A 53176-nucleotide genomic window follows, 5' to 3' on the forward strand; every position below is an offset into this window, starting at 1 on the left:
CCGAGAAAAACTATTGACTTTTAAACCCCTAACCCCACACAAAGAAGTTAAAAAATGCTAAAAGCGTTTTTACAATCAATAATAAAAGAGCTTGCGTAAAAAGAATTTGAAATATTTTTTAAAAGGAATAACATGGATTACGAAACGATCGCAGAAAGCAATGAAAGCACGGTAGTAGCGCAATTTCATAGCGATAGTGAGAGGAAAAGCGCTTATGAGAGCGAAGCAGAGCTAGAAAGGGCGTTTATCGCGCTTTTAGAAAAACAAGGCTATGAATTTAAACAAATCCACAATGAAAAAGAATTAAAAGACAATTTAAAAGAGCAGTTAGAAAAGCTTAATGATCATTGTTTCACGCCTAAGGAATGGGACGCTCTTTATTCTCAATTCATCGCTAATAAAAACGAGGACTATAAGGCTAAAACGAGAAAAATCCAAGAAGATCCGATTTTTAACCTAACCCTAGAGAACGGGAAAACCAAAAACATTAAAATCATTGATAAGAAAAATATCCATAGAAACGCCTTGCAAGTGATCCACCAATACAGCAATGAAGGGGGGAAGTATCAAAACCGCTATGATGTGAGTATCCTTGTGAATGGCTTGCCTTTAGTGCATGTGGAATTGAAAAAAAGAGGCGTAGCGATCAGAGAGGCGTTCAACCAGATCAAGCGCTATAAAAGGGATAGTTTTAGCGCTGAAGACGGGCTTTTTGAGTTCGTGCAGATTTTTGTCATCAGTAACGGCACGAGCTCTAAATACTATTCAAACACCACCAGAATAGCCCAAAAAAACCATAAAGCCGATACTTTTGAATTCACGAATTATTGGGCGGATAGCAAGAATCATAATATTGAGGATTTAATGGATTTTGCTAAGTCGTTTTTTGCAAAACGCAGCCTTTTGAACGTTTTAACGCGCTATTGCGTTTTTACAAGCGAAGAGGTTTTATTGGTGATGCGGCCTTATCAAATCGTGGCGGCTGAAAGGATTTTAGAAAAAATCAAAGCTGCGCAAAATAGTAAAATTTATGGGAAAAGCCAGAGCGGAGGCTATATCTGGCACACGACAGGGAGCGGTAAAACCTTAACGAGCTTTAAAAGCGCGACTTTAGCTAAAGAATTAGAAGGCGTTTCAAAAGTTTTGTTTGTGGTGGACAGGAAGGATTTAGACTATCAAACCATGAAAGAATACGATAAATTCCAAAAAGATTGCGCTAATTCCAACACAAGCACCAAGATTTTAAAACAACAGCTTGAAGACCCTAGCGCTAAAATCATTATCACCACGATCCAAAAATTAGACAAATTCGTTAAAGCCCACTCTAAAGGGCATGCGATTTTTAATGAAGAGGTGGTGATGATTTTTGATGAATGCCACAGGAGTCAGTTAGGCTCAATGCACCAAACTATCACTAAAGCGTTTAAAAAATACCACCTTTTTGGCTTCACCGGCACGCCCATTTTTGCAGCCAATTGCGATAAAAACAACCCGTTAGGCACAACGGAGCAAAAATTTGGGAAATACCTCCACCAATACACCATTATTGATGCGATTAGGGATAAAAACGTTTTGCCCTTTAGAGTGGAATACCACAACACCATTAAAGCTAAAGAGGGTATTAAGGATAAAGAGGTTAGAGCGGTTGATGAAAAAAACGCTCTTTTAGATAGTAGGAGGATTAAAGAAATTACTAAATGCATTTTAGAGCGTTTCAATCAAGCCACTAAAAGTAAAAAATTCAATTCCATTCTGGCATGCTCTGGTATAGAAGCGCTGAAAAAATACTACCAAGCTTTTAAAGAAGAAAAACACAACCTTAAAATCGCTACCATTTTCAGTTATAGTGCTAATGAAGAAATTGAAGCACTAGAAGTTGAAAACAATGAAAGCGCTGCCGGGCTAGACAAAAGCTCAAGGGATTTTTTAGAGGGCGCGATTACGGATTATAACGGGATGTTTAAAACTTCTTTTGACACTTCGGATCAAAAATTCCAAAGCTATTATAAGGATCTTTCTCAAAAAATGAAGGATCGTGAAATCGATCTTTTAATGGTGGTGAATATGTTTTTGACCGGATTTGACGCTACAAGGCTCAACACCCTTTGGGTGGATAAAAACTTGAAATACCATGGGCTAATTCAGGCCTTTTCACGCGCAAATCGCATTTTAGACAGCGTTAAAACGCATGGGAATATCGTGTGTTTTAGGGATTTAGAGCAGGATTTGAATGACGCGCTCATGCTTTTTGGCAATAAGGACGCTCAAACCATTGCGCTATTAAGAAAATATGAAGATTATTTGAAAGGCTATATTGATAATAACAAAGAATACGAGGGCTATGAGGGTTTGATTGGAAGGCTTTTAGCCGAGTTTCCCTTAAAAGAGTCGATCATTTCAGAAAGCCAGAAAAAGGATTTCATCAAGCTTTTTGGCAAGATTTTGAAATTGGAAAATATTTTAAGCAGCTTTGAAAATTTCAACAAAGACGATCACATCAATCCAAGGGATTTTCAAGACTATCAAAGCAAATACCTTGATTTTTACGATGCAATGAGGCCAGAAAAAGGGAGGGATAAAGAAGAGATTAACGACGATTTGATTTTTGAAATTGAACTCATCAAGCAAGTGGAAGTCAATATTGACTATATTTTAAACTTGATTGAAAAATATGCTAAAGAGGATGATCTAGAAATTCAAGGCGTTGAAACCAAAATAGAGCCGATCCTTAACTCCAGCATAGAATTAAGGAATAAAAAAGATTTGATCATGGGTTTCATTGACAAATACAACAAAGATGAAGAAGTCCATGAATATTTTCAAAACTATATCCACCAAAAAAGAGAAGAGGAATTCCAAAATATCATAAAAGAAAACCGCTTGAATGAAGAAAAAGCCTATTCGTTCATGCAGCATGCCTTTAGTGGGGGCGAAATCAATTTCAGCGGGACGGAATTTCCTGAAATCATTAAAGAAAAAGTCTCTAGGTTTGACAAAAATTCGCGCTATCAAGAGGTGAAAGAAAAAGTCGCTGCAAGCCTTTCTCGCTTTTTCCACCGCTTTTGTGATCTCACTAGCGCTATATTTAAAAAGAATTAAAAAAGATGAGGTTAATGAAAAATAGTTTTGAACGCTTTTGTATTAAAACTCAAAAAAGTGCCGCTTAATGGATTTTTTTGTAAAATAAAAAAAATTTAAGGAGGTTCATCAAAATGTTAAAAGAATTACGCCAAAAACGCCCTTTAGTGCATAATATCACCAATTATGTGGCGGCACAATTTGTGGCTAATGGTTTGTTAGCCTTAGGGGCATCGCCTTTAATGAGTGATGCCATTGCTGAAATGCAAGATTTAGCGAAAATTTCTGACGCACTCGCTATCAATATTGGCACCCTCAATGAACGCACGATTTTATGTGCTAAAGAGGCTATCAAACATTACAAGGCTTTGGATAAACCCATTGTGTTAGATCCTGTGGGGTGTTGCGCGAGCGCTTTGCGTCATGACACCAGTTTAGAGCTTTTGAAAAGTGGTGGGATTAGCACGCTTAGGGGCAACGCTGCAGAATTAGGCTCTTTAGTGGGTATTTCTTGCCAAAGTAAAGGGCTAGACTCCCATGATGCCAGCACGCCTGTAGAAATTGTCAAACTAGCGGCTCAAAAATATTCTGTGGTAGCGGTAATGACGGGTAAAATAGATTACGTGAGCGATGGGAAAAAAGTTTTTAGCATTACTGGGGGGAGCGAGTATTTAGCGCTCATTACTGGGGCTGGGTGTTTGCACGCAGCAGCGTGCGCGAGCTTTTTGAGTTTGAAAAAAGACCCCTATTAAGGAAGAGTTGTGAAAATTTATCCGCAAGTTTTAAGCATTGCTGGCAGCGATAGCGGTGGTGGCGCTGGGATACAGGCTGATTTGAAAGCGTTCCAAACTTTGGGCGTGTTTGGGACAAGCGTGATCACTTGCATCACCGCGCAAAACACACAGGGCGTGCATGGGGTTTATCCGTTGAGTGTAGAGAGCGTGAAAGCGCAAATTTTAGCCATTAGAGATGATTTTTCTATCAAAGCGTTCAAAATGGGAGCGTTATGCAACGCTAAAATCATTGAATGCGTAGCGGACACTTTAGAAACTTGTGATTTTGGGTTGTGCGTTTTAGATCCGGTGATGGTGGCAAAAAATGGGGCTTTGCTTTTAGAAGAAGATGCGATTTTAAGCTTAAAAAAACGCCTTTTACCTAAAACCAATTTACTAACCCCTAACCTCCCTGAAGTCTATGCGCTCACAGGCGTTCAAGTGCGAGATTATAAAAGCGCTTCAAAAGCGATGGGTGTTTTAAGGGATTTAGGCGTTAAAAACGCTGTGATTAAAGGGGGGCATACAGAGCATTTTCAAGGGGAATTTAGCAACGATTGGGTGTTTTTAGAAGACGCTGAATTTATCCTAAACGCCAAGCGATTCAACACCAAAAACACGCATGGCACGGGTTGTGTTCTGTCTAGTTTGATTGCGGGTTTACTCGCTCAAGGGTTGGATTTGAAAAACGCTATTTCAAAGGCTAAAGAGCTTTTAACTACCATCATTCAAAACCCCTTAAACATTGGGCATGGGCATGGGCCTTTGAATTTATGGAGTATCAAAAAGCTTGTTTGATGCGAATTGTTTGAAACTCATGTTCGTGGTTGGCTCGCAAGACTTCTACCATATAAAAGGCGATAGGATAAACGCGCTTTTAGAGACTTTAGAATTAGCCTTACAATCTCAAATCACAGCGTTTCAATTCCGCCAAAAAGGCGATTTAGCCTTACAAGATCCTGTTGAAATCAAACGATTAGCCCTAGAGTGTCAAAAATTATGCAAAAAATACGGCGCGCCTTTTATTATTAATGATGAGGTGCGACTCGCGCTAGAATTAAAGGCTGATGGCGTGCATGTGGGGCAAGAGGACATGGCTATAGAAGAGGTAGTAACTTTATGCCAAAAGCGCCTTTTTATCGGTTTGAGCGTCAATACTTTAGAGCAAGCCCTAAAAGCACACCATTTAGACAGCGTATCCTATTTAGGGGTAGGCCCTATTTTCCCCACACCATCTAAAAAAGACGCTAAAGAAGTTGTAGGCATCAATCTTTTAAAAAAAATACAAGATAGCGGTGTAAAAAAACCCCTTATAGCGATTGGGGGCATCACGACAGATAACGCTTCAAAATTGTGGGAATATGGGGGTATCGCAGTCATTAGCGCGATCACGCAAGCCAAAGATAAAGCCTTAGCGGTTGAAACACTTTTAAAAAATGCGTGAGGAATTCTAAAGTTCCGCATGGATTAAAGTAAAAAGAGGGTATCGCTCTTTTATTGGATAAAAAAGCGCTTAAATCCATTATAAAGGCGTTTTTAAAACGCTAAAAACTTACCCTAGCGTGTCCAATAAGCGATCTTCAAACGCAAAAAGCATGGGGGTTTTTTCGCACACAATTTCCACAAAAGAAAAGCCTAAAAGGGTGTTTTGAGCCTCTTTTAAAACCTCTTTAGTCCTTTGGAGGGTGGTTTTTAAAAAAAGCTGTTTTTCTTTTTCTTTTAAATAAATAACGCCGCCAATTTCGCCCAAGTTAGGATACAGAGCGTAAAAATCAACGCTTTGTTTTTTGGCTTTCATCTGTAAAAAGGCTTTTTTGCGTTCGTTTTCAACCACAAAGCTTAAAACCTGCGATTGCAAGCTTAAAAGCATGTTGGCTGTATTCAAAAACTCTTGCGAGCTTTTAGCATGGATTAATTTTTCGCTCAAAAGTTCTTTGTATTCTTTTAGGGGGGTGTTGTCTTTGGCACTCAATATTTCTTTTAATTTCTTCATTTCAATGGTTGGCAAATCGTCTAATGCGTCTAAGATTTTTGGGGCAGGCACTAAATTTTTAAGCACAATATCGCCCAGCTGATTCCTTTGCATAGTCGCAAAATAAGGCTGATTGATTTTTAATTCCTGTTCGCTTTTGGTGGGGATAATTTTATTACCCACTTGCAAAAGAAAAAGATCTTTATCTTGTTTTTCTAAAACCTTTAAAAGAATGGGTAAAGTAGCGTTAAAATGGTGTGCGGCGTTTTTGGAATGAAGGGCGTTAAGCTGGTTTAGGGCGTTTAGGGCTTCTAGCATTAAAGGGCGTTGTCTTTGATAAAATCAAGGATTTTAAAACTCGCTTCTAGTTTGTTCATGGAAGGGATTTTTTGGGTTTTTTTATGGCTAAAGAGCCACAATTCATTGTCTAATGAGCCAAAAGGGCGTGAATCTTTAATGAGGTTTAAAGCGACCACAGAGCAATCCTTGCCGTTATCTTGAGAAGGTTTTAAAAGATTTTGAGCGTTTTTGATAGCGTTTTGTTGATCGTCTTCAGCTTTAAAACCGATTTTAACGAATTGATTAGGATTGATAGAGGCTAGTAAATCCTTATTTTGAACGCATTCAACGTTTAGGGTTTCACCGATCTCGCTTTTTTTAAGCTTATGGTTAAAAGAAATTTTAGGCACATAATCGCTAATGGCGGCTAAATTGAAGAGTAGGGGTTTTAAGGCATGCTTTTGCAGGTTTTTAGCGGCGTTATTTAAGGCGTTTTCATAAGAAGCGGTGTCGCTAACGGGAACGCTTGTGATTTCTTTAGGCAAAGGAGTGGGGAAGCTTGATGCAATCAAAGTAACTTTCGCTCCCTTAAAATATAACGCTAAAGCCAACGCACTCGCTTGAATCCCGCTAGAAAGATTGCTAATGACTCTAACGCTGTCAATCTTTTCCACGCTCGCGCCACCCATGACTATGACTTCTCTGTTTTCAAAATAAGCGTCTTTTAAGAGCGTTTGAGCGGCTTTAAAAAGGATTTCTAAAGGCTCAGCCATCGCCCCATCGCCTTTAGTGTCGCATGCTAAAAGGGCGTTTTGGGTGTCTAAAATAATGTGATTGGAATCTTTCAAGCGTTTTAAATTACTTTGAGTGATAGGGGAATTGAGCATGTTAATGTTCATGCTAGGGGCTAGGATTTTAGGGGAAGCGCAAGCTAAAAAAGTCGCGCTAATGGTATTATCCGCTAAAGCATGAGCGATTTTAGACAAGCTGTTAGCGCTTAAAGGGGCAAAGATGAGTAAATCAGCACTAGCAGAGCATGCGATGTGGTTGTGGTGCAATTTGTTTTGGTGGTTGTAATACCATTTTTCATTACGATCATGCAAGACTTTATGGTGGCTCAAAGCTTCAAAGCTTAAGGGTTTGATGAATTTTTTTGCGCCCTTACTCATCACCACTTGGATACTAGCCCCGCTTTTAAACAATAAGCGCACTAATTCTAGGGATTTATACGCCGCAATAGATCCGCTCACGAGCAATAAAACGCGCTTGTTTTCTAACAATCTTAAGGGGTAAAACAAATCTTCTAAAAAATTCATAGTAATTTTAACAAATCATCAGGCTCTAGCCATTGGTTATTAGTATGGCTGCTGTATTCAAAATCAGGGGCGACTTTTTGGCCTTTTTCGTGGAGTCTGGTGAGCGTGTAATCTTTAGGCGTTTGGAAGCTTATGGTGGGCTGAATGATAAAAAAGTCTTCAAATTCTAGGGCCAAATGGCTCTCATCTTTAGGGATCATCACTTCATGGAGTTTCTCGCCCGGGCGAATGCCTATGATTTTAGTAGGAGTATTAGGAGCTAGGGCTTTGGCGAGATCAGTCATTTTCATGCTAGGGATTTTAGGCACAAAAATTTCACCCCCATGCATTCTTTTCAAGCTTTTAAGCACAAAAGAAACCCCCTCATCTAAGGTGATCCAAAATCGTGTCATGCGAATATCGGTAATGGGGATTTCATGCGCCTTGTTTTGGACTAATTTCTTAAAAAACGGCACCACGCTCCCACGACTACCCACCACATTACCATAACGCACCACGCTAAATTGCGTTTGAGAAGAGCCTTTAAAGTTGTTCGCGCTCACAAAGAGCTTGTCGCTGCACAATTTCGTCGCGCCGTAGAGATTAATGGGGTTAGCGGCTTTATCGGTGCTTAGGGCGATGACTTGGCTGATTTCATTTTTTAAGCATGCGTTAATCACATTGCTCGCCCCCATGATATTGGTTTTAATGCATTCTAGGGGGTTGTATTCAGCGATAGGCACATGCTTGAGCGCGGCCGCATGGATACAAATATCCACGCCCTCTAAAGCGTAATTCAAGCGCTCTAAATCCCTGACATCGCCGATAAAAAAACGCATTCTGGGATCGTTAAATTCCATGGCCATTTCGCTTTGCTTCAATTCATCTCGGCTATAAACGATGATTTTTTTAGCGTTGGTGGTGTCTAAAACTTTACGAACAAAGCGTTTGCCAAAACTCCCAGTGCCTCCGGTGATTAAAATCGTTTGGTTATCCAACATGTTTTGATGATTTGGCATGTTTTACCAGCGATAGCCTAAAGAAGCGCTAAAGATTCTCAATTGCCCAATACTTGGGGATTGATACAAACTGGAGCGGTTGCTCTTAAAAGTAAAACTCCCCGCCACGCCCAAATCAAAGCCTCTAAAGTTGTATTTCGTCCCAAAAGCCACGGTATAGCCATTAGAATCCGGAATGCCTATCGCGTCTTGAGGGCTTGGGGCTTGGTCATAATCAATAGCACCCATCAAACGCAAGCTTTTACCCATGTAAGTTACCCCTAATCTAAAGGTGTTGGTGTCTCTCCAGCCAGCCCCCATGTTCATCACGCTTTTAAAATTCGCTAAGCCTACCATTTTTTTAAGCGTTTCAGAGTCTAGTGAAGCCACCGTTCCGCTCAAGCCCTTGTAAGTAGCGTTCGCAAAATCAGGGGTTACTAAAAATTTATTCCCTTGACTCCAAAAGGTGCGCTCAAACACCCCCTCTATTCTTAAATGGTCTTTAAAAAATTGGTGGGCGTAGGCTAGGCTTAGGGTTTGGGGGAGTGAAACATTGATATTCAAGCTGCCTTTAGTCAAAACGCTCCCTAAAGAAGGGCCAAGCTCTGTGATAGCCACTAAACCGCCTTTCATGTTGAATGTAACTGAAGAATTATACACCACAGAAAACATGCCATGATCAAACACACGCAAACTCGAACCCACTCTATACCCCCCTGATACGCCTTGCCCGTTGGATTTTTGCACGACTTGAGTGGTGCCATAAAGATTCGCGCTCGCTTTGATTAAGCCGCTATAACCCATGATTTTTTTCAAGCCGTTATAAAACTCTTGACAGCTCTGATCGCTCATATCCCCACCGGCTTTTTGGCAATTAAGCGCTGGTTGGTAGCCAATATTGCCTAATAAAGTCATCATGTTACTTGGCACTTGATCGGCAAAAACATTGTTGGGTAAATTTAAAATTTGCTCCGTGCTCAAAACCGAAGCACCCTCTAAAGGCACATAAACGGTGTTATTAAAGCTCCCGGTCGCATAAAGCCCTCTTAAACCCACACCCACTGAAAAGCGCTTATTAACAGTATAGCTCATGCTAGGGGCAAGCTCTACCATCATGATAAACACGTCATGCAAAAATTCCCCCCCCTTACCATTCCATTTCATGCCCAACCCACTAGGAGCGGTGAAACTCCCCCCAAAAGTGAAGCCGTTATGCGTGCGCGTTTTATAAAAGAATTTAGGTAAAACAAAATTAGTCGTGCCCGTCCAGCCATTCACGATTTGAGAATCAGGATTTGAAGCGAGGGTTACGACTTTTTGATTGGTTAGATTCATAAGCCCTTGAACACGATTGATTGCTTGTGATAAGCCATTGGTAGCAGCCGTATTGCCAAGCGCTTTAAGGATATTGCCAAGCCCTATAGTGTTGATGATGCCTAAAATATTTTGTTGGCTTTTATCAATTTCTAAACTCGTAACCGAATACAAGCCTTGGTTAGTCGTAGGGACTTTAAAGCTAAAGGCCGGGATATTGATCACGGTGGTGGTCATTTCAAATTCGCTTCTGTTTTCACCCCAATCGTTAGTAAAGCCCATATTCGCCGGGTTGTAAAAGGAAGCGTCAGCGCCCCTAGCCCCAGCGACATACGCCGAGCCTAAAGCCGTGCCATTTAGGCTTTGCTCTTGGATCTTAAAGCCATTGGCATAAGAAAGCAAGGGCAAGCTCAGAGCGATTAAATGGCGTTTTTTGAGCTTTTTAAAATAATAAAGTGGGGAAAAGTTTTTCATTGAAGCTCGCTATCAGCGTTTTCATTGTCTTCTAAATCTTGTAAAGAAGGCTCATAGGGTTCAATCCTAATAGCAATTTTTTGCGTCAAATTCTGGAAAGAAATCAGGCCATTTTTTCTTTCATAAAGGATAATTTCCCCGCTTTTTTGAAACCTTTGGATCACGTATTCAGGGGTTAGGTGGCGTTTCCCTAAGCCCTTAAAAATATCCCTCCCTAAAACAATGTCATCAAACAAATCCCCATAGCTCACCTTGCCAAACAAATCCCTTGCAGCAATCCATTTAGCCGAACATTTTTGGCTAAAACAAATGTTCCGTTTAGTCATATAAATATCGCCCACTCTTTGGCTGAGCTTATAAAGGGTTACTTCAGTATTGTGGTCTTTATCGGTTTTGATCGTGCCGTAATCATAAAAGCGAAAAACCGGCGTGTTAATGTAAATGAGTCTGAATTGGCGCAAGGCATTTAAAGTCTCTTCTCTTTTTTTATTGGCTTCTTCTTGTCTGATTTGCTCCCTAGTTTTGGGGGTTTGCTTAGAAAAAGGGTGCTTGGAGCAAGAGACAAAAAAAAGCGTCATGAAAAATAATAAAAAAGCGCTTCTAAAATACCGCATGATTATAGAGTGAGAGGGTTTATCCTCTCGCTCCGCTCAAAATACGATACCAAATCCTGCCGTCTAATTTAAGCTCCATGCTCACCTGGCACAAGCCGTCTTTATAGATAGTCTCAGTGATTTCAGCGTTACGAATGAGAGCATTCACCCTCGTTTTAATCACGGAATTTTGTAAAACCATGTCTTTGACGGTGTCTTGAGCGTTCACCCTAATACCATACATTTTTTCACCCAATTGGCGGTAGCCATCAACGATAGCCGCTCGCTTGGCCAAAGCTAGGGCTTGAGAGGGCGAAATGGTGGATTCTGGAGCCACACCCATGCCCACCGCATTCAACTCAATGACATTATTGGGCGTGAGAATAGGGGTGTTAGGGATAGCGTTAGTGGGATTAGAGCTAATGATGGGCTGATCGTTATTCTCAAGGCGAGGGCTTGGGAGAGGCTGAATGCTCTTTCTAGGGGTGAAATTGGTTGGGGGATAAATGGGGGCTTGCAACCCGTTAGCTGAAGGGGGGATTAGCTGAGCGTTAGTGTTACGCTTTTTAAAGAGACTGCAACCGCTTATCAAAAGAGTGGCGACAAGCAACGAATTAATACCAAAAAAGGCAGTGTGCAAACGCATGGGCATTTTCCTTAAAATGAATTTATTAAGGGGTATTATATCATTTTTGAATGGATTTGTCATGCGGATATTTTTACTAAGCTTAAGGTTAGTGAGTTTTTAATTTAATTTAAAGTCTAGGGGATTATGATTTATTTTTTGGCTTTCTCAATTTTTAATAGGGATAACTCAATTTTTTAAAAAAAGGGATTTTAATGGCTTGATTGTATCGTTTTAAGTTTTTATTTTATGATAAAACCCATTTTTTAAGTTTGATTTTTAAACCCATTTCTTAATAGGATAAGGGGCATTTTGAAAAATCCTCCCCTACAACCCACAACTAAAACCCCCTAAAGAGCGTTTTTGTAGAGGTTATCGCTTGCTTTTTGCAAGCTTTTTAATTGTAAAAAATGCTTTGAATATTTTTTAAATAAGATGAAAAATAAAATATTTTTTTGAGTGCTTTTTAAGGATAAGGTTAAATTTTTAATTTCTTTTAACTACCTTTTTCACAAACAACACAAACAACGATTATTTTAAATCCCTATGGTAGTAAAAATAATGCGAGTGGTGTCCTTGGCGGGATTCGAACCCACGACCTTACGATTAGGAATCATACGCTCTATCCAGCTGAGCTACAAGGACATTTTATAAGAAAGCAAGAAACTTTATTGATAAGCCCCTTGCTGAGTGGATCAAATTTACTTGCCTTCTTCAACTTTTTGTTTAAGGATTTTGCCGGGCTTGAATTTAGGCACTCGTTTGTCTTCGGTTTTATAAGTTTTATCGCTTCCTGGAACTTTACCTTCTTTGCCTTTTTGCTCTGCGGTTTCAAATTTGCCAAAACCAACCAACTCCACACTCTCACCCTTGCTTAAAGCTGTTTCTACCGCTAGAGTAAAGGCGTTGATCGCTTCTTCAGCTTCTCTTTTGCTGTTGTATTTACCCACTTCTTTAACCAAATCAATAAATTCCGCTTTGTTCATGTGGATAACCCCTTTTCTAATGGATGCCAAAACCAAGCGATCTAAACGCTTAGCCTAGCTGATTGAGCGGTAATTATAATCAAATCCTAAAGATAAATCAAGCAAAAACGCTTTTTTAAGGGGGTTTAATGCATAAAAAATTTAATTTTGTTGGGTGCTCTTTTTATCTTTAGCGTTAAGGATTAAAGGCGTTCCTAAAAAATTAAATTCTTTCCTTAAGGTGTTGATCAAATAGCGTTTGTAACTGAAATGCAAGGCTTTAGGGCGATTCATGATAAGAGAGATTTGAGGGGGTTTGGTGGCAAATTGCGTGGCGTAATACACTTTCACTAATTTCCCGCCATCGCTTGGCAAGGGGTGTTTTTGGGTGGCTTGAAAAATCACGCTATTGAGTGAGCTTGTGGGAATGCGTTTGGAAAAACACTCATAGACCTCTATGATTTTATGTTTGATTTCATCCATATGGCGCGCTTTTAAGCAACTGGTTGTGATCACAGGGGCGTATTCTAAAAAGCGGAATTTCCTTTTTAAGGTTGCCATGATCTCTTCATAGGGGGCGTAGCGGATGTCCCATTTGTTTAAAATAAGAATGATGCCTAAAGAGTGTTTATCCGCTAAAGAGCTGATCTTTTCGTCCAATTCCACAAAAGGAGCGCTCACGTCTAAAACTAAAAGCGCGATGTGGGATTTTTCTAAGGCTTTTTGCGTGCGTTCTAGAGCGTATTTTTCAATGCCTAAAATCTTACCCCTATGCCTGATGCCAGCGGTATCCACAAAGCAAATTTTTTGATCGCCTATGAGAATGGTTTCATCTATGGGGTCAATGGTCGTGCCAGCCACGCTAGAAACAAGGCTCCTTTCTTTTTTCGTGAGCGCGTTTAGAAGCGAGCTTTTGCCCACATTCACCCTCCCAATGATGCCCACTTGAATAATCTCTTCTTCTTTAGTTTCTTCTTCTGGTGCGTTATTTTCTAAGCTTTCTAAAATATCCGCATCCAAATCTTGCTCTATGATTTTGTCTAAATTCAATGCGTTCAATACCGCATCAATCAATGTGCTAATGCCCCTATTGTGCGAAATGGAGATGTTAAAACTCTTGGGAATGCCAAAAGAAGAAAACGCATAAGCTCGCTCTTTTTCTTTGTCGTTATCAATTTTATTGATCACTAAAAAGCAGTTAGGGTTGATCTTAAAAATCTCTCTAAAAAGCTTGATGTCTTCATCGCTAGGGATAGACTTGCCATCCACAACATATAAAATCAAATCGCTCATTTGAGCGGCTTTTAAATTAAGGGCTTTAATTTCTTTAGACAAAAGAGCGTCTTTAGCCATGCCCCCTGTATCTAACAATTCCACTTCATGGCCATTTAGTGCGATTTTTCGTTTGTTAATGTCTCGTGTAGTGCCTGCAAAATCTGAAGTGATAGCGATCCTTTCTCTAGCCAGGCGGTTAAATAGTGAGCTTTTCCCCACATTAGGCTGGCCTAAAATCGCAATGGTTTTTAAAGTTTTAGGGCTTGTATTCATCTTTTTTGTCGCTTCAATTTAATCAAAATTAGATTACAATATTATAGTTATTTAAAGCTTAAATAAGGGTCTAGTATTGTTTTTAGTCAAAAAAATAGGCGTGGTAATAATGATTTTAATATGCTTTTTAGCTTGCTCGCAAGAGAGGTTTATTAAGTTGCAAAAAAAAGCCCAAGAGCAAGAAAATGACGGCTCTAAACGCCCCAGCTATGTGGATTCGGATTATGAAGTCTTTAGCGAAACGATTTTTTTAAAAAATATGGTGTACCACCCTACAAGTGAGACAAACGCTTTCGCCCAACTAACCAACGACAAAGACAATGACCCTAAAGAAACTCCTTTGATTTTATTGAATGAGCCAAGTGATAATAATGAAAAAAACCCGCCCCTATACCAAAACGATCCCAACAACAACGCTAATAATGAAAAAATCCCGTTCCTTTACAAACCTAAAAGAAAAACAAAAAATCCAAAACTCATTGAATATTCCCAACAAAATTTCTACCCCCTAAAGGATGGGGATATTGTGATGAGTAAAGAAGGGGATCAATGGTTGGTAGAAATCCAATCCAAAGCCTTGAAGCGTTTTTTAAAAGATCAAAACGATAAAGATCGCCAGATCCAAACTTTCATTTTTAATGACACTAAAACGCAAATCGCGCAATTTAAGGGCAAGATTTCTTCGTATGTTTATACTACCAATAACAGCGATTTGAGTTTGAGACCTTTTTATGAATCGTTTCCATTGGAAAAAAAGATCGGTGATTTTTATACGATAGGGGCGATAGGGGATAAGGCTTTAGACGCCATTGAGATTTCAAAGTGTCAAATGGTGTTAAAAAAGCATTCAACCGATAAATTAGACAGCCAGCATAAAGCCATCAGTATTGATTTGGATTTTAAAAAAGAACGCTTTAAGAGCGATACGGAACTCTTTTTAGAATGTCTTAAGGAAAGTTAGGGCGTTTATTACGACAATTTAGATTTTTTTGGGTAGCATGTTAGCGTTTCAAAGGCATGGATGTTATTAAGAAATAAGCTAAGGAATGTTTATGTGGATCACCCAAGAAATCACGCCGTATTTGCGTAAAGAATACACCATAGAAGCGAAATTATTAGATGTTAGAAGCGAGCATAATATCTTAGAGATTTTTAAATCTAAGGATTTTGGCGAGATTGCGATGCTCAACCGCCAGTTGCTGTTTAAGAATTTTTTGCACATTGAAAGCGAATTGCTCGCTCATATGGGGGGTTGCACCAAGAAAGAGCTTAAAGAGGTTTTAATCGTGGATGGGTTTGATTTGGAATTAGCCCACCAGCTTTTTAAATACGACACGCGTATAGATTTTGTGCAAGCAGATGAAAAGATATTAGATAGTTTTATTAGTTTTTTCCCCCATTTCCATGAAGTGAAAAACAACAAGAATTTCACGCACGCTAAACAACTTTTAGATTTAGACATTAAAAAATACGATTTGATCCTTTGCTTGCAAGAGCCGGATATTCATAAAGTGGATGGTTTAAAAAGAATGCTTAAAGAAGATGGGGTGTTTATTTCGGTAGCCAAACACCCGCTATTAGAGCATGTGAGCATGCAAAACGCCCTTAAAAACATGGGCGACTTTTTTTCTGTTGCCATGCCTTTTGTAGCGCCTTTAAGGATTTTGAGCAATAAAGGTTATATTTACGCTTCTTTTAAAACCCACCCTTTAAAAGATCTAATGACGCCAAAAATAGAAGTGCTAACAAGCGTGAGGTATTATAACGAAGACATTCATAGGGCTGCATTCGCTTTGCCTAAAAATTTACAAGAAGTCTTTAAAGACAATATCAAATCTTAAAATGATCTTAAAAAACGCTATCGCTCTCACAGGGGGGATAGGCACCGGTAAAAGCACCACCCTTAAAATATTGGAATCGCAAGGCTATGAAATTTTAGATGCGGATAAAATCGCCCACCAATTATTGCAAGAGCATCGGTTTAAAATCGCCCAACATTTTGGATCAGAGATTTTAGAAAAGGGTATTTTAAACAGAAAAAAACTTGGCGCGATCGTGTTTCAAAACGCTAATGAGTTAAAATGGCTAGAGGATTTTTTACACCCTTTAATCCGTGAATGCATGCTTAAAAAAGCCTGTGAATTAGAAAAGGATCATCAAGCGTATTTTTTAGACATCCCTTTGTTTTTTGAAGTGGGGGGTAAAAAATGCTATCCTGTGAGTAAGGTGGTTTTAATCTATGCGCCCAGGGCCTTACAAATTGAGCGCCTTTTAGAGCGAGACAAACTCAAAGAAGCTGAAATCTTGCAGCGCTTAGCTTGTCAAATGGATATAGAGCAAAAACGAGCCATGAGCGATTACATTATAGACAACAGATCTAGTTTGAAAGATTTAAATAAGCAGGTTGAACGCTTTTTAAAAACGCTCTTATAAGCTCGTTTTATACCTAAGCATGTTAAACTACCATTAAATTTTTTGTAAGGCTAAACACATGATCACTTTAAAACAAGCCCTTTCTTTATCCCAAGATGAATTAGAAACCCTTAAAAACGAAATTGACGCTAAGGTTAGAGCTTCAGATTTGAACGCTTATATTAAAGCCCCTAGCCTTAATGGCGCTAGCGCTAAGGGGGTGCCAATCCTTATTAAAGACAATATCAGCGTTAAGGGGTGGGAAATCACTTGTTCTAGTAAGATTTTAGAAGGCTATGTCGCTCCTTATCATGCGAGCGTGATTGAAAACTTGCACCAAAACAGCATGGCAGGGTTTGGGCTTTCTAACATGGACGAGTTTGCGATGGGAAGCACCACAGAGTCTAGTTGCTATGGGATCACTAAAAACCCACGAGATAAAAACAGAGTGCCTGGAGGGAGCAGTGGAGGGAGCGCGGCAGCAGTAGCGGGCGGCTTAGCGGTGGCGGCTTTAGGGAGCGATACGGGCGGATCTATCAGGCAGCCGGCGAGCTATTGCGGGTGCGTGGGGTTAAAACCCACTTATGGGAGGGTGAGCCGTTATGGTTTGATCGCGTATTGCTCTAGTTTTGATCAAATCGGGCCTATCACGCAAAATGTAGAAGACGCTTCTATTTTATTTGACGCTATTAGCGGGTATGACAGCAAGGACTCCACGAGCGCGAATCTCAAACCCACGCAAACCTTTAAAAACCTTAACAGAGACAAACGCTTTAAAATCGCTATCTTAAGGGATCACATTAAAGACGCGAGCAATGAAGTGCAACTCGCTTATGAAAACACCCTTAAAGCCTTGAAAGAAATGGGGCATGAGATTGTGGAAAAAAAGATGTTGGATTCGCATTATCAAATCTCTATCTATTATATTATCAGCATGGCTGAAGCGAGTTCGAATCTGGCCAGATTTGATGGGGTGCGTTATGGGAGGAGGGCTCAAAATATTAAAGATTTGAAAGAATTGTATCTCAAAAGCCGCAGTGAAGGTTTTGGCGATGAGGTGAAACGGCGCATCATGTTAGGGAATTTTGTCTTAAGCAGCGGGTATTATGACGCTTATTATTTGAAAGCCCAGCAAATGCGTTTGATGATTAAAGAGCAATACAACAAGATTTTTGAAGAAGTGGATTTGATTTTCACCCCTGTAGCCCCTACGAGCGCCCATTTGTTCAATTACCATGCAAGCCCTTTAGAAATGTATTTGAGCGATATTTACACGATTGGAGCGAATTTGAGCGGTTTGCCAGCTCTTTCCTTGCCGGTCGCTAAAGATCCTTTAGGCTTGCCCATAGGGATGCAATTCATTGCTAAGGCTTTTGATGAGCAAAGCCTTTTAGATGTTTCTTACGCTTTAGAGCAAGAATTGGATTTAAAATTAGATTAAGGATAGAAAATGAGAATTTTACAAAGGGCTTTGACTTTTGAAGATGTGTTGATGGTGCCTAGAAAATCCAGCGTTTTACCTAAAGATGTGAGCTTAAAGTCCCGCCTAACCAAAAACATTAGTTTGAATATCCCCTTTATCAGCGCGGCTATGGATACGGTTACAGAGCATAAAACCGCTATCGCTATGGCGCGCCTTGGGGGTATTGGCATCGTGCATAAAAACATGGATATTCAAACGCAAGTCAAAGAAATCACTAAGGTGAAAAAGAGTGAGAGTGGGGTGATTAATGATCCTATTTTTATCCATGCACACAGGACGCTAGCGGACGCTAAAGTCATAACGGATAATTACAAGATTTCAGGCGTGCCTGTGGTAGATGATAAGGGGTTGTTGATTGGGATTTTAACCAACAGAGACGTGCGCTTTGAAACCGATTTGAGTAAAAAAGTGGGCGATGTGATGACTAAAATGCCTTTAGTTACCGCTCATGTGGGCATTAGTTTAGATGAAGCGAGCGATTTGATGCACAAGCATAAGATTGAAAAATTGCCCATTGTGGATAAAGATAATGTTTTAAAAGGCTTGATCACGATCAAGGACATTCAAAAACGCATTGAATACCCTGAGGCCAATAAAGATGATTTTGGGAGGTTGAGAGTGGGGGCGGCTATTGGAGTGGGGCAACTAGATAGGGCTGAAATGTTAGTTAAAGCGGGGGTGGATGCACTGGTGCTAGACAGCGCGCATGGGCATTCAGCCAATATCTTACACACTTTAGAAGAGATTAAAAAAAGCTTGGTAGTGGATGTGATTGTGGGGAATGTGGTAACTAAAGAGGCCACAAGCGATTTGATTAGCGCGGGAGCGGACGCTGTTAAAGTGGGTATTGGGCCAGGAAGCATTTGCACCACTAGGATTGTGGCTGGAGTGGGAATGCCCCAAGTGAGCGCGATTGATAATTGCGTAGAAGTGGCGTCTAAATTTGATATTCCTGTGATTGCAGATGGAGGGATCCGCTATTCAGGCGATGTGGCTAAGGCTTTAGCTTTGGGGGCATCAAGCGTGATGATAGGCTCTTTACTCGCTGGCACAGAAGAATCTCCAGGGGATTTTATGATCTATCAAGGGAGGCAATATAAAAGCTATAGGGGCATGGGCAGCATTGGGGCTATGACAAAAGGGAGTTCTGATAGGTATTTTCAAGAGGGCGTGGCGAGTGAAAAGTTAGTCCCGGAAGGCATTGAGGGGCGTGTGCCTTATCGTGGTAAGGTTTCGGATATGATTTTCCAATTAGTAGGGGGCGTGCGCTCTTCTATGGGGTATCAGGGGGCGAAAAATATTTTGGAATTGTATCAAAACGCTGAATTTGTAGAAATCACTAGCGCGGGGTTAAAAGAAAGCCATGTGCATGGCGTGGATATTACCAAAGAAGCCCCTAATTATTATGGGTGAATTTTAAAAGAAAACAAGACAAATCGTTAAAAAACTCGTTAAAAAGCTTGGTTTAATGAGTTTTTAAAACTTAATTGCTACAATTAAGGAAATTTTCAATAAGGCTTAGAGAAACTTTTTCATGGAACACAGAGTATTTACTATTGCTAATTTTTTTAGCTCCAATCATGATTTTATCACTGGGTTTTTTGTCGTTTTGACAGCGGTTTTGATGTTTTTCATTTCGCTTGGCGCGTCGCGCAAAATGCAGATGGTGCCTATGGGTTTGCAGAATGTGTATGAGAGCATCATTAGCACGATTTTGAGCGTGGCTAAGGATATTATAGGCGAAGAATTAGCCCGCAAATACTTCCCCCTAGCTGGCACGATCGCTTTGTATGTCTTTTTTTCCAACATGATAGGCATCATTCCTGGCTTTGAATCCCCTACGGCTAGCTGGAGCTTTACGCTGGTTTTAGCACTGATTGTGTTTTTTTATTACCATTTTGAAGGCATTAGAGTGCAGGGCTTTTTTAAGTATTTTGCTCATTTTGCAGGCCCTGTGAAGTGGCTCGCCCCTTTCATGTTCCCTATTGAGATCATCTCGCATTTTTCTAGGATCGTGTCTTTATCGTTTCGTTTGTTTGGGAATATCAAGGGCGATGACATGTTCTTACTCATCATGCTTTTATTAGTGCCTTGGGCGGTTCCTGTAGCGCCCTTTATGGTGTTGTTTTTTATGGGGATTTTACAAGCTTTTGTTTTTATGATCCTCACTTATGTGTATTTGGCAGGGGCTGTTTTAACCGATGAAGGGCATTAAACAAAGCGTTCTTGTTTGGCTTAATATTGTTTTTTTAAAACTTTGCTTCATGGTAAAGCTTTTAAAAGGATAGGGGGTGATTTTGAAACCATGCTCCCCTTATCCTTTAATAACGCTTTTTAAAATTACCGCTTGCGTGTGTAAGCTCTTTCGTATTTTATTATCAATACCCATTAATAGCTTTTATAATTTTTTAAGCAATCATTAGATAAAATCCACCATACTTCTGTTTTGGATGTGTTTGGGTTTTAGAAGTGTTACTTTTTTATAACTTTTTCATATTCTTATGGGTATGTTGTCATTTTTTTACCGGAGAATTTTATCTTGAAAAACATTTATGTAGGGAATTTGGTTTATAGCGCTACTAGTGAGCAAGTCAAGGAGCTTTTCAGTCAATTTGGCAAAGTTTTTAATGTCAAACTGATTTATGACAGAGAAACGAAGAAACCTAAAGGTTTTGGCTTTGTGGAAATGCAAGAAGAGGGCGTTAGGGAAGCGATTGCTAAATTGGATAATACGGATTTTATGGGCAGAACGATTAGGGTAACCGAAGCCAATCCTAAAAAATCTTAATCTTAAAGCATTAGAAAATTAGAAAATAATTTTCTAATGCGCTTCATTCTTTTAATGCGTCTTATTTAGATTGCTTATAGAAGCTAAAAGGGGTTAAAACCCTTTTAAAATCCACTTAAAATTTTAATCCATTTTTAAAAGCGGTTAAAAACGAGCTTTATTCTAATCAAATAGGGACAGCTAAAGCTTTAAAACGCTCTTTAGTATTTTTTATTATTGGTTATACAAACTGCCAATATTTCAAATATTTGAAATGGAGTTCTCTCATTAGAGCGATTTTAGGGCTATAGGGTTCTTCTTTTCGCGCTATCGTAGAGATTTGCTCATCATCAGCGATCACAAAAGGTTGTAACACCAGATTTTTCACGCCATGGATAAAAGTAGCGTCCATTATCGTATCCACAGGAACAACCCATTTTCGGCTGTGTTTCAAAAAAACTTTGGCAATCTTGGGCGTGATCACATAGCCTTGCGTCCCCACCCCATGGCTATAAGCTTTAATGATCCCCACGCGCTCTTGTATCTCGTGGTTTTTATGGTTCAAAGGCTCACTTTTCACACTGGCATCATATAATAAGTGCATCAAACGGATATAGCCTAATTCGTTGATGTGTTTATCACAAAACTCCAGGCTCTCTTTAAAACGCTCTTTTAAAACAATATCGTCTTCTAAAATACAGATCGCTTCATTGAGCTCTATGCATTTTTGCCACAACGAATAATGGCTCGCATAGCACCCAAGCTCCCCCAAGCTCATAAACTTCGCATGGTATTTTAAAGCGTAATAAAACTTAGAAACTTCACTGATGAGATTGGTTGTAATCCCCATGTCTTTGATGTTTTGCGTGATGAAATAAGGGTGTAAATGCTTTTTCACTAAGGGGTGCAACCCGCCTTCAAAAGTTTTAGAATAAATCGCATCAAAAATTTGTGCTTGGTGGTGGGTGGCATTGATGCTATTGAGTAAAGTCGTGGTGCCTCTAAAAACTAAACCAAATTTATCGCACACTTTTTGATTTAAAGAAATGATAAAAACACGCAAAGCTTAGACTCCCATAATTTTTAATAGAGTATATCGTTTTAAGCTCTGTTTTACAATAAAACTTTTTTTAAATTTAATGATACATATCCAACTAAAAACCAACGCCATGCGAATCAAATCGCATCACGGCTACAAAAACCTACAAGCTTTGAAAATCCAATGAATGTTTGAAGTGAGAACTCATAACCCTAAAATCTAGGGTTATAAGCTTGATTTAATGGTGTTCTAAATAAGAAATCACGCTTAAGGCTGCCGTAGCACCATCGCTTGCAGCACAAACCACTTGTTTAGGGGCAAAAATGCGAATATCTCCTGCCGCAAACAAGCCTTGAATGTTCGTTTTCATGGAAAAATCCACGACAATAGAGCCGTATTCATCGCATTTGCATAGCATAGAGCCATCTTCTTGTTTCAACACGGCGTTATTCACATCATAACCCACAAAAACAAAAAACCCCGGCACGACTAGCTCTCTTTTTTCGTTAGTGGCTGTGTTTTTAATGCTTAAAGAAGACACGCCAGAAGCATCGCCCTTGATTTCTTCTACCACATAAGGGGTTAAAAACTCAATCTTATCATTGTTCTTAGCATGCTCTAAAGTGATAGGTGCACACCTAAAACCATCTCTTCTGTGGATAAGATAGACTTTTTTGCAGATATTGGCTAGATAAATCGCCTCTTCTACGGCGGTATCGCCCCCACCAAGCACCGCTACTTCCTTATTTTTGTAAAAGAAGCCATCGCATGTCGCACAAGTGCTAACGCCTTTACCCCAATATTCTGACTCGCCCTTGATGCCTGTGCGTTTAGGGCTACCACCGGTAGCGATGATCACGCTCTTAGCTTCAAAAGTCTTGCCGTCTTCTGCCAAAATAACAAAATGAGAGTCTTTTTTAGAAACCCTTTGAATAGCGGTCATTTCATGCTTTAAGCCAAAGCGAAAGCATTGCTCCTGCCATGGTTGCATGAAATCCAACCCGCTCACCACTTCCTTAACGCCCGGATAGTTTTCAATCTCACTACTGCCAGTGATTTGCCCTCCAGGCATTCCTTTCTCAAATAAAACGGCGTTTTTAACACCGCCTCTAGTGGCGTAAAGCCCCGCACTCAAACCTGCAGGACCACCTCCAATAATCGCGCAATCTATCATGCTATTAGCCTAGAAGTTTGTTCAATTGCTCTTTTAAAGCAACTTTAGTTTGCACGCCCACCAACTGATGGACAACTTCGCCATCTTTTGTGAATAAAAGCGTAGGGATGCTCCTGATACCAAATTTCGTGCTCAATTCTTCTTGCTCATCGGTATTGACTTTACAAATCTTAGCCTTACCTTCATATTCGCTAGCTAATTCATCAATCACAGGGGATAGCATTTTACAAGGACCACACCATGGCGCCCAAAAATCCACTAACGCAACCCCTTTTTTAATGGTGCTTTCAAAATTTTCTTCAGTTAATTCAATATAGTGACTCATTGGTTACTCCTAAATATTCTATTGATTTTGATTAACGAGAACTATATTATCTTAAGAATGTTAATGAAATCGCATTGATTTTTGATAAAAATCTAAAAAGTGATATTTTCTAAAAGCTCAAATTTACCATTTTTCACAATAAGAGCGTCAATGCAAAAATCGCTATTGGGATCTTTTTGAGACAAATAACAGCGGATCGTTTTAATCATCTTTTTTAATTTGCTCGGCGTGATCGCATAAATGGGATCAAAATTTTCCCCACTTTTGACTTCAATGAAATGCAAAACCCCTTTTTTCAAAGCGATAATATCAATTTCGCCAAATTGTGAAAAAAAGTTCCTCTCCACCATTTCAAAACCCAACGATTTTAAAAATCCGCAAGCTTCTTCTTCAGCCTTTAAGCCCTTTTCTCTATGTTTGTTGTTCAAAAAACGCATTCAATTTTCCAAACGAATCATCTTAGGGGTATCCAACACGCTTTGTAAATTTTCAAGCTCTTTAAGGGCGTTCAGCATAGATTTTTCGTTGGTGGTGTGCGTGGAAAATAAGATTTTAGCCTTGTTGGATTGCGGGATTTCTTTTTGCAAAACATTGTTGAGCGAAATATCATTTTGGGCTAAAATCGTGCTGATTTGAGAAAAAACCCCTTTTTCATCGCTCACTAACAAGCGCGCATAATAAGCGCATTGGATTTCTTCTTTGGGTTTTAGGGGGAGTTTTTGAGGGGTTTCAAAGCCCAGCATTAGAGAGCTTTTTTTCCTTGCGATTTCTATAATATCGCTAATGACCGCGCTTGCGGTAGGCTCTCCCCCAGCCCCAGCCCCATAATACAAAGTTTCGCCCACCTTATCCCCTATGACGCTGATAGCGTTCATCACCCCATCCACTTTAGAAAGCATGCATTCGTTTTTAATCATGCTTGGATGCACCCTTAATTCAATGCAATCTTGGTGTTTTTTAGCGATGCCTAAAAGTTTGATGCTATAACCAAACTCTTTGGCAAACTCCATGTCATCTGGCTCTATCTTTTCAATGCCTTCAATCAAGATTTCTTCTAATTTCGCATCAATGCCATACGCTAAAGACGCTAAAATCAACAATTTGTGCGCCGCATCAATGCCCTTAATGTCAAATTCAGGGTTCAATTCCGCATAGCCTAAATGTTGCGCGTCTTTCAAAGCGTCCTTAAAACTCGCTTGATTTTTAAACATCTGGCTTAAAATGTAATTGCTCGTGCCGTTTAAAATCCCTTTAAAAGAAAGGATATGATTAGCGCTCAAGCCGTCTTTTAAAGCCTTGATAATAGGGATACCCCCACACACGCTCGCTTCAAAGCCTATGGGGGTGTTTTTAGCGGTTTGTTCTAATTCATAGCGGTGATACGCTAGCATGGCTTTATTGGCCGTAACGAAGGCTTTTTGCTTGGCTAAAGTTTTTTTAGCTAAAAGATAAGGCGCTTCAACCCCACCCATAAGCTCCACAACAATATCAATTTCTTTATCTTCTATCAAGCTTTCTAAATCATCACTGATTTCAAAAGCATAGCCCTTGTGCTTTTTCACATCTCGCACCACCGCTTTTTTAATTTTAATTTCCACGCCGGCTCTGTCTTTGATGATTTCTTGATTTTCTTGTAAGATTTTAGCGACCGCGCTCCCCACACACCCTAAACCCACAAGCCCTATATTCAATCTTTTTTTCATGTTTTTTCCTTTAAATTCGTTTTTTTAAAACGGCGTTTTTTTCCTGATCGCTCGCTTTTTCTATCGCTTCAAAACTCCCAAAATAATCCAATAATTTTTTCACGCTGGCTTCTCCTATGCCCTTTTCTTTTAAAAGAGCGATTTGTTTCATGTTTTTAAGTTTAGTGGATCTGTGGAAGTTTATCGCATACCGGTGGCTTTCATCGCGCAATTTTTGCACCCACTGCAAGCGTTTGTCGCTAGGGAGCAATTTAAAAGTATTGCTGGGCGTATGGATAATGTCTTTAGTGCCCCCTTTAGAACGATAAGCCTTAGAATCCCTTTTTTCTTTAGAAATGGCGATCACTTCTACAAAACTCCCGCTGCTTTTTAAAATTTCTAAAGCGATGTTTAATTGCGCCCTCCCTCCATCAATCACCCACAAATTAGGCGGTGGCTCTTTAGCAAAGTCTAAAGCCCTTCTAGTGAGCAATTCGCTCATTTGATCGTATTCGTTAGAGCCTTTTAAATGGTAGCGCCGATAAGAGTTTTTTTGGAATGCATGATTTTCATACACGACCATTCCCCCCACGCATTGGCTGTTTGAATGGTGGCTTGTGTCAAAGATTTCCACCCTATAAGGCACGCACTCTAAATTGAAAAGCGATCGCGCTTCTTCTAAAATCAGATCTTCATTAGAGGTTTTTTCCTGGCTAAAAATCTCTTGAGCGTTTTTCATAGCGATTTCTATTAAAGCGAGCTTATCGCCTTTTTTAGGAATGCTAAGAGCGATTTTTTTAGAATATTGATGAGAGATAAATTCTTGCAATTCTTTAAGCGTCTCATTAGAGCAAGCGCTCAATAGAATTTGTTCAGGCATCAAAGGCAAATGCGATTGGTAATGATTGATAATGGCTTGTTTCATCGCCTCATCAGTGTCAAACCCATTAAGGGAGTGGATTTTTTCAAACGCTGAAGAAATGATTTTACCTCCACGCATAAACATTTTCACTAACACCGCCTTATTGCTTGTGCCATAAAAAGCAAAAATATCCAAATCGTAGAGTTTGGCCAAATCCATGCAAGTGAAGGGGGCGATTTTTTGGATTTTAGCTATCCTATCCCTGTAAATTAGGGCTTCTTCAAAACGCAAGTTACTAGAAAGGCGCTCCATTTTCAATTCAAGCTCTTTGATGAGCCTGTCTTTATTTTCAATCATTTCTAAACATTCTTTAGCGATTTTTAAATACTCTTCTTTGGTGATTTTATCCTCGCATGGGGCTTTGCAACGCTCTATTTGATAAAACATGCATGCCTTTTTATCCTTGATGCAATTTTTCTTTTGAACCAACGGGAGCAATTCATACAAGCTGTCCAAAATATCCTTAGCCCCGCTCGTAAAAGGGCCAAAATGTTTAACGCCAGGCTGTTTTAAAATTTTTCGTGTGATTAAAGGGATAGGGAAATCAGTGGAAAAATCCATGTAAATATAAGGGTAAGTTTTATCGTCTCTTAAAAGAATATTGTATTTAGGCTTGAGCTGCTTGATCAAAGAATTTTCTAAAATCAAAGCGTCTTGCTCGTTTTCCACTAAAATGGTTTCTAAAAAAGCGATTTGTTTGACCATCATTTGGATGCGTAAGCTTATGCGAGGATTGGGCGTGATTTCATTATTACGGACAGAAAAATAGCTTTTGATGCGCTTTTTTAAGTTTTTCGCCTTACCGATATAGAGTAATTGGCGGTTTTTATCAAAATATTGATACACACCACTGCTATCAGGAAGGTTTTTCAAACTGGACAATAAATCAGTCATTCACTTCTCAAAAAGACTTCGTTGGTAGTGGATCAAAGCGCGCGCTTTTTCAAAACATTCATGCAAACGAGCGTCTTTAATGGGGTTATGGAACAACCCTAAAGCGCTAGGGCGAAAAAAACGGGCTTGTTTTTTAATAGGGGCATAAAAATTGGCTTTTTCTAAGGAATCTTTAGGCACATAACCTAAAATTTCTAAGGTGCTAAATTCATCAAACCCATAAGCATGCCCTTGCGTGTTTAAAAAATGGCTGATTTCTTTAGCGAATCGTTGGTTAAATTCTTTAGAAGCCCAAAGATCTTTAAACGCAAAAAGCAATTTAGAGTCTTTTATGAAGATAAAAAGCAAATTTTCTTGTAAACTTAAAGGCATAAAAACCTTAAGCTTTTTGAGTTTCAAAAGAGTTTCAAGCTTTTTATAAGACTTTTTTTGAATGAGTAAGGAGAAAATATTTTGTTCCATAAACTGATCTTAACATGCTTTTTAACGCTTGTAGCAATAACGATTCAAGCTTGCGGCTATAAAGCCCCCCCATTCAATGAAAAACCCGCTAAAAAAACTTCAAACAGCTCTAATTCTTCTATGCAAACGCCCGCCAACAACACCACGCCAGAATTTTTAAATCAGCCTTAAAATTATTGCTCTTGTTTAAGGGCTTTGATTTCTAGGGTTTTTGTGGCTAACTTTTGAGCCTCGCTCTCATCATGCGTTACCATAATGAAAGTAGCGCAAGAATTTTGGTGTATTTCTTTGATGAGATCTTGCAAATTCTTACGATTAAAACTATCTAAAGCGCTAAAAGGCTCGTCTAATAAAATGAGTTCTGGCCTGTGGATAATCCCCCTAATAATGCCCACTCTTTGGGCTTGCCCCCCACTCAATTCATTGGGGAATTTATCCATAAGGCTCTCCTCTAACCCCATTTTTAACGCTAAGGCTTTGGCTTCTTTTTGGATGGCCTTTTTGTCCATGCCTTGCAGATTAAGGCAAAAGGTCATGTTTTGCATGGCGTTTAAATGGGGGAATAAGGAATTGCCTTGAGCGATATAGCCTATTTTTTGGCGTAAAAAAGCGTTGTTTGAAAGGGTCTCATTAAAGATTTTAACGCTCCCCAGACTGGGTTTTAAAAGCCCTAAAATCAAGCCTAAAAGCGTGCTTTTACCGCTCCCGCTCTCCCCTAAAACGCATAAAAAATCCCCTTTTTCAATGCTTAAATTGAAATCCTTAAAAACAGCGCGATTGTGGTAGTTAAAAGACACATTCTCTATTGCAACGATTTCTTTCATGCTTATAACCCCAAGCTTTCTAAAAAATCTTTAGCTACGATTTTAGGGCTTTTTTTCAACACATCCACCTGATAGTTTAAATCTTGCATCACCTCATCGCTAATTTTTGCATTCAATTTTTCTAAGATTTTTAAGGCTTCCGGATACTTTTTTACCACTTCTTTTTTCATAACAATACCGGCTTGATAGTTGGGGAAAAACCCTTTATCGTCCTTAAGCACCTTTAAATCCAGCTCTTTGATTTGAGCGTCTGTAGTGAAGACATCTAAAGCGTTGATCTTATGGGATTCAAAACTCTTATAGCACAAATTAATATCCATTTCATGCAAACTTCTAAAACGAAAGCGGTAAGCTTTCATTAAGCCCTTAAAAGCGTCCTCTCTTTCAAAAAAGTCAAACTCCGCTCCAAAATCAAAATTTGGGCTATGAAAGGCTAAATCGCTGAAAGTTTCAATTGCGTATTTTTGAGCGTCTTCTTTAGAAATCGCTAAGGAATAGGTGTTATTAAAGCCCAAAAGCCCCACCCATAAAAGATTAAATTCCTTCTCATAACGCTTTTTAATCGTTTCAAAATCCACTTTTTGAGTCAAAGGGTTTTTGAGCGTGTTCACCCAAGCGGTGCCGGTATATTCCACATACAAATCAAAATCGCCCCTAATTAATGCCGGATGGATATTCATCGTCCCCCCACCAATGCCAAACGCTCGCTTGATAGGGATATGGTGTTTTTCTAATAAAAGGCTTAAAATTTCGCCCAAAATATACTGCTCGCTGCTAGGTTTTGTCGCTACGACTAAGGGCTTTTCTTTTATAGCGTTTCTAGGAATGAGCCATAAAGCGCTCGCTAGCAATAAAAAAAGAAACACCGCTAAATTAGTATAAACTCTTCTTTTTTGTTTTTTGGTGGCGTTTTGAGAAAATAGGCGTTGCAAAGCGTTTTCATGCTGAAAGACGCTCACAAATTTATCCGCTAAAACACTAAAAAGAGCAATAATCAAACTACCCGCCACTAAAAGCGTGGTGTTTTGTGTGTTTAGCCCTCTAAAAATCGCCTGCCCTAAGCCTCCAGCCCCAATGAGCGCCCCAATCCCAGCCATCGCTACTAACATCACCACCGCAATCCTTAAGCCCACCAAAATTTGGGGGATAGCGAGCAAGAATCGCACCCTAAAAAACAATTCTTTTGGGTTACACCCTAGCCCAATAGCGGCCTTAATCACCTCTTCTCTCACCTCTTTTAAAGCGTTATAAGTGCTATGGACAATAGGCAATAAGCCGTATAAGACCAACACTAAAAGCGCGTTTTTTAACCCCACCCCAATCACAGGAATGAATAAAGCGAATAACGCAAGCGATGGGATGGTGTAGAGGAAATTCACCACAGGGAGCAAGAATGCCCTAGCCTTTGAGTTATAAAACACAAAAACCCCAATCAAAACCCCAAACACCAGCACGAGAAAACCAGAAAGCGCAACGATGATAAAATGCTGTGCGATCAAGTCTATAAAATAAATGAAGCGATCATGAAATTCTTGTATCAAATATTTTACCACGCTTATTTTTAACACTACGGCAACTAAATGCTGCGTAGCCACATCTATAGAATGGAGCAACCATTCATACAATTCTTTGATCAATTGTTTAAAAACGCCCATGATTAGCATTATAACCAAACTTATTTGAATAAAGGGGTTTTAAAACGCTAAAGGCATTCTTTAATGCTAGTTATAAGTTAAAACTGAAAGGTGCGTTTGCCTAAATTGGTGCTCACTTCTATCCATAGTGGCTGGTTTTCGCATAAAATTTCATAGGCTACGCTTTGATTCCTCACTAAAGAAACGCTTTTAGGCGTGGGGTAGAGCGAGCAAGAACGCCCTTGATTGATGTCAATTTTTAAAATAACCACGCTCTCCACTACAGCGCTCACCTTTAAATAATACGACTCCCTAGCCCCTTGCCATTCTAAATAGGGCGTTTCTTGGGGGACAATCTCTAAAGCCACTAAAGGGCTTTGAGCCAGTTTTAAGCGCGTTTTTTGCTCCTGCTCTTTTAATTCTTGTTCTCTGTTGATCCCCTTATCAATCAAATCAAAAAGGTTTGAAGAAGTGTCCTTGTCTCTAGCAACAAGGCTCGCTAACAACAAAAAGATTAACAAAAAAATTGGTTTCATGTGATTCATTCTTGCTGTTTGTGGGGATTGAATTCTTCATCTAAAATAGAATGGATCTTACTCAAATCGTTCGCATCGGTTGAAAAAAAGATTTCCACACGATTGTTTTTCATTCTGTTTTCTAGGGAATCATTAGGCGCGATAGGGTTTGTGGATCCGTAAGAAGAAAAAGACAATTGGTTAGGATTTACGCCGTATTGCATAAGGACTTTCATCACCCTATAAGCACGATTGGCGGCTAATTCATAATGGCTTTTAAAACGAGTCTTGTCTAAAGGCGTATCATCTGTAAAACCCCTCACATTGATATGCACCCTTTTAGGGAGTTTTTGAATGATTTTAGCGATCCGTTCAACATAAAGCATCATGTCTTGATTGATAGTATCTGAAGTGGCGTTTTCAAACAACAAATTAGAGGGGAGCTTTAAGATAGAGCCTTGATCAATTTGCTCTAAAACACTGCCTTCGCCTTTGCGAGCGATAGTGGCTTTTGTTTCGGTATTTTGTGAAGCCGGTTTGGAGCTTTCGCTCGCCATTTGCTCTTCTTCTTTCCCTGAATCAGGGGGGATCACTAAAACCGGCTGCATCGCCTCTGGCTTGGGAGCGTAATTAAAAATCTTAATAAATTCGGTTTTTAAGGCTTCCACTTTGGATTTATTGACCGCTGAAATGGCATAAAGAGCGATAAAAAGCGCAAGCAACAACGACAAAAAGTCCGCATAAGGAACCGCCCATTTTTCGCCGGCGGGGCATTCGGTGGGTTTGTTTTTCTTAGCCATCTTTAGCCCTCAAATTGGGATTTTTTAGGCTCACCGGGAGCGATGTAGTTTAAGAGTTTGTTTTCTAAATCCCTTGGGTTTTCCCCATTAGCGATGCCTAAAATCCCCTCTAAAAGAACGGTTTTTTCTTTGATAATGTCTTTAGACTTAGCCTTGAGCTTATGCCCAAAAGGGCCAAAAATCGCATAAGAACACATAATCCCTGTAACAGTAGCCGTAAAAGCCCCAGCGATCCCTGCTGCCATTTCAGCCGGGTTGTCCAGTTTTTGCAAGGCTAACATAAGCCCCATAACCGCCCCCACTAACCCCATAGTAGGAGCGGTCTCGCCGGCTGTTTCCCAATAATGAGCGGCGCCGTGGTAATACTCTTCCATTTCTTCAATGCTGATTTCTAAGCTTTCCTTAACGGATTTGAGATCCTTGCCATCTATGATCATAGACAAACCATTACGGGTGAAATCGTCTTCAATTTGCGCCACTCGCCCCTCCAAACTCAACACCCCATCTTTTCTGGCTAAAGTGGCTAATTCCACTAAATTTTTGATGGTTTCGTTCAAATTGATTTTAGGGTTTAAAAAAACAATTTTTATCTCTTTGTAAGCGGCTTTCACGTAACGAGCATGCGTGCCTGTCATAGCGGCAAAAAGCGAAGTGGGCACGATGATGATGACTGAACTCAAATGGATAATGTGCAACGGGTTGCCATCTTCTAAAATATCGCCTAGAGAAATAGAAGCGACCGCCAATACCAAGCCTAGTATGGTTGATAAATCCAAAACTTACCCCTTAATCTAAATTTCATAATCTTGTAAATGCGTGATTTTATGCGTGCCACAAACCCTACATTCAGGGTTTTTGGGTGCTTGAATTTTTTTAAAATCCATCGTTTTAATATCGGCTATAAGTAAAGTATTTATAAGTAAAGTTTCAAACCCTAAAAAATATTTAAGGCATTCGCTCGCTTGGATACACCCTAAAACTCCGGGTAAGACCCCAAAAAGCCCTGAAATAGGATTTAATCCCTTTTTAGGAGGCTTATCAAAAACACACGCTAAGCATGCGCTATGGGGTAAAACGCTCATGCTTTGCCCCCTGTATTTTAAAACCCCGGCATGCGAATAGGGTTTTTGGGCTAACACGCAAGCGTCATTGATCAAAAATTTAGCGTTGAAATTGTCTGTAGCGTCTATGATAAAATCGTAAGGTTCTATGAGAGAAAGAGCGTTATGAGCCTTAAAGCGTTCTTCAAAAGCCTCTATTTCAATACCGGCATTGAGTTGTTTTAAGCGTGCTTTCGCGCTAGAGGCTTTAGGTTGGTTTAAAAAATCCTGTGAATGGATAATTTGGCGTTGCAAATTACTCATATCTAGCACATCAAAATCTACAATACCTATTTTTCCTACCCCAGCAGCGCACAAATACATCAAAGCCGCCGATCCAAGACCCCCAGCCCCAATGACTAAAACGCTAGATTTTAAAAGCTTCAATTGGCCTTCTTCGCCCACATCTTCTAGCATGATGTGGCGCAAATAACGCTCTTTTTCTAGCCGGCTTAACAATTAAGCCATCCTTGAAACCCAAATTTTAGAATGCTCTCTTTCAGCAAAAAAACTTGTCTTATCCCCATGCCCTGGATAAATCTCTATGTCTTTAGGGAAATCTAAATTTTGAAACCTTAACAGGGACTCTCTCATGTCTTTTTCATTAGAATAAGGGAAATCGTAACGGCCAATGCTGCGATAAAAAATAAAATCCCCGCTAAAAATCACCCCTTCTATTTCTATGATAGAACAACCGGGCGTGTGTCCGGGAAAATGCCAGTATTTAATGGTAGTGTTTGCTATCTCTAAAGTGGTGCAACCCTTATTGCAAGGCACGCTAAAATTGGGGCTAAAAACCGGCATGCCCAAATGAAAAATATCATTTTCTAGCATGAACACATCGTCTTTTGGGGCGTAAATGGGGGTGTTTTTAAGGGTTTTTGACAATTGAACGCTATCCCATACATGATCATAATGCCCATGCGTGATTAAAATCGCCTTAGGGTTTTTGGCGTTTTCTAACACCCATTCGCTGCTAGAAAATCCGGGATCGATGATAAAATCTATCCCACTAGAAAGCTTCACAATATAAGCGTTTTCTTCCACCGCCCCGCATTCTCGCCTTAAAATTTCCACACTACTAACTCCCTACTAAACTAGCTTAAAAAGTCTTTATTATTGAATATCATAGCGCAAAAATAAGGCGATTTTGACTAGAATAGCGCTTCTCTTATTGTTGGTTGAGATGAGTTTGAATGAAAGGAAAATCGTGCGTTCGTTTGGGAATTACATGCAAGAGTGGCTTTATGGAGAAAAGGGGTATTACAGAAAGGCGCTAATCGGTCCAAAAGGGGATTTTTACACTTCGGTGTCTTTGAGTAAGTTTTTTGGAGGTGCTATGGCGTTTTATATCATTAAGCTTTTAGAAGAAGAAAAATTATTTTTGCCTTTAAAAATTGTAGAAATTGGCTCTCATCATGGGCATTTTTTGAGCGATATAGCCAGTTTTTTAAACGCTTTGAGCGTGGGCGTAATGGAACAATGCGAGTTTGTCAGCTGCGAGCCTTTAAAGGAATTGCAAAAACTCCAACGAACTATTTTCAAACAAGCCACGCAATTGGAACTGATGATCTGCGATCTGAAAGATCTAGATTTCAAGGGGCATGAAAGCGCGTTTGTTGTCTCTAATGAATTGTTTGACGCGTTCGCTTGCGAGATCATTAAAGATAACAAAATGCTTTTTATCACCCATGATCATCAGGGCGTTTGGGGTGGTATTGATGAACCCACTAAAGAACTTCTTAAAAATTTGAATTTAAAACAAGGGTGTGCGCCGTTATTTTTAGAGGCTTTTATTAAGGATTTGTTAGAGAAATTAAATGAGGCTCCTTCTTGGGTGTTTTTGAGCTTTGATTATGGCGATAAAATAGAGAGAAAAGACATGCATTTAAGGGCTTTTAAAAACCACCAAGTATTAGATTTTAAGGATATTTTAAACCATCTGGCTTCTTTGTATCAGCAAAGCGATTTGACTTATGATGTCAATTTTTCTTTGGTGCGCTTTTTGTTTGAGAAACACCACGCGCAATTTTCATTCTTTAAATCGCAGGCTAACGCTTTATTGGATATGGGGCTTATGGGATTGTTAGAAACATTTTCAAAGAGCGTGGGTTATGAAAGGTATTTAAAAGAAGCGGCTAAAATCAAGCCCCTAATTAGCCCTGGGGGTTTGGGGGAGCGTTTCAAAGCGTTAGAGTTGGTGAAAAAAATGTAAATTAAAAGCATTTTTACAACCTAAATAATAAAGAGTTTGCGTCTTTTTAAAGGGGGGATTGGTATCGTGGATTTTTAGGATATTAAGTATTATACTATTAAACACTACGCTTTCAAGATCAGTTTGTGTGAAAAGTTGAGAGAGGCTAACTTGCTTTCTCAAATCAAGGTAAGAGCGTCAGGACATTTTAATGAAAAAGTTGATTAAAATGCTAAGTTATAGTAAAGAAGGAAGGAATATAATACGCCTTTCGCTCTTACCTTCGCCGAGCATTATACAAAAAAAAAAAAAACGATGTTATTTGAGCTTTATTTTTAACATTCTTTTTTTCTTTTTTACAAAATGAAACACTTTTTGAATTTATTTAGTATTGGTGCTTAAAAGAAAGAATTGCTATAATTTGAAACAATTTAACTCTATTGATGGGATAAAAGGGGTTTTTTGAAAATTTTTCTTTCTTGCAAGTCTTTGTTGATCCAAAGGAGTTTGGAATTTTATTTGAGCGGTTGTCTCTCTCCTATGGAAGTTTGCGACTTTGTTTTAAGCGATGATGAAACGCTAGAGATTAATAAGCCCCTATGCTTTATAGAAGAGCGCTTAAGAAAGCCTTTCACTAAACAGAGCGTGAAAGAAGATATAAAAAATTTTTATCACGCTTTAAAGACGAGCGAAAAACCTTGCGAAGAAATCCCATTTTCTAAAGAGCAAAAGATCCAGCAATTGCTAGAAGAATACACCCAAAAATTATGCCAAATCATCAGCCAGTAAAAAAATTTAAGATTATTGGGGGGGCTTGTAAGGGATTGGGCTTGAATTTGCCTAACATTTCTAGCACGCGCCCCACGAAAGCGATTGTAAGAGAGTCGTTTTTTAACACCTTGCAAGCAGAAATTATAGGAGCGCATTTTATAGAAGTGTTTTCAGGCAGCGCTTCTATGGGTTTAGAGGCTTTGAGTAGGGGGGCTAAAAGCGCGGTGTTTTTTGAGCAAAATAAAAACGCTTATGCTACGCTTTTAGAAAACATTTCTCTTTTTAAAAACCGCCTGAAAAAGGAAATTGAAATCCAAACCTTTTTAGATGACGCTTTCAAGCTTTTGCCCGCACTATATTTAAAAAATGGCGTTTTGAATATCCTTTACTTTGATCCTCCTTTTGAAACAAGCGGGTTTTTAGGGATTTATGAAAAGTGTTTTCACGCTTTAGAAAGGTTATTGAAACGCTCTAACCCAAAAAATCTTTTAGCGGTTTTTGAGCATGAAAGCCTGCATGAAATGCCTAAAAGTCTTGCAACTTTAGCTATAATCAAACAGAAAAAATTCGGGAAAACCACTTTAACTTATTTTCAATAGGAATAGGCATGGCAGAAGAACAAGAAAATACCGCGCAACAACCCCCAAAAAAAAGCAAAGCCCTTTTATTTGTCATTATTGGAAGCGTGTTAGTGATGCTTTTATTAGTAGGGGTGATTATCATGCTGCTTATGGGGAATAAGGAAGAATCTAAAGAAAACGCTTCTAAAAACACCCAAGAAGTTCAAGCTAATCCTATGGCGAACAAGAATCAAGAGGCCAAAGAAGGCTCTAATATCCAGCAATATTTGGTGCTTGGGCCTTTGTATGCGATTGATGCACCTTTTGCGGTGAATTTGGTCTCTCAAAATGGCCGACGCTACCTTAAGGCTTCTATTTCGTTAGAATTGAGTAATGAAAAGCTTTTGAATGAAGTCAAGGTTAAGGACACAGCGATTAAAGACACGATTATAGAGATTCTGTCGTCTAAAAGCGTGGAAGAAGTGGTTACTAATAAAGGCAAAAACAAGCTTAAAGATGAAATTAAGAGCCATTTGAATTCGTTTTTGATCGATGGCTTTATTAAAAATGTCTTTTTCACTGATTTCATTATTCAATAATTTTAAATGATTGGCATAGATATTGTCTCTATTGCTAGGGTAGAAAAGTGCGTGAAACGCTTTAAAATGAGGTTTTTAGAGCGTTTTTTATCGCCAAGTGAGATTGTTTTATGCAAGGATAAATCCAGCAGCATCGCCGGGTTTTTCGCGCTTAAAGAGGCTTGCTCTAAAGCCCTTCAAGTGGGCATTGGCAAGGAATTGAGCTTTTTGGATATACGAATCTCTAAAAGCCCTAAAAACGCCCCCTTAATCACCCTTTCCAAAGAAAAAATGGATTATTTTAATATCCAAAGCTTGAGCGCGAGCATCAGTCATGACGCTGGTTTTGCGATAGCGGTTGTAATGGTTTCTTCGTCAAATAGATAAATAACGCATTCTAAAACCCCATAACATTCTGTTTTAAAAAACGCTTAGCAGCTATTAAAAAAACACTAAAAACCTTTTTCAAATCGTTTTGATAACCAATTGTAAATCAATAAAATCAAACTTCAAAATTTAAGTTAATTATAATAATTATTTTTATAATATACACCGGTTTGATTTAAATGAGAAAGGTTATCATAATGAATGGTTATTTGAGAGTAAAAACCCCGTATTTTTTAGCGTTATACACTTTGACTTTTTGGACTTTTAGTTCTTTTATGAGTGCGAAAGATAAGCACCATTTTTTAAAAAAAGTTACAACCACTGAGCAAAAATTCAGTTCCAGTGCCCCGCTTTCATGGCAAAGCGAAGAAGTGCGTAATTCCACAAGCTCTCGCACGGTGATTTCCAACAAAGAACTCAAAAAAACGGGTAATTTGAATATTGAAAACGCTTTGCAAAACGTGCCAGGGATTCAAATCAGAGACGCTACAGGCACAGGCGTGCTGCCTAAAATTTCGGTACGCGGTTTTGGTGGGGGCGGTAACGGGCATAGCAATACGGGCATGATTTTAGTCAATGGTATCCCCATTTATGGCGCGCCGTATTCCAATATTGAACTGGCGATTTTCCCTGTAACTTTCCAGTCAGTGGATAGGATTGATGTGATTAAGGGGGGAACGAGCGTCCAATACGGCCCCAACACTTTTGGAGGCGTAGTGAATGTCATCACTAAAGAAATCCCAAAAGAGTGGGAAAATCAAGCGGCTGAAAGGATCACTTTTTGGGGGCGCTCCTCTAATGGGAATTTTGTCGATCCCAAAGAAAAAGGCAAGCCCTTAGCCCAAACTTTAGGAAACCAAATGCTGTTTAACACTTATGGGCGAACGGCCGGGATGTTGGGTAAGCATGTAGGAATTAGCATGCAGGGCAATTGGATTAACGGGCAAGGTTTCAGGCAAAATAGCCCCACAAAGGTGCAAAACTACTTGTTGGATGCGATTTATAAGATCAATGCGACCAATACTTTTAAAGCTTATTACCAGTATTATCAATACAATTCTTACCATCCAGGCACTTTGAGTGCGCAAGATTACGCCTATAACCGCTTCATCAACGAGCGCCCTGACAATCAAGATGGAGGGCGGGCCAAGCGCTTTGGGATCGTGTATCAAAACTACTTTGGCGATCCGGATAGGAAAGTGGGGGGCGATTTTAAATTCACTTATTTCACGCATGACATGAGTAGGGATTTTGGGTTTTCCAACCAATACCAAAGCGTGTATATGAGCAGTCAAAACAAGATTTTACCCTTTAAAGGCAAGGGGGAAATTAGCGCGACTAACCCTAATTGCGGTTTGTATTCTTATAGCGACACGAATAGCCCTTGCTGGCAGTTTTTTGATAATATCCGCCGCTTCGTGGTGAATACTTTTGAACCAAAACTCAATCTCGTTGTCAATACCGGTAAAATCAAGCAAACTTTTAACATGGGAATGCGGTTTTTAACCGAAGATTTATACCGCCGATCCACTACCAGGAAAAACCCTAGCATGCCTAATAATTGCAGTGGGTTTGATGCAGGAACTTCACTCAATAATTTCAACAATTATACTGCTGTGTATGCCAGCGATGAAATCAATTTCAATGACGGCATGCTAACGATCACGCCGGGCTTGAGATACACTTTTTAAATTACGAAAAAAAAGACGCTCCCCCTTTTAAAGAAGGTCAAGTCCCAAAAACCATTAAAGATCGTTACAACCAATGGAATCCGGCAGTAAATGTCGGCTATAAACCCATTAAGGAATTGCTGTTTTATTTCAATTACCAAAGAAGCTACATTCCGCCCCAATTCAGCAATATCGGTAGTTTTGTAGGCACAAGCACGGATTATTTTCAAATCTTTAATGTCATGGAGGGCGGTTCAAGATATTTTTTTAACAATCAAGTGAGTTTTAACGCGAATTATTTTGTGATTTTTGCGAATAATTATTTTACCGGGCGCTATGGGGATAATAAAGAGCCGGTCAATGCGAGGTCGCAAGGCGTGGAGTTAGAGTTGTATTACACGCCAATTAGAGGGCTTAATCTCCATGCGGCTTACACTTTTATAGATGCTAATATCACAAGCCACACGATGGTTACTAACCCTGCTAATCCTAAAGGGCCTAAAAAAGATATTTTTGGAAAAAAGCTCCCTTTTGTAAGCCCGCACCAATTCATTTTAGACGCGAGCTACACTTACGCCAAAACCACGATTGGGTTGAGTTCTTTCTTTTTTAGCTGCGCTTATACAGATGTGTTAAACACCGTGCCTTTCATTCAATACGCACCCACGATTAAAAATGGGGCTATCACCACCAAAACAGCGGGCATGACGCCGTGGTATTGGGTGTGGAATTTGCAAATTTCTAGCGTTTTATGGGAACGCAAAAATCAAAGCGTTCATGCGAGCTTGCAAATCAATAACATTTTTAACATGAAATATTGGTTTAGTGGGATAGGCACTAGCCCTAACGGGAAAGAAGCCGCCCCTCCTAGAAGCATCACAGCGTATGTGAGCTATCATTTTTAAGGCTTAATCTTTAGGGTTGTAGTTGCTTAAGCAATTGGGTATAAAAAACAACTTTTTGTTTTAAATGCTCTCTTAGAGCGCGGTAATTAGGGCAAAAGGTTTTTACGCAACGCCAGAAATTTTGAGAATGGTTTTTGTGGATTGTGTGGGCGAGCTCATGGATAATGACATAATCAATCGCTTCTTTTTGGGCGCAAATCAGTAATAAAGCAAAACTCAAGCGGTTATGATAAGAGCAGCTCCCTAAAACTTTAGCGTTATTTCTAATGCTGAAATGGGTGTATGAAGTTTGCATTTTTTGAGCGATTAAGGGGAGTTTTCGCTCCAAATAAGTTTTTAAGATTTTTTTAAGATCTGTTAGGGTGTAATCGTTGGCGTTTTTCACCTCATCAAACACAAGGATTTTATCCTTATAAGTGTTTAGGCGCGAGTGTAAAAGGGAGTATTTTTCTTGCATCGCTAAAAGGGTTTTTTTTAGCCAAGCTTCTTGCTCTTTTAAAAAAGCACTCGCCCTAGCTTGAGGGCAAGAATCAGGCATTTTTAGAATCACTTCTAAAGAGGGCGTGATATTCAAGCTTAGGGTTTTGATTTTTTTACTTTTTTGAATGGTAATAGGAATATCATCTAACATGGTGCGTATTTTACTAAAATTTGCGCTAGAATGTAAGTCTGTTTAATATTGATTTTATTTCTATTAAGAATTAAGGCTAACATGCGTGTTTTTATTATTCATTTAAGCCCCAAAACCTGTCACAATTTTTCTTTAAAAGAAACTCATATAACCCCCCTTTTAGAGAGCCTTAAACTTCAAGGGATCTCTTATGAAATTTTTGATGCGATCTATTCTAAAATCTCTCCCACTCAATTACACCCCTTGATTTTAGAGCATTTGCACCCTTCTTTTGTGATTGAAGATTTATTAGCTTTTTGTAAGAATGAAAAACACCCCCCTTGCGCGTTCAAAAATTTCTTTTACGCGCTCAAGCATTGCGGGAAGAGGATGGGGTTTGGGGAGCTTGGGTGCTATGCGAGCCATTATTCGTTGTGGCAAAAATGCATAGAGCTCAATGAAGCGATCTGTATTTTAGAAGACGATATTGTTTTAAAAGAGCGTTTTAAAGAGAGCCTGGAGTTTTGTGATAAACACATCAACGAATTAGGCTATATCCGTTTGATGCATTTAGAAGAAAATGTGGCTAAACAAAAAACTCCCATTAGAGGGGTTTCTCAAATCTTAAATTTTAAAGATGGCATTGGCACTCAAGGGTATGTTTTAACCCCCAAAGCTGCGCAAAAATTATTGAAATACAGCGCGAAAGAATGGGTGATGCCTATAGATTGCGTGATGGATAGGCATTATTGGCATGGGGTCAAAAGCTATGTGTTAGAAGAATTTGCGATCGCTTGCGATGAGATGAACGCTCAAAACTCCAACACAGAAAAACAAAGGCCTAAAAAACTACCTTTAAGCATCAGGATTGGCCGTTCTTTGCATAAGGGTGCAATTAAACAATGGAATATTTTGAAATCATTTTTTCCTGATCAATAATCAAGTAATAATCGTTATTAAACATGCTATATTTCTTTTTTCACAATCTCAATTAATTTTTAATTGGATGAGACTAGGGGGAATGAAACTTAGGGAGTTAGAATGATCTTAAAACGAGTTACTGAAGCTTTAGAAGCGTATAAAAATGGCGAAATGCTTATTGTTATGGACGATGAAGACAGAGAAAATGAGGGGGATTTGGTTTTAGCTGGGATTTTTTCTACCCCTGAGAAAATCAATTTCATGGCCACGCACGCTAGGGGGTTGATTTGCGTGTCTTTGACCAAAGATTTAGCGAAAAAATTTGAATTGCCTCCTATGGTTAGCGTGAATGATTCTAACCATGAGACCGCTTTCACGGTTTCCATTGACGCTAAAGAAGCCAAAACCGGGATTTCTGCTTTTGAAAGGCATTTGACGATTGAATTATTGTGTAAAGACACCACCAAACCGAGCGATTTTGTGCGCCCAGGGCATATTTTCCCTTTAATCGCAAAAGACGGGGGCGTGTTAGCGCGCACGGGCCATACGGAAGCGAGCGTGGATTTGTGCAAATTAGCTGGATTAAAGCCCGTGAGCGTGATTTGTGAAATCATGAAAGAAGACGGCTCTATGGCGAGGAGAGGGGATAAATTTTTGAGCGATTTCGCCCTTAAACACAACCTTAAAACCCTTTATGTCTCTGATTTGATTAGCTATCGTTTGGAAAATGAAAGTTTGCTGAAAATGTTTTGCCAAGAAGAAAGGGAATTTTTAAAACACCAAACGCAATGCTACACTTTTTTAGACCACCAGCAAAAAAACCATTACGCTTTTAAGTTTAAAGGCGCAAAAACCCATGATTTAGCCCCTTTAGTGCGTTTCCACCCTATCAAAGAGGATTTTGATTTTTTGACGACTGGTGCGTTTGAAGCGTTTTTTAAGGCTTTAGAATATTTAAAGCGCGAAGGGGGTTATTTGATCTTTATGAACACGCATTCCAAAGAAAACAATATCGTTAAAGATTTTGGGATCGGAGCGTTAGTGTTAAAAAATTTGGGGATAAAGGATTTCAGGCTTTTAAGCTCTTCTGAAGACAGGCAGTATCAGGCTTTGAGTGGGTTTGGGCTTAAGCTTGTAGAAACGATTAGCCTTTAAGAGGCTTGTTAAGTTTTATTGAATGTGTTGTAATGTTTTTAAGGTATAATAAACTCTTTTTAAGTCAAGCAATAAAGTTTGCAACCTGATGAAAGTAATAATAGAGTTTATGCTGATTTCATTAAAAACATTCCTAAAAATATTATTAAAAATATTCCTAAAAACCTTCCAAAAGATTTGGGTAGTTTGCGTTATTATTTGGGGGTTGGGCTGTAGTTTTTTAAACGCTAACAGCATTCAATTAGAAGAAACGCTCAGACGAAGCCCTAAAAATCTTATTTGGCAACACTTTAAAAAGAAGTTTAAAAAGAGCAACACGATCCCTTATGCCCCAAACAGCCGTTGGAAATATTTAGGCACGAGCATAGGGATTTTGGGCGTGTCGTTGGTGATAGGGATTGTAGGGTTGTATCTCATGCCAGAGAGCGTAACGAATTGGGATAGAGAAAAGTTTGGGATCAAAAGTTGGTTTGAAAATGTCCGCATGGGGCCAAAACTAGACAACGATAGTTTTATTTTTAATGAAATTTTGCACCCTTATTTTGGGGCTATGTATTATATGCAACCGCGCATGGCTGGGTTTGGCTGGATGGCATCAGCGTTTTTTTCTTTTATCACTTCCACGCTTTTTTGGGAATATGGCTTGGAAGCGTTTGTGGAAGTGCCTAGCTGGCAGGATTTAGTGATCACCCCTTTATTAGGCTCCATTTTAGGGGAAGGGTTTTATCAGCTCACGCGCTATATCCAGCGCAACGAAGGCAAGCTTTTTGGCTCTTTATTTTTAGGGCGTTTGGTTATCGCTCTTATGGATCCTATCGGTTTTATCATTAGGGATTTAGGGCTTGGGGAAGCTTTAGGGATTTATAATAAACATGAAATCCGTTCCAGCTTAAGCCACAATGGTTTGAATTTGACCTACAAATTTTAAGAGCTTAAAATTTAAGAAAATTATAAAGAGTTTTGATAGAATACTTTTTTTAAAAGACGCGTTTTAAAACTAATTTTAGGAGTATCCTTGAAACGATTAGAAGTCTCTAACCAAGCCAAATTACCCACTCAATTTGGGGAGTTTTATATCCAATGTTTTAGAGAAAAGGGTTCTAATGGCTCTAAAGATCATTTAGTCATTTTCACCCCTAATTTTTCTCAAAACCCCTTAGTGCGTTTGCATTCAGAATGCTTAACGGGTGATGCTCTAGGCTCTCAAAAATGCGATTGCGGGGGGGCGTTGCAAATGGCGTTAGAAAGGATTTCTAAAGAAGGGGGGCTAGTGATTTATTTGCGCCAAGAAGGGCGTGGGATAGGGCTATTTAATAAAGTCAATGCCTACGCTTTGCAAGATAAAGGCTATGATACCATTCAAGCCAATGAAATGATAGGGTTTAAAGACGATGAAAGGGATTATAGTGTTGCGGGTGAGATTTTAGAATATTACCATATTAAAAAAATGCGCTTACTCACGAATAACCCTAAAAAAATCGCCGCTTTAGAAAAATACGCTGAAGTAACAAGAGAGAGTTTGATCGTGTGCGCTAATGAACACAATCAAGGGTATTTGGAAGTCAAAAAGCTCAAAATGGGGCATTTGTTGTAGAAACCATGAACGCTTTAAAGAGATTTTGAAAATATTTTAAAATCATGCTTTAAAAGATTCAATATAAGGGTAAATGATGGTAGAAGTGCGATTTTTTGGACCCATAAAAGAAGAAAATTTTTTCATCAAAGCGAATGATTTGAAAGAATTAAGAGCGATTTTACAAGAAAAAGAGGGCTTAAAAGAGTGGTTGGGCGTTTGCGCGATAGCCCTTAATGATCATTTGATAGACAATTTAGATGTGCCTTTAAAAGATGGCGATGTGGTAAGTTTGTTGCCACCGGTTTGTGGGGGCTAGGTGTTAAAAATCATTCAAGGGGCATTAGATACTAGCGAGCTTTTAAAAGCCTATCAAGAGGAAGCTTGCGCGAAAAACTTTGGAGCGTTTTGTGTGTTTGTTGGGATTGTGAGAGGAGAGGAAAATATTCAAGGCTTGAGTTTTGATATTCATGAAGCGTTGTTAAAGACTTGGTTTGAAAAATGGCACCATAAAGCCAAAGATTTGGGCGTGGTGTTAAAAATGGCGCACAGCTTGGGCGATGTTTTGATAGGACAAAGCTCATTTTTATGCGTTTTAATGGGAAAGAATAGAAAAAACGCCTTAGAACTATACGAAGATTTTATTGAAGATTTTAAGCATAACGCCCCTATTTGGAAATACGATTTAATTCATAATCAACGCGTCTACACTAAAGAAAGAAGCCACCTTTTAAAAGGGAGTGGGCTTTTAGCTTAAAAAGGAGTTAAAATGCAAACGATTCATATAGGCGTTTTGAGCGCGAGCGATAGAGCGTCAAAAGGGATTTATGAAGATTTAAGCGGGAAAGCGATACAAGAAGTGTTGAGCGAATACCTGCTCAATCCTTTAGAATTCCATTACGAAATTGTCGCTGATGAAAGGGATTTGATTGAAAAATCGCTGATTAAAATGTGCGATGAATACCAATGCGATCTAGTCGTTACTACAGGAGGCACAGGCCCTGCTTTAAGAGATATAACCCCAGAAGCCACAGAAAAAGTGTGCCAAAAAATGCTTCCTGGTTTTGGAGAGCTTATGCGGATGACTAGTTTAAAATACGTGCCTACAGCGATCCTGTCGCGCCAAAGCGCTGGTATTAGGAATAAGAGTTTGATTGTCAATCTCCCTGGTAAGCCAAAAAGTATTAGAGAATGCTTAGAGGCGGTTTTTCCAGCGATTCCTTATTGCGTGGATTTGATTTTAGGAAATTATATGCAAGTGAATGAAAAAAACATTCAAGCGTTTCGCCCCAAACAATGAGGTAAAAAATGCCACTCACTCATTTGAATGAAGAAAATCAGCCTAAAATGGTGGATATAGGGGATAAGGAAACCACTGAAAGAATCGCTTTAGCAAGCGGTCGTATCAGCATGAATAAAGAGGCTTATGACGCTATTGTTAATCATTGCGTCAAAAAGGGTCCGGTGTTACAGACCGCTATTATTGCTGGGATTATGGGGGCTAAAAAGACAAGCGAGCTCATTCCCATGTGCCATTCAATCATGCTCAATGGGGTGGATATTGATATTTTAGAAGAAAAAGAGACTTGTAGTTTTAAACTCTATGCGAGAGTCAAAACTCAAGCTAAAACGGGCGTAGAAATGGAAGCGCTAATGAGTGTGAGCATAGGGCTTTTAACCATTTATGACATGGTGAAAGCCATTGATAAGAGCATGACAATTAGCGGTGTGATGCTGGAGCATAAAAGTGGAGGCAAAAGTGGGGATTATAACGCTAAAAAATAGAAAAAGACTAATAATAGGGTAGAATAACATTTTGACAACAAAAGCGTGTTGGTTGCTTCGGGTTTGTTGTTATAGAAGTCTAAAATATTACAATCAAGGATAGAACGATGAAAGCAAATAATCATTTTAAAGATTTTGCATGGAAAAAATGCCTTTTAGGCGCGAGCGTGGCGGCTTTATTAGTGGGATGCAGCCCGCATATTATTGAAACCAATGAAGTCGCTTTGAAATTGAATTACCATCCAGCTAGCGAGAAAGTTCAAGCGTTAGATGAAAAGATTTTGCTTTTAAGGCCAGCTTTTCAATACAGCGATAATATCGCTAAAGAGTATGAAAACAAATTCAAGAATCAAACTGCACTCAAGGTTGAACAGATTTTGCAAAATCAGGGCTATAAGGTTATTAATGTAGATAGCAGCGATAAAGACGATTTTTCTTTTGCACAAAAAAAAGAAGGGTATTTGGCCGTCGCTATGAATGGCGAAATTGTTTTACGCCCCGATCCTAAAAGGACCATACAGAAAAAATCAGAACCCGGGTTATTATTCTCCACTGGTTTGGATAAAATGGAAGGGGTTTTAATCCCGGCCGGGTTTGTCAAGGTTACCATACTAGAGCCTATGAGTGGGGAATCTTTGGATTCTTTTACGATGGATTTGAGCGAGTTGGACATCCAAGAAAAATTCTTAAAAACCACCCATTCAAGCCATAGCGGGGGGTTAGTTAGCACTATGGTTAAGGGAACGGATAATTCTAATGATGCGATTAAGAGCGCTTTGAATAAGATTTTTGCAAATATCATGCAAGAAATAGACAAAAAACTCACTCAAAAGAATTTAGAATCTTATCAAAAAGACGCCAAAGAATTAAAAGGCAAAAGAAACCGATAAAAACAAATACACAGAAGAGAACGCTTGAACAAACTGCTTAAAGGGGGTGTTTTAGCGTTCTTTTTGAGCGTGTATTTAAGGGCTGATGATTTGGTTACTTACACCATCATCAAAGAAAAAGATCTAGGATACCAGCGGTTTTTAGCCAAGAAGTGTTTAAGGGGCAAGACCCATTCTCCATGTTTTGCTGAGTCTAAAAAGCCCAAGAAAAAACTTTTTAACACAGACAAAAGTTCCCATTATTACGGCACAAGCGTGGTGCAAATGTCATGGCTACAGAGTAGGGAAAAATTTGAAAACCATTCAAAATACCGAGACATTCCTTTTGCTGAAGTCAGTTTGATTTATGGCTATAAACAATTTTTTCCTAAAAAAGAGCGCTATGGTTTCCGTTTTTATATTTCTTTGGATTACGCTTATGGCTTTTTTCTTAAAAATAAAGGCGCATTAGGCGATAGTTTGAGGGAGAGTTCGCAGATCCCTAAAAGCTATAGAGAAAAGTTGCAAAGAAAAGAGACTTTTATTAACGCTATTTTTTATGGCGCGGGAGCTGACTTTTTATAAAAACGCGCTTTTGGAACGCTGATTTTAGGGATGAATTTCGTGGGCGAAACCTGGTTTTATGAAACAAAGATTTTTAAAAAGTGGGCTAAAGATCCTTTAAGCGTTTATCACCCTTACATGTTTCAAGTGATGTTGAATGTGGGGTATCGTTACCGCTTTTCAAGGTATAAGAATTGGGCGATAGAATTGGGTGCACGCATCCCTTTTTTAACCAATGATTATTTTAAAACCCCTTTATACACCCTTCATTTTAGGCACAATATTTCTGTCTATCTCACTTCAACTTATGACTTTTAGTTTTTTAAATTTTTGAAAACTGGAATTAAAACCGCTTTTTATAAACCGGAATTAAAACAAATTAAGCTATAATGATACAAAAATTTAATTTTTTAACCATTAAGGAAAAAAATGAATCTTGAAGTGAAAAAGATTGACACCGCTAACGCCCGTTTGAGTGCTAAACCTTCCATTGAAAATTTAGAAAAGCGTTATGATAAAATCGCTCAAAAAATCGCCCAAAAAGTTAAAATTGATGGCTTTAGAAGAGGTAAGGTCCCCCTTAGTTTAGTGAAAACCCGTTATCAAGCCCAAATTGAAAAAGACGCTCAAGAAGAAATGATTCAAGAGGTTTTGAAAAACGCTTTTAAGGAATTAGGGATTGAAAATAAGGATTTAATCGGCAGCCCCAACCTCACTAAATTTGAAAAAAAAGACACGCATTTTGAAATAGAAGCGGACATCGGCTTAAAACCCACGATTGTTTTAGACAAGATCAAAGAGTGCGTGCCTAGCGTGGGAGTGGAAATCCCCAATGAAGAAAAAATTGATGAGCGTTTGAAACAGCTCGCTAAAGACTATGCGAAATTTGTGGATACTGACGCTCAAAGAAAAGCTCAAAACGACGATAAATTAACGATTGATTTTGAAGGCTTTATAGATAATGCGCCTTTTGAAGGGGGCAAGGCTGAAAATTTCAGTTTGATTTTAGGCAATAAGCAAATGCTAGAAGATTTTGAAAAGGCTCTTTTAGGCATGCAAGCGGGCGAGGAAAAAGAATTTCCTTTGACTTTCCCTAGCGAATACCACGCAGAGCATTTGGCCGGCAAAGAAGCCCTTTTTAAAGTGAAATTGCACCAGATTCAAGCGCGTGAAGCGTTAGAAATCAATGACGAACTCGCTAAAATCGTGTTGGCTAATGAAGAGAATGCGGCTTTAAAGCTTTTAAAAGAAAGGGTTGAAGGGCAGTTGTTTTTAGAAAATAAAGCCAGGCTTTATAATGAAGAGTTGAAAGAAAAATTGATTGAAAATTTAGATGAAAAGATTGTTTTTGATTTGCCTAAAACGATCATAGAGCAAGAAATGGATTTGTTGTTCAGGAACGCTCTTTATTCCATGCAAGCTGAGGAAGTCAAATCCTTACAAGAAAGTCAAGAAAAAGCCAAAGAAAAGCGCGAGAGCTTTAGGAATGATGCGACAAAAAGCGTGAAAATCACTTTCATCATTGACGCTTTAGCGAAGGAAGAAAAAATTGGCGTGCATGACAATGAAGTCTTTCAAACCTTGTATTATGAAGCGATGATGACAGGGCAAAACCCAGAAAGTCTCATTGAACAATACCGCAAAAATAACATGTTGGCGGCGGTGAAAATGGCGATGATTGAAGATAGGGTGTTAGCTTATTTGTTGGATAAAAACCTGCCTAAAGAGCAACAAGAAATTTTGGAAAAAATGAGACCCAACGCTCAAAAAATTCAAGCGGGTTAAACGGCTAAAAAGGAGAGATGATGGGATACATTCCTTATGTAATAGAGAATACCGATCGTGGGGAGCGCAGCTATGATATTTACTCGCGCCTTTTAAAGGATCGCATTGTTTTATTGAGCGGTGAGATCAATGATAGCGTGGCGTCTTCTATCGTGGCCCAACTCTTGTTTTTGGAAGCTGAAGACCCTGAAAAAGACATTGGCTTATATATCAATTCTCCCGGTGGGGTGATAACAAGCGGTCTTAGCATTTATGACACCATGAATTTTATCCGCCCTGATGTTTCCACGATTTGCATCGGTCAAGCGGCTTCTATGGGGGCGTTTTTACTGAGCTGTGGGGCTAAGGGCAAGCGCTTTTCATTGCCCCATTCAAGGATTATGATCCACCAGCCTTTAGGGGGGGCTCAAGGGCAAGCGAGCGATATTGAAATCATTTCTAATGAGATTCTCAGGCTTAAGGGTTTGATGAATTCTATTCTGGCTCAAAACTCAGGGCAGAGTTTGGAACAAATCGCTAAAGACACGGACAGGGATTTTTATATGAGCGCTAAAGAAGCTAAAGAGTATGGATTGATTGATAAAGTGTTACAGAAAAACGTGAAGTGATTGCATGGCGTTGTTAGAGATTATCCATTACCCTTCTAAAATTTTAAGAACGATTTCTAAAGAGGTCGTTTCTTTTGATGCAAAACTCCACCAACAGCTAGATGACATGCATGAGACTATGATCGCTAGTGAGGGGATAGGGTTAGCCGCTATTCAAGTGGGTTTGCCTTTAAGAATGCTTATTATCAATCTCCCACGAGAAGACGGCGTGCAACACAAAGAAGACTGCTTGGAAATCATTAACCCTAAGTTTATAGAAACTAAAGGGACGATAATGTATAAAGAAGGGTGCTTGTCTGTGCCAGGATTTTACGAAGAGGTGGAGCGTTTTGAAAAGGTGAAGATAGAGTATCAAAACCGCTTCGCTGAAGTGAAAGTTTTAGAAGCGAGCGAGCTTTTAGCGGTAGCCATTCAGCATGAGATCGATCATCTTAATGGCGTGTTATTCGTGGATAAATTATCCATTTTGAAGCGTAAGAAATTTGAAAAAGAATTAAAAGAATTAAGTAAAAATCCCAAAAACAAGTCCTAATCATGATTAACACGGTATTTTGTGCGACCATGCAAAGGGGAGTGGCAGAAATCGTGGCCGTGGAAGCGACTTTCACAAGGGCTTTGCCGGCGTTTGTGATTTCAGGATTGGCTAATAACTCTATCCAAGAAGCCAAACAACGGGTCCAATCGGCTTTACAAAATAACGATTTCACTTTCCCGCCTTTAAAAATCACCATCAACCTTTCCCCATCAGATTTGCCTAAATCCGGGAGCCATTTTGATTTGCCTATCGCTCTTTTAATCGCTTTGCAAAAACAAGAGTTGGCTTTTAAAGAGTGGTTTGCTTTTGGGGAGTTAGGGCTTGATGGCAAGATCAAACCCAATTCTAACATTTTCCCCATGCTTTTAGACATTGCCATTAAACACCCCCATGCTAAAGTCATTGCGCCTAAGGCTAATGAAGAGCTTTTTTCGCTCATCCCTAATTTGCAATGCTTTTTTGTGGAGCATTTTAAAGAAGCTTTAGAAATCTTGCAAAACCCTGAAATCAAAGCAGACACCCACACGAAAAAACTACCCTTTAAAACGATAGAATTGAACGATAAAGAGTATTATTTTTCAGACGCCTACGCCTTAGATTTTAAAGAAGTTAAGGGGCAAGCTGTCGCTAAAGAAGCCGCTTTGATCGCTAGCGCTGGGTTTCATAACTTGATTTTAGAGGGAAGTCCAGGGTGTGGGAAAAGCATGATCATTAACCGCATGCGTTATATTTTACCTCCATTAAGCCTGAATGAAATCCTAGAAGCGACAAAATTACGCATTTTAAGCGAGCAAGACAGCGCCTATTACCCCTTAAGGAGTTTTAGAAACCCTCACCAAAGCGCTTCAAAATCCAGTATTTTAGGCTCAAGCTCTCTAAAAGAGCCAAAACCTGGCGAAATCGCACTAGCGCATAACGGCATGCTTTTTTTTGATGAATTGCCTCATTTTAAAAAGGATATTTTGGAAGCTTTAAGAGAGCCTTTAGAAAACAATAAATTGGTGATCTCAAGAGTGCATAGCAAGATTGAATACGAAACCTCATTTTTATTTGTAGGGGCTCAAAACCCTTGCTTGTGCGGGAATTTACTCAGCGCAACCAAAGCATGCCGTTGCCAAGACAGAGAAATCACGCAGTATAAAAACCGCTTGAGCGAGCCTTTTTTAGACAGGATTGATTTGTTTGTGCAGATGGAAGAGGGGAATTATAAAGACACGCCCTCGCATTCTTGGACTTCAAAAGAGATGCATGAGTTAGTATTATTAGCTTTCAAACAGCAAAAATTAAGGAAACAGAGCGCTTTTAATGGTAAGCTTAATGAAGAGCAGATAGAACGATTTTGCCCTTTAAACGCTGAAGCAAAAAAGTTGTTAGAGCAGGCGGTTGAAAGGTTTAATCTGTCCATGCGCTCTGTTAATAAGGTCAAAAAAGTCGCTAGGACGATTGCGGATTTAAACGCTTGCGAGAATATAGAAAAATCTCACATGCTTAAAGCGCTGAGTTTTAGAAAGATTTCTTAAAAGGATTTTTATAAGGGAGAGAAAATGCAAGAATACCACATTCATAATTTGGATTGCCCTGATTGCGCGTCTAAATTAGAAAGGGATTTAAACAAATTGGATTATGTGAAAAAAGCTCAAATCAATTTCAGCACCAGTAGGTTGTTTTTGGACACGAGCGATTTTGAAAAGGTTAAGGCTTTCATCAAGCAAAATGAACCGCATTTGAGCCTGTCTTTTCAAGAGGCCGCAGAAAAGCCCTTGAGTTTTACCCCACTCATTATGACGATCATGGTTTTTTTGGGCGCGATTTTAATCTTACACCTAAACCCTAGCCCCTTTATTGAAAAAGCTATGTTTTTCGTGTTGGCTTTAGTGTATCTAGTGAGCGGTAAAGATGTGATTTTAGGGGCGTTTCGTGGGCTTAGAAAAGGGCAATTTTTTGATGAAAACGCTTTGATGCTCATTGCGACTATTGCGGCTTTTTGCGTGGGGGCTTATGAAGAGAGCGTGTCTATTATGGTGTTTTATTCAGCGGGCGAATTTTTGCAAAAACTCGCTGTCTCTCGCTCTAAAAAATCCCTTAAGGCTTTAGTGGATGTCGCTCCTAATTTGGCTTATTTGAAAAAGGGCGATGCGCTGGTGGGTGTCGCGCCTGAAGATTTAAGAGTCAATGACATTGTGGTGGTGAAAGTTGGCGAAAAAGTGCCTGTGGATGGCGTGGTGATTAAGGGCGAAAGTTTGCTAGATGAAAGGGCGTTGAGCGGGGAGTCTATGCCTGTTAATGTCAGCGAACATTCTAAAGTTTTAGGAGGGAGCTTGAATTTAAAAGCGGTCCTTGAAATTCAAGTGGAAAAAAGGTATAGAGATTCTTCTATCGCTAAAGTGGTGGATTTGGTCCAACAAGCCACGAATGAAAAGAGCGAAACAGAGAAATTCATCACTAAATTTTCACGCTACTACACCCCAAGCGTTTTATTCATTGCGTTAATGATCGCTGTATTGCCGCCCTTGTTTTCTATGGGGAGCTTTGATGAGTGGATTTATAGGGGGCTTGTGGCTTTAATGGTGAGCTGTCCTTGCGCGTTAGTGATTTCTGTGCCTTTAGGGTATTTTGGGGGCGTGGGAGCGGCGAGCCGAAAGGGCATTTTAATGAAAGGCGTGCATGTTTTAGAGGTGCTTACCCAAGCTAAAAGCATCGCCTTTGATAAAACCGGCACTTTGACTAAAGGCGTTTTTAAAGTAACAGATATTGTGCCGCAAAACGGGCATTCTAAAGAAGAAGTTTTGCATTACGCTTCTTGTTCGCAGCTTTTATCCACGCACCCTATCGCTTTATCCATTCAAAAAGCATGCGAAGAAATGTTAAAGGACGATAAGCACCAGCATGACATTAAAAATTACGAAGAATTGAGCGGAATGGGGGTTAAAGCGCAATGCCATACGGATCTAATCATCGCAGGGAATGAAAAAATGCTCGATCAATTCCATATCGCGCACAGCCCTTCCAAAGAAAACGGCACGATCGTGCATGTGGCTTTTAACCAAACTTATATAGGCTATATCGTCATTAGCGATGAGATTAAAGATGACGCCATAGAGTGTTTAAGGGATTTAAAAGCGCAAGGGATAGAAAATTTTTGTATTTTGAGCGGGGACAGAAAAAGCGCAACTGAAAGCATCGCTCAAACTCTAGGCTGTGAATATTATGCGAGCTTGTTGCCTGAAGAAAAAACGAGCGTGTTTAAAACCTTTAAAGAACGCTATAAATCCCCGGCGATTTTTGTAGGCGATGGCATCAATGACGCTCCGACTCTAGCGAGTGCTGATGTGGGGATTGGCATGGGGAAAGGCTCAGAATTGAGCAAGCAAAGCGCAGACATTGTGATCACCAATGACTCCTTAAATTCGTTAGTCAAAGTCTTAGCGATCGCTAAAAAAACTAAAAGCATTATTTGGCAAAATATCTTGTTCGCTTTGGGGATTAAAGCCGTTTTTATCGTGCTAGGGCTTATGGGGGTAGCGAGCTTGTGGGAGGCGGTCTTTGGCGATGTGGGGGTTACGCTTTTAGCCTTAGCCAATTCCATGCGCGCGATGAGGGCTTAAAAAAGAGCCTTTTTATCGCTAGCGTTTTAGAAGCTTAAGGGGGCAAAATGCATAAAATAGAGCGCTTACTCCAAACTCTAGCGCCTAAGGGGGTGGAGTTTAGGAAGTTGGGGGAGGTGCTAGAGTATGATCAACCCAATAAATATTGCGTAAC

At 39.4% G+C, this 53176-nt stretch carries 53 protein-coding genes, 1 tRNA gene and 5 pseudogenes; 35 read left to right on the forward strand and 24 right to left on the reverse strand.

Going from position 1 to position 53176, the window contains the following annotated elements:
• Nucleotides 1-132: 132 nt before the first annotated feature.
• From FIM66_RS05425 to thiE, 4 genes and pseudogenes are all read left to right on the forward strand, one after another.
• Nucleotides 133-3124, forward strand: a pseudogene (locus tag FIM66_RS05425) (HsdR family type I site-specific deoxyribonuclease).
• A gap of 88 nt (nucleotides 3125-3212) precedes the next feature.
• A pseudogene (thiM, locus tag FIM66_RS05430) lies at nucleotides 3213-3824 on the forward strand (hydroxyethylthiazole kinase); the annotation flags it as partial.
• Between the two features lie 15 nt (nucleotides 3825-3839).
• Entirely contained in the window at nucleotides 3840-4649 is an 810-nt protein-coding gene (gene thiD / locus FIM66_RS05435; RefSeq protein WP_140600170.1) for a bifunctional hydroxymethylpyrimidine kinase/phosphomethylpyrimidine kinase, read from the forward strand.
• Nucleotides 4642-5295, forward strand: a complete 654-nt coding sequence (gene thiE / locus FIM66_RS05440; RefSeq protein ID WP_140600171.1) for a thiamine phosphate synthase — start codon at nucleotides 4642-4644, stop codon at nucleotides 5293-5295. Before thiD ends, thiE begins: the two co-directional genes overlap by 8 nt.
• Nucleotides 5296-5403: 108 nt before the next feature.
• Here thiE and FIM66_RS05445 read toward each other — a convergent pair whose 3' ends face one another.
• The 9 genes from FIM66_RS05445 to der form a co-directional block, all read right to left on the reverse strand.
• Nucleotides 5404-6141, reverse strand: coding sequence for a hypothetical protein (locus FIM66_RS05445; protein WP_140446369.1), 738 nt, complete (start codon nucleotides 6139-6141; stop codon nucleotides 5404-5406).
• Complete coding sequence (coaBC, locus tag FIM66_RS05450; RefSeq protein ID WP_140600172.1) at nucleotides 6141-7418, reverse strand: bifunctional phosphopantothenoylcysteine decarboxylase/phosphopantothenate--cysteine ligase CoaBC; 1278 nt, start codon at nucleotides 7416-7418, stop codon at nucleotides 6141-6143. The genes FIM66_RS05445 and coaBC overlap by 1 nt, the downstream gene beginning before the upstream one ends.
• A complete protein-coding gene (gene pseB, locus FIM66_RS05455) occupies nucleotides 7415-8398 on the reverse strand; it encodes a UDP-N-acetylglucosamine 4,6-dehydratase (inverting) (protein WP_001910067.1) in 984 nt (327 codons plus the stop codon). Before pseB ends, coaBC begins: the two co-directional genes overlap by 4 nt.
• Nucleotides 8399-8419: 21 nt before the next feature.
• Nucleotides 8420-10183 (reverse strand): OmpP1/FadL family transporter, encoded by a 1764-nt coding sequence (locus tag FIM66_RS05460; RefSeq protein WP_140548783.1) that lies wholly within the window; start codon nucleotides 10181-10183, stop codon nucleotides 8420-8422.
• On the reverse strand, nucleotides 10180-10797 hold the full coding sequence (locus FIM66_RS05465; protein WP_108321660.1) for an HP0838 family lipoprotein: 618 nt from the start codon (nucleotides 10795-10797) through the stop codon (nucleotides 10180-10182). The genes FIM66_RS05460 and FIM66_RS05465 overlap by 4 nt, the downstream gene beginning before the upstream one ends.
• A 19-nt stretch (nucleotides 10798-10816) precedes the next feature.
• Entirely contained in the window at nucleotides 10817-11422 is a 606-nt protein-coding gene (locus FIM66_RS05470; protein ID WP_001236611.1) for an LPP20 family lipoprotein, read from the reverse strand.
• Nucleotides 11423-11969: 547 nt separating this feature from the next.
• Nucleotides 11970-12046, reverse strand: a tRNA-Arg gene (locus tag FIM66_RS05475).
• A 56-nt stretch (nucleotides 12047-12102) separates the two neighbouring features.
• Nucleotides 12103-12387: an HU family DNA-binding protein gene (locus FIM66_RS05480; protein ID WP_033622418.1), complete on the reverse strand. Its 285-nt coding sequence runs from the start codon at nucleotides 12385-12387 to the stop codon at nucleotides 12103-12105.
• Between the two features lie 141 nt (nucleotides 12388-12528).
• Nucleotides 12529-13914: a ribosome biogenesis GTPase Der gene (gene der, locus FIM66_RS05485; protein ID WP_140600173.1), complete on the reverse strand. Its 1386-nt coding sequence runs from the start codon at nucleotides 13912-13914 to the stop codon at nucleotides 12529-12531.
• 76 nt (nucleotides 13915-13990) lie between these two features.
• Between der and FIM66_RS05490 the strand changes: the two genes are divergently transcribed.
• From FIM66_RS05490 to FIM66_RS05520, 7 genes are all read left to right on the forward strand, one after another.
• Nucleotides 13991-14875, forward strand: coding sequence for a hypothetical protein (locus tag FIM66_RS05490; protein WP_140600174.1), 885 nt, complete (start codon nucleotides 13991-13993; stop codon nucleotides 14873-14875).
• Between the two features lie 91 nt (nucleotides 14876-14966).
• On the forward strand, nucleotides 14967-15755 hold the full coding sequence (locus FIM66_RS05495; protein ID WP_140499825.1) for a spermidine synthase: 789 nt from the start codon (nucleotides 14967-14969) through the stop codon (nucleotides 15753-15755).
• A gap of 1 nt (nucleotide 15756) precedes the next feature.
• Complete coding sequence (gene coaE, locus FIM66_RS05500) at nucleotides 15757-16347, forward strand: dephospho-CoA kinase (protein WP_140499823.1); 591 nt, start codon at nucleotides 15757-15759, stop codon at nucleotides 16345-16347.
• Nucleotides 16348-16405: 58 nt separating this feature from the next.
• On the forward strand, nucleotides 16406-17767 hold the full coding sequence (gatA, locus tag FIM66_RS05505) for an Asp-tRNA(Asn)/Glu-tRNA(Gln) amidotransferase subunit GatA (protein ID WP_000631441.1): 1362 nt from the start codon (nucleotides 16406-16408) through the stop codon (nucleotides 17765-17767).
• Nucleotides 17768-17776: 9 nt separating this feature from the next.
• Nucleotides 17777-19222 carry an IMP dehydrogenase gene (gene guaB, locus FIM66_RS05510; RefSeq protein WP_001221734.1) on the forward strand — a complete coding sequence of 482 codons (1446 nt, stop codon included), beginning with the start codon at nucleotides 17777-17779 and terminating at the stop codon, nucleotides 19220-19222.
• Nucleotides 19223-19343: 121 nt separating this feature from the next.
• Complete coding sequence (locus FIM66_RS05515) at nucleotides 19344-20024, forward strand: F0F1 ATP synthase subunit A (RefSeq protein WP_000401212.1); 681 nt, start codon at nucleotides 19344-19346, stop codon at nucleotides 20022-20024.
• A gap of 324 nt (nucleotides 20025-20348) precedes the next feature.
• Nucleotides 20349-20597: an RNA-binding protein gene (locus tag FIM66_RS05520; protein WP_000790555.1), complete on the forward strand. Its 249-nt coding sequence runs from the start codon at nucleotides 20349-20351 to the stop codon at nucleotides 20595-20597.
• Nucleotides 20598-20817: 220 nt separating this feature from the next.
• Here FIM66_RS05520 and FIM66_RS05525 read toward each other — a convergent pair whose 3' ends face one another.
• The 7 genes from FIM66_RS05525 to FIM66_RS05555 form a co-directional block, all read right to left on the reverse strand.
• Nucleotides 20818-21639 carry a glycosyltransferase family 25 protein gene (locus FIM66_RS05525; RefSeq protein WP_140499818.1) on the reverse strand — a complete coding sequence of 274 codons (822 nt, stop codon included), beginning with the start codon at nucleotides 21637-21639 and terminating at the stop codon, nucleotides 20818-20820.
• A gap of 214 nt (nucleotides 21640-21853) precedes the next feature.
• A complete protein-coding gene (gene trxB, locus FIM66_RS05530) occupies nucleotides 21854-22789 on the reverse strand; it encodes a thioredoxin-disulfide reductase (RefSeq protein ID WP_120926753.1) in 936 nt (311 codons plus the stop codon).
• A gap of 4 nt (nucleotides 22790-22793) precedes the next feature.
• Nucleotides 22794-23114 carry a thioredoxin gene (trxA, locus tag FIM66_RS05535; protein ID WP_000020201.1) on the reverse strand — a complete coding sequence of 107 codons (321 nt, stop codon included), beginning with the start codon at nucleotides 23112-23114 and terminating at the stop codon, nucleotides 22794-22796.
• Between the two features lie 92 nt (nucleotides 23115-23206).
• The gene (locus tag FIM66_RS05540; protein ID WP_001211699.1) at nucleotides 23207-23551 is read right to left on the reverse strand and encodes a YraN family protein; all 345 of its coding nucleotides are present in this window, start codon (nucleotides 23549-23551) and stop codon (nucleotides 23207-23209) included.
• On the reverse strand, nucleotides 23552-24817 hold the full coding sequence (locus tag FIM66_RS05545; RefSeq protein ID WP_140600175.1) for a homoserine dehydrogenase: 1266 nt from the start codon (nucleotides 24815-24817) through the stop codon (nucleotides 23552-23554).
• A gap of 10 nt (nucleotides 24818-24827) precedes the next feature.
• Nucleotides 24828-26612, reverse strand: coding sequence for an excinuclease ABC subunit UvrC (uvrC, locus tag FIM66_RS05550; protein WP_140600176.1), 1785 nt, complete (start codon nucleotides 26610-26612; stop codon nucleotides 24828-24830).
• Complete coding sequence (locus FIM66_RS05555) at nucleotides 26613-27074, reverse strand: hypothetical protein (protein WP_140548797.1); 462 nt, start codon at nucleotides 27072-27074, stop codon at nucleotides 26613-26615.
• Between FIM66_RS05555 and FIM66_RS05560 the strand changes: the two genes are divergently transcribed.
• Entirely contained in the window at nucleotides 27066-27245 is a 180-nt protein-coding gene (locus tag FIM66_RS05560) for a hypothetical protein (protein WP_031249628.1), read from the forward strand. The genes FIM66_RS05555 and FIM66_RS05560 overlap by 9 nt on opposite strands.
• 2 nt (nucleotides 27246-27247) lie before the next feature.
• Here the strand turns inward: FIM66_RS05560 and egtV are convergent, their stop codons facing one another.
• The 7 genes from egtV to FIM66_RS05595 all read right to left on the reverse strand — a co-directional run bounded on the left by egtV (nucleotide 27248) and on the right by FIM66_RS05595 (nucleotide 33024).
• Nucleotides 27248-27898: an ergothioneine transport ATP-binding protein EgtV gene (gene egtV, locus FIM66_RS05565; protein ID WP_140600177.1), complete on the reverse strand. Its 651-nt coding sequence runs from the start codon at nucleotides 27896-27898 to the stop codon at nucleotides 27248-27250.
• A gap of 2 nt (nucleotides 27899-27900) precedes the next feature.
• Nucleotides 27901-29562, reverse strand: coding sequence for an ergothioneine transport permease/ergothioneine binding protein EgtU (egtU, locus tag FIM66_RS05570; protein ID WP_140600178.1), 1662 nt, complete (start codon nucleotides 29560-29562; stop codon nucleotides 27901-27903).
• A 68-nt stretch (nucleotides 29563-29630) separates the two neighbouring features.
• Nucleotides 29631-30068: a hypothetical protein gene (locus tag FIM66_RS05575; RefSeq protein WP_194149263.1), complete on the reverse strand. Its 438-nt coding sequence runs from the start codon at nucleotides 30066-30068 to the stop codon at nucleotides 29631-29633.
• Between the two features lie 5 nt (nucleotides 30069-30073).
• Nucleotides 30074-30847, reverse strand: coding sequence for a flagellar motor protein MotB (gene motB, locus FIM66_RS05580; protein WP_140600180.1), 774 nt, complete (start codon nucleotides 30845-30847; stop codon nucleotides 30074-30076).
• Nucleotides 30848-30849: 2 nt separating this feature from the next.
• Complete coding sequence (motA, locus tag FIM66_RS05585; RefSeq protein ID WP_000366185.1) at nucleotides 30850-31623, reverse strand: flagellar motor stator protein MotA; 774 nt, start codon at nucleotides 31621-31623, stop codon at nucleotides 30850-30852.
• A 15-nt stretch (nucleotides 31624-31638) separates the two neighbouring features.
• Nucleotides 31639-32406, reverse strand: a complete 768-nt coding sequence (locus FIM66_RS05590) for a HesA/MoeB/ThiF family protein (protein WP_140600181.1) — start codon at nucleotides 32404-32406, stop codon at nucleotides 31639-31641.
• Nucleotides 32407-33024 carry an MBL fold metallo-hydrolase gene (locus FIM66_RS05595; RefSeq protein ID WP_140548809.1) on the reverse strand — a complete coding sequence of 206 codons (618 nt, stop codon included), beginning with the start codon at nucleotides 33022-33024 and terminating at the stop codon, nucleotides 32407-32409. It lies immediately after the preceding gene.
• 109 nt (nucleotides 33025-33133) lie between these two features.
• Between FIM66_RS05595 and FIM66_RS05600 the strand changes: the two genes are divergently transcribed.
• The 6 genes and pseudogenes from FIM66_RS05600 to FIM66_RS05630 all read left to right on the forward strand — a co-directional run bounded on the left by FIM66_RS05600 (nucleotide 33134) and on the right by FIM66_RS05630 (nucleotide 39012).
• Nucleotides 33134-34162 carry a class I SAM-dependent methyltransferase gene (locus FIM66_RS05600; protein WP_194148712.1) on the forward strand — a complete coding sequence of 343 codons (1029 nt, stop codon included), beginning with the start codon at nucleotides 33134-33136 and terminating at the stop codon, nucleotides 34160-34162.
• A gap of 441 nt (nucleotides 34163-34603) precedes the next feature.
• The gene (locus tag FIM66_RS05610) at nucleotides 34604-34930 is read left to right on the forward strand and encodes a dihydroneopterin aldolase (RefSeq protein WP_140467466.1); all 327 of its coding nucleotides are present in this window, start codon (nucleotides 34604-34606) and stop codon (nucleotides 34928-34930) included.
• Nucleotides 34909-35511 carry a 16S rRNA (guanine(966)-N(2))-methyltransferase RsmD gene (gene rsmD / locus FIM66_RS05615; protein ID WP_140600183.1) on the forward strand — a complete coding sequence of 201 codons (603 nt, stop codon included), beginning with the start codon at nucleotides 34909-34911 and terminating at the stop codon, nucleotides 35509-35511. Before FIM66_RS05610 ends, rsmD begins: the two co-directional genes overlap by 22 nt.
• A gap of 8 nt (nucleotides 35512-35519) precedes the next feature.
• On the forward strand, nucleotides 35520-36071 hold the full coding sequence (fliL, locus tag FIM66_RS05620; protein WP_000797017.1) for a flagellar basal body-associated protein FliL: 552 nt from the start codon (nucleotides 35520-35522) through the stop codon (nucleotides 36069-36071).
• 6 nt (nucleotides 36072-36077) lie between these two features.
• Nucleotides 36078-36437, forward strand: coding sequence for a holo-ACP synthase (acpS, locus tag FIM66_RS05625; protein ID WP_108316535.1), 360 nt, complete (start codon nucleotides 36078-36080; stop codon nucleotides 36435-36437).
• A 197-nt stretch (nucleotides 36438-36634) separates the two neighbouring features.
• Nucleotides 36635-39012: pseudogene (locus tag FIM66_RS05630) on the forward strand (TonB-dependent receptor family protein).
• Between the two features lie 10 nt (nucleotides 39013-39022).
• Here FIM66_RS05630 and FIM66_RS05635 read toward each other — a convergent pair.
• A complete protein-coding gene (locus tag FIM66_RS05635; RefSeq protein WP_140600184.1) occupies nucleotides 39023-39643 on the reverse strand; it encodes a M48 family metallopeptidase in 621 nt (206 codons plus the stop codon).
• An 81-nt stretch (nucleotides 39644-39724) separates the two neighbouring features.
• On the opposite strand from FIM66_RS05635, the gene FIM66_RS05640 reads away from it, so the two are divergent.
• The 17 genes and pseudogenes from FIM66_RS05640 to FIM66_RS08335 all read left to right on the forward strand — a co-directional run.
• Nucleotides 39725-40561, forward strand: coding sequence for a glycosyltransferase family 25 protein (locus tag FIM66_RS05640; protein WP_140600185.1), 837 nt, complete (start codon nucleotides 39725-39727; stop codon nucleotides 40559-40561).
• 102 nt (nucleotides 40562-40663) lie between these two features.
• The gene (locus FIM66_RS05645) at nucleotides 40664-41698 is read left to right on the forward strand and encodes a bifunctional 3,4-dihydroxy-2-butanone 4-phosphate synthase/GTP cyclohydrolase II (protein ID WP_140490272.1); all 1035 of its coding nucleotides are present in this window, start codon (nucleotides 40664-40666) and stop codon (nucleotides 41696-41698) included.
• A 78-nt stretch (nucleotides 41699-41776) separates the two neighbouring features.
• Nucleotides 41777-41914: a hypothetical protein gene (locus tag FIM66_RS08165; RefSeq protein WP_238700922.1), complete on the forward strand. Its 138-nt coding sequence runs from the start codon at nucleotides 41777-41779 to the stop codon at nucleotides 41912-41914.
• Nucleotides 41904-42626, forward strand: coding sequence for a DUF3943 domain-containing protein (locus FIM66_RS05650; RefSeq protein WP_238699344.1), 723 nt, complete (start codon nucleotides 41904-41906; stop codon nucleotides 42624-42626). Before FIM66_RS08165 ends, FIM66_RS05650 begins: the two co-directional genes overlap by 11 nt.
• An 87-nt stretch (nucleotides 42627-42713) precedes the next feature.
• Nucleotides 42714-43292 carry a GTP cyclohydrolase II gene (gene ribA, locus FIM66_RS05655; protein WP_000825060.1) on the forward strand — a complete coding sequence of 193 codons (579 nt, stop codon included), beginning with the start codon at nucleotides 42714-42716 and terminating at the stop codon, nucleotides 43290-43292.
• Nucleotides 43293-43368: 76 nt separating this feature from the next.
• On the forward strand, nucleotides 43369-43590 hold the full coding sequence (locus FIM66_RS05660; RefSeq protein ID WP_162969698.1) for a MoaD/ThiS family protein: 222 nt from the start codon (nucleotides 43369-43371) through the stop codon (nucleotides 43588-43590).
• A complete protein-coding gene (locus FIM66_RS05665; protein ID WP_140600186.1) occupies nucleotides 43591-44028 on the forward strand; it encodes a molybdopterin synthase catalytic subunit in 438 nt (145 codons plus the stop codon).
• A gap of 12 nt (nucleotides 44029-44040) precedes the next feature.
• Nucleotides 44041-44571, forward strand: a complete 531-nt coding sequence (gene mog / locus FIM66_RS05670) for a molybdopterin adenylyltransferase (RefSeq protein ID WP_001193319.1) — start codon at nucleotides 44041-44043, stop codon at nucleotides 44569-44571.
• An 8-nt stretch (nucleotides 44572-44579) separates the two neighbouring features.
• Entirely contained in the window at nucleotides 44580-45056 is a 477-nt protein-coding gene (moaC, locus tag FIM66_RS05675) for a cyclic pyranopterin monophosphate synthase MoaC (RefSeq protein ID WP_001131552.1), read from the forward strand.
• Nucleotides 45057-45163: 107 nt separating this feature from the next.
• Nucleotides 45164-45946 (forward strand): flagellar sheath lipoprotein HpaA, encoded by a 783-nt coding sequence (hpaA, locus tag FIM66_RS05680; protein WP_000646641.1) that lies wholly within the window; start codon nucleotides 45164-45166, stop codon nucleotides 45944-45946.
• A gap of 24 nt (nucleotides 45947-45970) precedes the next feature.
• Nucleotides 45971-46807, forward strand: a pseudogene (locus tag FIM66_RS05685) (outer membrane protein).
• A gap of 111 nt (nucleotides 46808-46918) precedes the next feature.
• The gene (tig, locus tag FIM66_RS05690) at nucleotides 46919-48274 is read left to right on the forward strand and encodes a trigger factor (protein ID WP_140548898.1); all 1356 of its coding nucleotides are present in this window, start codon (nucleotides 46919-46921) and stop codon (nucleotides 48272-48274) included.
• Between the two features lie 20 nt (nucleotides 48275-48294).
• The gene (gene clpP, locus FIM66_RS05695; RefSeq protein WP_000540573.1) at nucleotides 48295-48882 is read left to right on the forward strand and encodes an ATP-dependent Clp endopeptidase proteolytic subunit ClpP; all 588 of its coding nucleotides are present in this window, start codon (nucleotides 48295-48297) and stop codon (nucleotides 48880-48882) included.
• Nucleotides 48883-48886: 4 nt separating this feature from the next.
• Nucleotides 48887-49414 carry a peptide deformylase gene (def, locus tag FIM66_RS05700; RefSeq protein WP_024112304.1) on the forward strand — a complete coding sequence of 176 codons (528 nt, stop codon included), beginning with the start codon at nucleotides 48887-48889 and terminating at the stop codon, nucleotides 49412-49414.
• A 2-nt stretch (nucleotides 49415-49416) separates the two neighbouring features.
• Nucleotides 49417-50937 (forward strand): YifB family Mg chelatase-like AAA ATPase, encoded by a 1521-nt coding sequence (locus tag FIM66_RS05705; protein ID WP_140600187.1) that lies wholly within the window; start codon nucleotides 49417-49419, stop codon nucleotides 50935-50937.
• Between the two features lie 24 nt (nucleotides 50938-50961).
• Nucleotides 50962-53022 carry a heavy metal translocating P-type ATPase gene (locus tag FIM66_RS05710; RefSeq protein WP_140600188.1) on the forward strand — a complete coding sequence of 687 codons (2061 nt, stop codon included), beginning with the start codon at nucleotides 50962-50964 and terminating at the stop codon, nucleotides 53020-53022.
• A gap of 47 nt (nucleotides 53023-53069) precedes the next feature.
• Nucleotides 53070-53176 (forward strand): annotated as a pseudogene (locus FIM66_RS08335) (restriction endonuclease subunit S); the annotation flags it as partial.

Origin of the sequence: Helicobacter pylori (assembly GCF_006439795.1) — a bacterium.
Taxonomy (GTDB): Bacteria; Campylobacterota; Campylobacteria; order Campylobacterales; family Helicobacteraceae; genus Helicobacter; species Helicobacter pylori_CR.

Bases quoted from the DNA above. Each gene is read 5' to 3' on its own strand.
- FIM66_RS05445 (WP_140446369.1), bottom strand. From the start codon at position 6,141: ATGCTAGAAGCCCTAAACGCCCTAAACCAGCTTAACGCCCTTCATTCC.
- coaBC (WP_140600172.1), bottom strand. From the start codon at position 7,418: ATGAATTTTTTAGAAGATTTGTTTTACCCCTTAAGATTGTTAGAAAAC.
- pseB (WP_001910067.1), bottom strand. From the start codon at position 8,398: ATGTTGGATAACCAAACGATTTTAATCACCGGAGGCACTGGGAGTTTT.
- FIM66_RS05460 (WP_140548783.1), bottom strand. From the start codon at position 10,183: ATGAAAAACTTTTCCCCACTTTATTATTTTAAAAAGCTCAAAAAACGC.
- FIM66_RS05465 (WP_108321660.1), bottom strand. From the start codon at position 10,797: ATGCGGTATTTTAGAAGCGCTTTTTTATTATTTTTCATGACGCTTTTT.
- FIM66_RS05470 (WP_001236611.1), bottom strand. From the start codon at position 11,422: ATGCGTTTGCACACTGCCTTTTTTGGTATTAATTCGTTGCTTGTCGCC.
- FIM66_RS05480 (WP_033622418.1), bottom strand. From the start codon at position 12,387: ATGAACAAAGCGGAATTTATTGATTTGGTTAAAGAAGTGGGTAAATAC.
- der (WP_140600173.1), bottom strand. From the start codon at position 13,914: ATGAATACAAGCCCTAAAACTTTAAAAACCATTGCGATTTTAGGCCAG.
- FIM66_RS05495 (WP_140499825.1), top strand. From the start codon at position 14,967: ATGTGGATCACCCAAGAAATCACGCCGTATTTGCGTAAAGAATACACC.
- coaE (WP_140499823.1), top strand. From the start codon at position 15,757: ATGATCTTAAAAAACGCTATCGCTCTCACAGGGGGGATAGGCACCGGT.
- gatA (WP_000631441.1), top strand. From the start codon at position 16,406: ATGATCACTTTAAAACAAGCCCTTTCTTTATCCCAAGATGAATTAGAA.
- guaB (WP_001221734.1), top strand. From the start codon at position 17,777: ATGAGAATTTTACAAAGGGCTTTGACTTTTGAAGATGTGTTGATGGTG.
- FIM66_RS05515 (WP_000401212.1), top strand. From the start codon at position 19,344: ATGGAACACAGAGTATTTACTATTGCTAATTTTTTTAGCTCCAATCAT.
- trxB (WP_120926753.1), bottom strand. From the start codon at position 22,789: ATGATAGATTGCGCGATTATTGGAGGTGGTCCTGCAGGTTTGAGTGCG.
- trxA (WP_000020201.1), bottom strand. From the start codon at position 23,114: ATGAGTCACTATATTGAATTAACTGAAGAAAATTTTGAAAGCACCATT.
- FIM66_RS05540 (WP_001211699.1), bottom strand. From the start codon at position 23,551: ATGCGTTTTTTGAACAACAAACATAGAGAAAAGGGCTTAAAGGCTGAA.
- FIM66_RS05545 (WP_140600175.1), bottom strand. From the start codon at position 24,817: ATGAAAAAAAGATTGAATATAGGGCTTGTGGGTTTAGGGTGTGTGGGG.
- uvrC (WP_140600176.1), bottom strand. From the start codon at position 26,612: ATGACTGATTTATTGTCCAGTTTGAAAAACCTTCCTGATAGCAGTGGT.
- FIM66_RS05555 (WP_140548797.1), bottom strand. From the start codon at position 27,074: ATGGAACAAAATATTTTCTCCTTACTCATTCAAAAAAAGTCTTATAAA.
- egtV (WP_140600177.1), bottom strand. From the start codon at position 27,898: ATGAAAGAAATCGTTGCAATAGAGAATGTGTCTTTTAACTACCACAAT.
- egtU (WP_140600178.1), bottom strand. From the start codon at position 29,562: ATGCTAATCATGGGCGTTTTTAAACAATTGATCAAAGAATTGTATGAA.
- FIM66_RS05575 (WP_194149263.1), bottom strand. From the start codon at position 30,068: ATGAAACCAATTTTTTTGTTAATCTTTTTGTTGTTAGCGAGCCTTGTT.
- motB (WP_140600180.1), bottom strand. From the start codon at position 30,847: ATGGCTAAGAAAAACAAACCCACCGAATGCCCCGCCGGCGAAAAATGG.
- FIM66_RS05600 (WP_194148712.1), top strand. From the start codon at position 33,134: ATGAGTTTGAATGAAAGGAAAATCGTGCGTTCGTTTGGGAATTACATG.
- rsmD (WP_140600183.1), top strand. From the start codon at position 34,909: ATGCCAAATCATCAGCCAGTAAAAAAATTTAAGATTATTGGGGGGGCT.
- fliL (WP_000797017.1), top strand. From the start codon at position 35,520: ATGGCAGAAGAACAAGAAAATACCGCGCAACAACCCCCAAAAAAAAGC.
- acpS (WP_108316535.1), top strand. From the start codon at position 36,078: ATGATTGGCATAGATATTGTCTCTATTGCTAGGGTAGAAAAGTGCGTG.
- FIM66_RS05635 (WP_140600184.1), bottom strand. From the start codon at position 39,643: ATGTTAGATGATATTCCTATTACCATTCAAAAAAGTAAAAAAATCAAA.
- FIM66_RS05640 (WP_140600185.1), top strand. From the start codon at position 39,725: ATGCGTGTTTTTATTATTCATTTAAGCCCCAAAACCTGTCACAATTTT.
- FIM66_RS05645 (WP_140490272.1), top strand. From the start codon at position 40,664: ATGATCTTAAAACGAGTTACTGAAGCTTTAGAAGCGTATAAAAATGGC.
- FIM66_RS05660 (WP_162969698.1), top strand. From the start codon at position 43,369: ATGGTAGAAGTGCGATTTTTTGGACCCATAAAAGAAGAAAATTTTTTC.
- mog (WP_001193319.1), top strand. From the start codon at position 44,041: ATGCAAACGATTCATATAGGCGTTTTGAGCGCGAGCGATAGAGCGTCA.
- moaC (WP_001131552.1), top strand. From the start codon at position 44,580: ATGCCACTCACTCATTTGAATGAAGAAAATCAGCCTAAAATGGTGGAT.
- hpaA (WP_000646641.1), top strand. From the start codon at position 45,164: ATGAAAGCAAATAATCATTTTAAAGATTTTGCATGGAAAAAATGCCTT.
- tig (WP_140548898.1), top strand. From the start codon at position 46,919: ATGAATCTTGAAGTGAAAAAGATTGACACCGCTAACGCCCGTTTGAGT.
- clpP (WP_000540573.1), top strand. From the start codon at position 48,295: ATGGGATACATTCCTTATGTAATAGAGAATACCGATCGTGGGGAGCGC.
- def (WP_024112304.1), top strand. From the start codon at position 48,887: ATGGCGTTGTTAGAGATTATCCATTACCCTTCTAAAATTTTAAGAACG.
- FIM66_RS05705 (WP_140600187.1), top strand. From the start codon at position 49,417: ATGATTAACACGGTATTTTGTGCGACCATGCAAAGGGGAGTGGCAGAA.
- FIM66_RS05710 (WP_140600188.1), top strand. From the start codon at position 50,962: ATGCAAGAATACCACATTCATAATTTGGATTGCCCTGATTGCGCGTCT.